This window comes from Pseudomonas sp. HP_08 (assembly GCF_055284095.1).
In genome coordinates this window covers 113,046-169,304 of sequence record NZ_JBTOQC010000045.1, presented here as the reverse complement: position 1 = coordinate 169,304, position 56,259 = coordinate 113,046, and the positions used below count along the sequence as shown (strand labels likewise).

Genomic DNA, 56,259 nt, shown 5'->3' with positions numbered 1-56,259 from the left:
GCCTGGCATTCGCGCAGGTTGCGTGCGGTCCAGACCTGGCAGCCCCAGCGGCTGAGCAGGCTGCGCATGCCGATCAGGATGCTGTCTTCGTTATCCACGCACAGCACTTGCGTGCCATTGAGCGGCGGGCGGTCGGTCTCGACAGGTGCCGGCAACGCGGGTGCAACTGCTTCGGCCAGTGGCACCTGAACGCTGAACACGCTGCCGTGACCTGGCCAGGAGCGCACTTGCAGCGGGTGATCGAGCACCCGGCACAGGCCGTCGGCAATCGCAAGACCCAGGCCCAGGCCTTTGGCGGCGCGGGTCTGATGGCTGTCCAGGCGCTTGAATTCTTCGAATATTTCGCGGCGTTTGTTTTCCGGAATGCCCGGTCCGCGGTCCCAGACTTCCAGGCTCAAGAAGCGCCCGCGACGCCTGACCCCGAGCAATACCGGGCCCTTGGCATAACGAAACGCATTGGTCAGAAAATTTTGCAGTACCCGGCGCAGCAGCTTGCTGTCGCTGTCGATACGCAGCGCGCTGCCACGTACACGAAACTTCAGGCCCTGATCGCGGGCCAGCGCACTGAATTCGGCGCCCAGGGTGTCGAACAGGCTACTGAGCGCGAAGGGCTGGCGGTCCGGGGTGATCTTGCCGTTTTCCAGGCGTGAGATGTCGAGCAAGTCGCTGATCAGGTCCTCGGCTGAGCGTAGCGAGCTGTCCAGGTGCTGGATCAATTGCTGGGCCTCGCTGGAAATACCGTCCTGCTGGTGCGACAAGGCCGCAGAAAACAGCCGGGCGGCGTTCAGCGGTTGCATCAGGTCGTGGCTGACGGCGGTGAGAAAGCGCGTCTTCGATTCGTTGGCCGCTTCGGCATGCGCCTTGGCTTCGCCCAGCGCCTGATTGAGCTGCGACAGCTCAAAGGTGCGTTCGGCGACCCGTTGTTCAAGGCTTTCGTTGACGTCCTTGAGGACTTTTTCAGCTTCGCGAAACGGCGTGATGTCGGTAAAGCTCATGACAAAGCCGCCGCCGGGCATCGGGTTGCCGATCAGTTCGATGACCTGGCCATTGGGAAACAGGCGCTCGGACGTATGCGCCCGGCCTTGGCGCATCCAGTGCAGGCGCCGCGCCACATGCACCTCGGCCTCGCCGGGCCCGCACAGGCCGCGCTCGGCGTTGAAGCGGATGATATCGGCAATCGGCCGGCCGACGCCGATCAGGCCTTCCGGGTAGTCGAACAGCTCCAGATAACGGCGGTTCCAGGCCACCAGCCGCAGCGACTGGTCGACCACGCTGATGCCCTGGGTGATGTTTTCGATAGCGCCCTGCAACAGCGCGCGGTTGAATTCCAGCACCTCGGAGGCTTCGTCGGCGATGCGCACCACATCGTCGAGCTGCATCTCGCGGCCTTCGATGGCGGCCTTCACCACGGCGCGGGCCGAAGAGCTGCCCAGAACACCGGCCAGCAAGCGTTCGGTGTGCGCAATCCACTCGGCATTGGCGTTCTGGTTGGGGTTGAAGTCCTTGCCCTGGCTGTAGGCAAAGCGGATGAAGCTCTTGCTGGCGCGGTCTTCACCGACAAACCGTGCCGCCAGGTGCAGCAAATCATCGACCTGCACCGCCAGCAGCGAGCGGTTGCCAGACAACGCATGGGTCTGCTGGCCGATAAAGCGCCCGGCCTGCCAGTGCTCGGTGACCCGGGTGCGCGACAGAATCGACACCCAGGCAAACAAGGTGCAGTTGCCGGCCATCGACAGCACTACGCCTTGAGTCAGCGGGCTGATCGGCAGGTTGAACGGGTTGCTGTGCAGCCAGGCCAGCAGCGGAAAGCTTTCCAGCGCCCAGCCCATGCCATGGGCGGCGACCGGCAGGACCAGGGTGTAGAACCAGAGGAAAATCCCGGCGGCCAGCCCCGCGAATACGCCACGGCGGTTGGCCTGCTTCCAGTACAGCGCGCCGAACATCGCCGGCGCCAGCTGGGTGATGGCGGCAAAGGCGATCTGGCCGATGGTTGCCAGGCTGGCGGTCGAACCCAGCAGCCGGTAGCTGACATAGGCCAGCAACAGGATGACCACGATGCTGACCCGGCGCACGGTGAGCATCCAGTGGCGAAACGCCTCGAACGGCCGCTCGGTGTTCTTGCGCCGCAGCAGCCAGGGCAACAGCATGTCGTTGGACACCATGGTCGACAGCGCCACGCTGGCCACGATCACCATGCCGGTGGCCGCCGAAGCGCCACCAATGAAGGCCAGCAGTGCCAGCGACGGATGCGCGTGGCCCAGCGGCAGGCTGATGACGAACGAGTCAGGCAGCACGGAGGAGGGCAGCATCATCTGCCCGGCCAGTGCAATCGGAATCACGAACAGGGCCGCCAGCGCCAGATAGATGGGGAACACCCACTTGGCCAGGTTCAGGTCGCGCGGCTCGATATTCTCGACCACCGTGACATGGAACTGCCGCGGCAGGCAGACGATGGCCATCATCGCCACGCTGGTCTGCACGATCATCGACGGCCAGTTGACCGTTTCCTGCCAGTACTGCTCCAGGCGCGGGGCAAGGCGCGCCTGGTTCAGCAGGTCGCCAAAGCCGTCATACATGCCAAAGGTGACGAACACGCCGACCGCCATGAACGCCAGCAGCTTGATCACCGCCTCGAAGGCGATGGCCAGGACCATGCCGCGATGGTGCTCGGTAACGTCCAGGTTGCGCGCACCGAAGACAATGGTGAACAGCGCCAGAATCAGTGACACCACCAGCGCGGTGTCCTGGGCGCGGGTGCCGGTCGAATCGGCCCCCGCACCAATCAGGATATTCACGCCCATGACGATGCCTTTGAGCTGCAAGGCGATGTACGGCAGCATGCCGACCAGGCAGATCACCGCGACCATGACGGCCAGCGACTGCGACTTGCCGTAGCGGGCAGCAATGAAGTCGGCAATCGAGGTGATGTTTTCCTGCTTGCTGATCAGCACCATCTTTTGCAGGACACGGGGCGCCAGCACCATCAGTACGATCGGCCCCAGATAAATGGGCAGGAACGACCACAACTGCTCGGCCGCCTGGCCGACCGCGCCGAAAAACGTCCAGCTGGTGCAATACACCGCCAGCGACAGGCTGTACACCCAGGCTCGTTGCGCCGGGCGCAAGGAACTGCTGTGGCGATCGCCATAAAAGGCAATCGCAAACATGAACGCCATATAACAAAGGGCAACGACGGCGATCAGCCCGCTGGACAACGACATGCTGGAATCCACAACCGGTAGAGAGCGGCAGTCTCGCACGAAGGGCCGGATTCGTCTGTGTCGACCATGGTGGTAGGCCGGTCTTGCGGCAATTGCGGAAATGTCCTATCGACATTCCGGCGCCCAACGTCTTCAATGTGCCTCGGATTGAGCTTCGATCTTCAATCCGTCAATGCCATTCAGGACACGGACGATGAGCCAGCAGTCACAATTCAGCCTTCTTAAAAGCCGGCGCTTCCTGCCGTTTTTTATCACCCAGTCCCTCGGGGCCTTCAACGACAACGTCTTCAAGCAGTCGTTGATCCTCGCCATCCTTTACAAGCTGGGTGTTCAGGGCGATCAGTCGGTGTACGTCAACCTGTGCGCCTTGCTGTTCATTCTGCCGTTCTTTCTGTTCTCGGCACTGGCCGGGCAACTGGGCGAGAAGTACCGCAAGGACTCGCTGATCCGGGTGATCAAGTTTGCCGAGATCGTCATCATGACGGTGGGCGCGGCGGGTTTTCTGTTCAACCATTTATGGATGCTGCTGCTGACCCTGTTTGCCATGGGCACTCATTCGGCGCTGTTCGGGCCGGTGAAGTATTCGATCCTGCCCCAGCACCTGCGTGAAAACGAACTGGTCGGCGGTAACGGCCTGGTCGAGATGGGCACCTTCCTGGCGATTCTGGCCGGGACCATCAGCGCTGGCGTCATGTTGTCGTTTACCCATTACGCCTGGGTCGTCGCTGGCGCCATTGTGCTGATTGCCTGCCTGGGCTTCGCCGCCAGCTGGGGCATTCCCCGCGCCGCCGCTGCGACACCGGGCCTGACCCTGAACTGGAATATTTTCACCCAGTCCTGGGCGACCCTGCGCCTGGGCCTGAATCAAACGCCGGCGGTGTCGCGTTCCATCGTCGGTAACTCGTGGTTCTGGTTCGTCGGCGCGATCTACCTGACGCAGATCCCGACCTACGCCAAGGACCTGATGTTCGGCGACGAGACCGTCGTCACCTTGATTCTCACCGTGTTCTCGATCGGCATCGCGCTGGGCTCGCTGCTTTGCGAGCGCTTGTCCGGGCACAAGGTCGAGATCGGCCTGGTGCCGTTCGGCTCGTTCGGCATGACGGTTTTCGGCCTGTTGCTGTGGTGGCATTCGGGCCATATGGTGCAGCCTGAAACGATCAACGGCTGGCGCGACATCCTCGCGCAGGGGCCGGGCCTTTGGGTGCTGCTGGATATTCTCGGCATCGGCGTGTTCGGCGGCTTCTATATCGTGCCGCTGTATGCGCTGATCCAGTCGCGCACCGCTGAAAAGGAGCGCTCGCGGGTCATCGCCGCCAACAACATTCTCAATGCGTTGTTCATGGTCGTGTCGGCGCTGGTGTCGATCCTGCTGCTCAGCGTGGCAGGGCTGTCGATTCCCGAGCTGTTCCTGGTCGTGTCGCTGATGAACATTGCGGTCAATGCCTACATCTTCAGCATCGTGCCCGAGTTCACCATGCGCTTCATGATCTGGCTGCTCAGCCATTCCATGTACCGCGTCGAGCACCGTGACCTCAAGCAGATCCCCGATGAAGGCGCGGCCCTGCTGGTGTGCAACCATGTGTCGTTCGTCGACGCGCTGTTGATCGCCGGTGCCGTGCGCCGGCCGATCCGCTTTGTCATGTACTACAAGATCTACCGCTTGCCGGTGCTCAACTTTATCTTCCGCACGGCCGGCACCATCCCGATTGCCGGGCGCAACGAAGACCTGGAGATTTACGAGCAGTCCTTCAAGCGCATCGCTCGCTATCTGGCAGATGGCGAACTGGTGTGCATCTTTCCCGAGGGCAAGCTGACCACCGACGGCGAGATCAACGGCTTCAAGGCCGGCATGAGCCGCATCATCGAAGAAACCCCGGTGCCGGTGATTCCGATGGCCTTGCAAGGACTGTGGGGCAGCTTCTTCAGCCGCGACCCGAACAAGGGCGTGTTCCGCCGCTTGTGGTCGCGCGTGGTGCTGGTGGCCGGCGCGCCGATTGCGGCGGACCTGGCCAAACCGGTGGATGTGCGCGAGCAGGTCAAACTATTGCGTGGGGATGCACGCTGAATCCATAGGGCCGGCCAGGTCGAATCGACCCGCGGCCGGCCCATGGCGTTACCGCTTCAGGCTTGCGACTTAGGGCTTGCCGCTTGCGGCTCTTCTTCCGGCATCTTGCGGAAGTACGTCGACAGCAATGCACCGGAGATGTTGTGCCAGACGCTGAACAGCGCGCTGGGCACTGCCGCCAGTGGCGAGAAGTGCGCAGCCGCCAGGGCGGCGCCCAGACCCGAGTTCTGCATGCCGACCTCAAGCGCCAGCGATTTGCGCTGCGGCAGGCGCAGCTTGAACAGCTTGCCGGTGAAGTAGCCGAGCAGGAAGCCGAAGCTGTTGTGCAGGATCACCACGACCATGATCAGCAGGCCGGACTCGGCGATTTTCGCCTGACTGGCGGCGACCACCGCGCAGACGATCATCACGATGCTGACCACCGAGATCAGCGGCAGTACATCCACCGCATACGTCACCCGCGCACCCAGCAGGCGCTGAGCCAGGACGCCCAGCACGATCGGCAGCATCACCAGTTGCAGGATCGAGACGAACATGTCCATGAACGAGACCGGCAGCCAGGCCGAGGCCAGGAACCAGATCAGTGCAGGAGTCAGCAGCGGGGCGAGCAGGGTGGTCACCCCCGCGATGGCCACGGCCAGCGCCAGATCGCCCTTGGCCAGCCAGGCCATGACGTTCGACGACGTACCGCTCGGGCAGCAGCCGACCAGAATCACACCCACGGCGATTTCCGGCGGCAGGTGAAAAATCTGGCACAACACCCAGGCCACGCCGGGCATGATTACAAAGTGCGCGACCACCCCCAGCGCCACACGCCACGGGTTGCGCACCACTTCAGAGAAATCTTCAAGCTTGAGGGTCAGGCCCATGCCGAACATGACCAGGCCCAGCAGCGGCACGATCCAGCCTTTCAGACCAATAAAGGCCTGCGGAAACACAAACGCCAGTACCGCAAACAGCAACACCCAATACGCAAAGGTGTTGCCGACAAAACGACTCAAGGCTGCCAATGCACGCATGGCCTTATCCCTTCTTATGGTTGTTTTTCAATGAAAAGCGCCGCCCTCACAGGCGGCGCCATACAGCGGTGTCGATCAGATCCCTTGCGGAATCTCTTCGCCGCCCAGGGCTTCGAACAGCTCGGGCAGGAACTCGCCGAAGGTCAGCATCATCAAGGTGAAGCTGGCGTCCAGTTGGCCCAGCGCCTCGTCGCCGCCGTCTTGCTCGGCCTGATCCTGCAACAGCTCTTCGAACTTCAGGCGCTTGATCACCAGTTTGTCGTCCAGCACGAACGACAGCTTGTCCTGCCAGGCCAGCGACAGCTGGGTGACGATCTTGCCGGTATTGAGGTGCAGCTGAATCTCGTCGCCGGTCAGGTCCTGGCGCTTGCAGCGCACGATGCCGCCGTCTTCGTGGGTGTCGCGCAGCTCGCACTCGTCGAGCACGAAGAAGTTGTCGGCGGCTTTCTGGGTCTTGACCCAGTCGGTCAGCGTCGCGCTTGGTGCGACTTTCACGGTCAGCGGACGCACTGGCAGCGAGCCTATGACTTCGCGCAGGGTCGACAGCAGGTCTTCGGCGCGTTTCGGGCTCGAGGCGTTGACCAGAATCAGGCCTTGCTTGGGCGCAATGGCGGCGAAGGTGGCCGAGCGACGGATAAAGGCGCGCGGCAGGAAGGCCTGGATGATTTCATCCTTGATCTGATCGCGTTCCTTTTTATAGACCTTGCGCATTTGCTCGGCCTCGATCTCGTCGATCTTCTCTTTGACCGCATCGCGCACCACGCTGCCTGGCAGGATGCGTTCTTCCTTGCGTGCGGCGATCAGCAGAAAGTCCTGGCTGACATGCACCAGAGGCGCGTCTTCACCTTTACCGAACGGCGCCACGAAGCCATAAGTGGTCAACTCCTGGCTGGCACAGGCACGCGCAGGCTTGGTGGCGAGGGCGGTTTCCAGCACCTCGGCATCAAACGGCACGTCCTGGGTAAGGCGATAGACAAGCAGGTTTTTGAACCACATGGGGTGAGTCTCTCTTTCCATTACAAAGGGGGCATTATTCGCTGCCTGGGCCCCTTGGGCCAACCCTGCGCTAAGTCTTTGGAAAATTTATAAATTTTTTTGAATAAGTGCTTGCCAGAGGTGAAGCCGCTCCGTAGAATGCGCGCCACACCGAGAGACAAGGGTGATTAGCTCAGCCGGGAGAGCATCTGCCTTACAAGCAGAGGGTCGGCGGTTCGATCCCGTCATCACCCACCATCTCAGTGTATCGCGCAGCGGTAGTTCAGTCGGTTAGAATACCGGCCTGTCACGCCGGGGGTCGCGGGTTCGAGTCCCGTCCGCTGCGCCATATTCGGTTCAAGTTCACTGAACGACTTGAGCCACACAAGAAAGCGACCTTCGGGTCGCTTTTTTGCTTTTCGTCGATTATTTTTTAGCCGGCAAACCAATGACCCGACCCAGCAGGGCGGGCCTTGGCAGCTCGGCCTGCTCAGCACTGATGGCGGCGAGTCGTTGCAGCGTGGCCTCGGTAAACGGCGCCGAATGCGGGCCGGCGAGGTCGACGTGCAACAGCATCTGCTCATTGCCGGCCAGTTCTTTGACCTCTCCAATCCGATGCAAGCTGTGATACAGGTGCAGGCGCTTGGTATCGTGGGCGATCAGTTGGGTGTGCACTTCGACCTCGGCGTCGACTTTTACCTCGTGCAGATAATTCAGGTGCAACTCCAGGGTGAACAGCGAGTGGCCGCAGGCTTCGCGGTTATCGCTGTCCAGCCCCAGTGTGTCCATCAGCGCGTCGGTGGCGTAGCTGAAGATCAGCAGGTAGAACGCGTCGCGCAGATGGCCGTTGTAGTCGACCCAGTCAGGCTGGATCCGCGTGGTGTAAGTGGTCAGTGCAGGCATGGGGCGGTACTCGCTTTCACATCGGGTTATTCGGCGAGGCTTATGCCGTGCCTGGCTTTGGTGACCTTCACCGCTTCCAGCACGGCGAGCAGGCAATCGTCACGGTAGCGCTCCAGCGCCGGGATGCTGTGCTTGCCCAACTGCTCGCGGGTGCCATCGACCACGTCGTCGATCAGCTTTTCAGTCAGTGGCGGTGCCGGCAAATAGGTCCACGGCAACTGCAACGCCGGGCCGAACTGCGCCATGAAGTGCCGCATCCCGGCATCGCCACCGGCCAGGGTGTAGGTGAGGAAGGTGCCCATGAACGACCAGCGCAAGCCTGCGCCAAAACGAATCGCGTCGTCGATTTCGCCGGTGGTCGCCACGCCGTCATTCACCAGGTGCAGCGCCTCACGCCATAGCGCTTCGAGTAAACGGTCAGCGATAAAACCGGGAACTTCCTTGCGCACATGCAACGGGCGCATGCCGAGGGATTCGTACACCGTGATCGCCGCCTGGATTGCCTCTGGCGCGGTGTGCCGGCCGCCCACCACTTCCACCAGCGGCAGCAGGTAAACCGGGTTGAACGGATGCCCGACCACGCAGCGTTCAGGGTGGATGGCACGCTCGTAGAACTCGCTGGGCAACAGCCCGGAGGTGCTCGAACCGATCAACGCATCGGGCCTGGCCGCTGTGCTGATCTGGCTGTGCAATTGCAGCTTCAGCTCCAGGCGTTCCGGTGCGCTCTCCTGGATGAAGTCGGCGTCTTTCACGCATTCCTCAATGGTGGCGACAAAGCGCAGGCGGTCCTGGGACGCGCCCGCTGCCAGGCCCTGCTTCTCCAGGGCTTCCCAGGCATTGGCCACACGTTCGCGCAATATAGCTTCCGCGCCCGGTGCCGGGTCCCAGGCGATCACATCCAGGCCGTGGGCGAGAGCGCGCGATACCCAGCCGCTGCCGATGACACCGCAGCCCAGGGCCGCGAAGGTTTTGATTTCAGTGATAAAGCGCATGGCAATTTCCTAAAGGGTTCGATCCGCTTTTAGCGGCGTGTCAGGGCGTGTGTCAGCCGCGTTTGCCAAGGCCCATCTTTACCCGGCCCTCAGCCGGGGTCAGGACGCGTGCGCCCAGGCGGCTGAGGATCTCGCTGGCGCGTTCCACCAGTTGGCCATTGGTCGCCAGCACGCCCTTTTCCAGCCACAGGTTATCTTCCAGGCCAACCCGCACGTTGCCGCCCAGCAGCACGGCTTGCGCCGCCATCGGCATTTGCATGCGCCCGATGCCGAAACCGGCCCACACAGCATCGGCGGGCAGGTTGTCGACCATGGCTTTCATGGTGGTGGTGTCGGCCGGTGCGCCCCATGGGATCCCGAGGCAGAGCTGGAACAGCGGGTTGTCGAGCAGACCTTCCTTGATCATCTGTTTGGCGAACCACAGGTGGCCGGTGTCGAAGATTTCCAGCTCGGCCTTTACCCCCAGTTCCTGGATGCGTCTGGCCCCGGCGCGCAGTTGAGCCGGTGTGGACACGTAAATGCTGTCGCCGTCGCCGAAATTCAGGGTGCCGCAGTCCAGGGTGCAGATGTCCGGCAGCAGTTCTTCGACGTGGGCCAGACGGGTCAGCGGGCCGACCAGATCGGTGCACGGACCGAACGCCATCGGGTCTTCGCCGGCGCCGATCTCCAGGTCGCCGCCCATGCCGGCGGTGAGGTTGACGATGATGTCGATGTCGGCCTCGCGGATGCGCTCCATCACTTCGCGGTACAGCGCAACGTCGCGGCTGAATTTGCCGGTCTCGGGGTCTCGCACATGGCAATGCACGACGGTGGCGCCGGCCTTGGCGGCTTCCACGGCGGCGGCGGCGATTTGCTTGGGCGTGACCGGCACGTGCGGGCTTCTGGCGCTCGTGTCGCCGGCCCCGGTCAGTGCGCAGGTGATGATGACGTCGTGGTTCATGAGGCGGTTCCTTACAGGCGTGAGGGTGCCGTTCGCAGCCGGTCCTGGCGGCGAAGCAGTGAGTGATTGAAAACGGACTGTCGGTGGGTCAGTTACGGGTCAATTGCAGGTTGGCCGCCGCCGGTTTGCCGTCGAAGGTGGTGACCCCTTGCAGCCAGCGGGCCTGATCCTGCGGGTGATCCTTGAGCCATTGCCTGGCCGATTCGAGGGCGTCCTTGTGATCGAGCAGCGGCTGCATCATCCGGCTCTCGTCGGCGGCCGAGAACGTCAGGTTGCTCAGCAGCGTGTGCACGTTGGGGCACTGTTGCGCATAGTCCGGCGAGGTCACTGTCCAGACCGTGGCCATGCCTTCGTTGGGGCCCAGAGCATCCTCACTGCCGGTGAGGTAGGTCATGGCGACATTGATGTTCATCGGGTGCGGCGCCCAGCCGAAGAACACCACGGCTTCCTTGCGGCGTACCGCGCGGTCGACGGCGGCGAGCATGCCGGCTTCGCTGGACTCCACCAACTGGAACTTGCCCAGGCCGAACTGGTTCTTGGCGATCATCGCCTTGATCTGGGTGTTGGCGCCCGAGCCGGGCTCGATGCCGTAGAGCTTGCCGCCCAGTTCTTTTTCAAATCTGGCGATGTCGGCAAAGGTTTTCAGGCCCTTGTCCGCCAGGTAGGTCGGCACGGCGAGGGTGGCGCGGGCGTCTTCCAGGCTGGGTTTATCGAGGACGTTGACCTGGCCTGCGTCGAGGAACGGGGTGATGGTCTGGGTCATCAGCGGGTTCCAGTAGCCCAGAAACAGGTCCAGGCGCTGGTCGCGGATACCGGCGAAAATGATTTGCTGCGAAGCGCTGGTCTGTTTGGTCTTGTAGCCGAGGCCATCGAGCAATACCTGGGCCATGGCGCTGGTGGCGATGACATCGGTCCAGTTCACCACGCCCATGCGCACGTTCTGGCAGGAAGCGGCATCTGCTGCCATTACCTGTGTGCTCAAGGTGAGGCTGGCACCGAGTGCGAGCACGCAGCGGCTGATCAGTCGATTCATGGTGGATCCTCGGCAGGTCGTTATTGTGGGGGCCGGTGTCTTTGTGCACCGTGACGCCACGTTACGTCCCTTTATTGCCGCCCAGACGCACAGCGGCGACTAGCTCTTGCACTGTGGCGACCAGCCCCTTGAATACGCCCATGAACGGGAGTATCACAGGGCCACGCTGCCCGTCCTGCAAGAGCGCCACCATGCCCCAGAATTTCTATTTCCTGCTGATGCCGGGGTTCTCGGCCATTGGCTTCATTTCCGCCCTGGAACCGTTGCGGGTGGCCAACCGTTTTCGTGGCGAGCTGTACCGCTGGCATATATTGAGCATCGACGGCGGCGCGGTATTGGCGAGCAATGGCATGTCGGTCAACGCCGACGCCGCGCTGGATTCATTGAAACCGGGGTCTTTGCAACCGGAGCTGTTGAAACCAGAGCTGTTGAAAAAAGGCGCGACCCTGATGGTGGTCGCCGGTTTCGAGCCGTTGCAGTTCGCCACGCCCGCGCTGCAACACGGCTTGCGTCGCCTCGATCGCGATGGCGTGACCCTCGGCGCCATCGACACCGGGGCCTGCATACTGGCCGAAGCGGGCCTGCTCGACGGCTATCGCCTGACCTTGCACTGGGAAGCCATCGACGCCTTCAAGGAGTCCTATCCACAGTTGACGGTGACCCAGGAATTGTTCGAGATCGACCGGCGGCGTATCACCTGCGCCGGCGGCACTGCGTCCATCGACCTGATGCTCGACCTGATTGCCCAGGTGCACGGCCCGGATCTCGCAATCCAGGTATCCGAACAGTTTGTCCTGGGCCGCATCCGCCCGCGCAAAGACCACCAGCGCATGCAGATCGCCACGCGCTACGGCATCAATAACAAGAAGCTGGTACAGGTCATCGGCGAGATGGAGCAACACACCGAGCCGCCCCTGAGCACTCTGGCCCTGGCCGAGGCGATCAAGGTCACCCGGCGCCAGCTGGAGCGGTTGTTCCGCCTGCACTTGAACGACACTCCGAGCAACTTCTACCTGGGCCTGCGTCTGGAAAAGGCCCGGCAACTGCTGCGCCAGAGCGACATGAGTGTGCTGGAAGTCAGTATTGCCTGCGGGTTTGAATCACCCTCGTATTTCACCCGCAGTTACCGGGCACGGTTTGCCAAATGCCCAAGGCAGGACAGGCGAGGGGAGAATGCCGTGGCTGCAAGCGCCGCACGCGGCACTAAATAACCAGCTCAACCTGAGTTTCTCTGAACATGTGCTGCAATGCATCTTTCAGCACGCCGACCTGTTCTGCCGAGTCAGCACTTCCTTGCGATATTTCTGCCAGCACACGGGACCCGCCAAAAAAGCCGGAAAACTCGGGCTTGACCACGACCTCCAGACTCTCTGGGCGCAAGATGACCTTTTCGATTGCAGCAGGCATCTCGTATTCCGATTGATCTGTTTGAAAGCCGACGCCCTCATCCACGGTAGCGTTATCGTCATCATCAAGGCGAGTCATCATCATGAAATTGGCAAGGCCTTGCGGAGTGTCACTCAAGGCAATAACCAAGACACTGTCTTCTTCGTAGCACTTTATAGTCGATGCCAAAAAACGCTTCATGATGGATTGCCACTCCTGCGCGGTGCTCGACATTTAAACGCCACGATTAGAATCTGTTTAAAAACAGTTGCAGTGAGGCACCAGTGTTTAATGCGCTGGCAGAATTGTTCTCTATGGATTGAGCTGCGTCGTCGTCGGTCATCGTCACAAAGACCACGGCCTCACCGATGATGCCGGTTCTTTTAAAAAAGCCCTCGTTAACCAGCAAGCCCAGCGCGTCGGTCATGCAACTGATCAATGACTGCATGAACGTATCAAATTCATCCCGTTCTTCATCGGTTCTCAAGGCACGATTTATTTCAGCGAACGCATCACCTTCAAGCGCCTCATAGGCCCATTCGGAGGAGGTCCATTTAAAGTAAGCGACGGCCTCGTCTGTTTTGTCTTCTTCTTCCTCACCGTCAAGTTTCTCGGTCAGCTTTTCCAGTGAGTTAGCCGCCAGGCACAGTGTCATGGCACTGCTGTCGGTATAGAGCGCAAACGCATAAAAGCTTTCGTCAGGATGATCATCCAGAACGTTTGAAAATGCTTTTTTACTCAAGGCGTAGACTTGAGACGCTGTATCACTCCAGTTCATTGGGCGTGTCCTCTCCGTCGGGCATTGAAGCCACCCATCAGGCATTGGCAATTGAAAACGAATGTTGAGTCTGCCGGGAAACGATTTACAGCGCCATCCATGCGCTGCCTGTCGGTGAGTGGCCCGCACAGCCCTTGGCAGCGCGGCAGCGGCGAGAATAGCCACGGGCTGCATCCTGGAAATCAGGCTTTCGAATCTATTGATACAAAAGCTTGCAATCGAAACACGCACGCCGTAAGATGCGCGCCGCACCGAGATACAAAGGGTGATTAGCTCAGCCGGGAGAGCATCTGCCTTACAAGCAGAGGGTCGGCGGTTCGATCCCGTCATCACCCACCATCTCAGTGCAATGCGCAGCGGTAGTTCAGTCGGTTAGAATACCGGCCTGTCACGCCGGGGGTCGCGGGTTCGAGTCCCGTCCGCTGCGCCATCTTCAGCTCAGGTTCACTGAACGATCTGAGCCAAACAGAAAAGCGACCTCAGGGTCGCTTTTTTGCTTTCTGCAGTGCTGAAAAATTCCACTCCTACCCTCCGCAAACGCCCTGTTCTGGTGCGGTTGCCGGCATTTTCACGACTTTTTATTCCCTTATTGAATTAATCCGGCAGGCTTAGATAAATTCTATTCATATTTGCTTATAGCCAAATAGAATTATATTCGCCTTATGAATTCCGTTATGTTTGGTTTCAACAGCCTACCCCTTACCCAGGATGGTACCCAATATGAAGAAGGTCCTGCGCCGCAGACCCTCGCATATCAGGTCAAACGCCTGAATCTGCGCGGTCTGCCAGGGTGATCAACCAAGATCCCTGAGCAGGAGTGTTGGAAGGGAGTTTCATCCATGCTGCACATTCAATCCCGTAAACCGGGTTCCCCACGCCGTCTGCCTGACCGGCGTTTCCAGAAGTGTCCGCCTGCTCATCATTGCCTCGCGCCACCCGGCCTTGACGGCTGAGGCCTGCCTGCGCGCGTCTTGCCTTTAACGGTAACGGCGGCGCCCGGCACGGCAATCGATCCCCACACCTTTGATGACGCGCTATCACGACGATGGCGTACGTACCCGACTGCGTCATTTGGATGCATGGGCGGCACACGCCGCCCGTTCTGGAGTGAATATGGAGCAAGTGATTCAGGGCAAGGGCAAGCAAGGACGGAACCTGGTGTTCCCGCTCAGCCCCTTGGCGTTGGCTGTCACCGGTTTGTTATGGGCCGGTGCCGTGCAGGCCGATGAGGTCGAGCCTGTGCAGCGCAACAATGCCGATACCCTGTCCACCGTGGTGGTGACCGGTAACCGCGGCGCCGAGCAGCGCACGGTGACCAGCAGCCCGGTGCCGATCGATGTGGTCAGCGCCAGACAATTGCAGCAAACCGGCAAGCCCGGCCTGATGGAAGCCCTGAGCGCGGTGATTCCGTCGCTGACCCTGCCGGAAAAGACCGGCTGGGACTCCAGCGGCATGGCCCGGGCGCCTAACCTGCGTGGCCTGCCGGCATCCGAAGTTCTGGTACTGGTCAACGGCAAACGCCGCCACACCAGCGCGACCCTGAACATCAACGGCATCAACACCGGCGCTGCACCTGCTGATCTGGACCTGATCCCGATCAGCGCCATCGACCATGTCGAGGTACTGCGTGACGGTGCGGCGGCGCAATATGGCTCCGATGCCATTGCCGGCGTGGTCAACGTGATCCTCAAGGCCGACACCAGCGGCGCCTCGGTGACCAACGCCGGTATCGGCTACGACGGCAAGAAGCAAACCGTGCAGCAAAGCCTGAACAAAGGCTTCGAGATCGGCGACGGCGGCATCATTCAGCTGGCGCTCGATGCGCGCAGCCAGAACGACGACAACAAGGCCAGCGCCAACGGCTACACCTATGCGCAGGCCTATGACCTGGCCGGCAAGTCCACCTACGGCGGCTACGGCACGCCGAAGAACAACCTGGCAACGCTGGCCTATAACGCCGAGCTGCCGGTCAGCGACGACCTGACCCTGTACTCGTTCAGCACCTGGTCCAAACGCAAGTACGAACAGGGCCAGAACTTCCGCCTGCCGACCATCACCAACACCATTCGTACCGGCCCCAACGGTTATCCCGGTGGTTACGTGCCGACCTGGTACATCGATGAAGAAGACTTTCAGGCAGCCTTCGGCGGCAAGGGCCAGATCGGCGCGTGGGACTGGGACCTGTCGACCACTTACGGGCGCAACGAGGCCGAGCAGGGCACCTGGAACAACCAGAACCCGTCGCTGGGCGAGGCCACGCCGAACTCGTTCAAGTCCGGCACCTGGATCGCCAATGAGCTGACCACCAACCTCGACTTCAAGCGCGGCTTCGATGTCGGCTTGAGCAAGCCGCTCGACCTGTCGCTGGGTTTCGAGCATCGCCGCGACGGCTATGAAGTCGAAGAGGGCGACTGGGCTTCCTGGGCCAACGGCGGCTATTGCGTGTCGCCGGGCAACTGCGCAGCCTCCGGCGCCCAGGTCACCAACGGCATCGCGCCCGACCAGACCGACAAGGCCACCCGCAACAGTGTGGCCAGCTACATCGATGTGGGTTTCAACCCGTCGCCGCAGTGGTACGTGGGCACCGCCTTGCGCTATGAGCATTACAACCAGGGCGTAGGCGCGACCCGCAGCGGCAAGCTGACCACCCGCTACGAGTTCACCCCGCAATTGGCCGTGCGCGCCACGGTGAGCAACGGCTTCCGTGCACCGTCGCTGGCCAACAGCCTGTTCAGTGCGCGCTCCACTACTTATGGCGTGGTCGATGGCGTCTACCAGTCGATCAACTACGGGGTGCTGCCGGTGGATTCCGGTGCCGCTCAGGCTCTGGGCTCCGAATCGCTCAAGCCGGAACGCTCGACCAACTTCAGCCTGGGGGTTGCGCTGACCCCGACCGACCGGATCAGCCTGACCGCCGACGCCTATGTCATCAACCTGCGTGACCGCATCACCCTGACCAACACCTTGCTGGGCAGCGAAGTCACTCAGGTGCTGCTCAATAACGGCATCGACTCGACCTCCGGCGGCCAGTACTTCATCAACGGCGCCGACACCCGCACCAAGGGTGTGGACCTGGTCGGCAACTTCAGCCAGGACCTGAACGGCTATGGCTCGGTGCGCTGGACGGCGGCGTTCAACTACAACGACACCGAAATCCTCAGCTACAAGAACTCCACCAGCATTCTGGGCACCGACTATTCGCTGATGGACCGCAAGGCCCGCAACGTGATCGACGGCGTGCAGCCCAAGACCAAGTTCATCCTCAGCGGTGACTGGCGCATCGACCGCTTCAACGTCAACGTGGCCCTGACCCGCTACGGCAAATACACCGAGGTCAACGACGCCAATAACCGCGCCCTGGACCGCACCTACGGTGCCAAGTGGATCACCGACCTGGACGTCGGCTACGACATCACCAAAGACCTGAACCTGGCCATCGGCGCCAAGAACCTGTTCGACGTCTATCCCAAGAAACAAGGCGTGCCCAGCAGCACGATGGTCAGCGGCTGGGGCGTGTACTCGCCGTTCGGATTCACCGGTGGCTACTACTACACGCGCCTGAGTTACGCCTTCTGACCACGACCCTTGAAACCAGCAAGCCAGCTCAATAACGACACACGTCTTTGCCTGCGAGGAACATCACATGCCTACCATCGCCAAACCTTTCGACCTGCATGAGGAGGTCAAGGATTACTCCGCCACCGCCTCGCGCAGTCGAGCCCCGGTCCAGGTGCTGCGGGTGGTGCCGACACGCCATCCATGGCGCTGGGTCGGCACCGCGTTCGCCGCGCTGGTGCTGCTGACCATCGGCCATTCGCTGCTGACTAATCCGCGCTGGGAGTGGGGCGTATTCGCCGAATGGTTCCTGGCGCCCTCGGTGTTGCGCGGCCTGGGCCAGACCTTGCTGCTGACCCTGCTGGGCACGGTGTTCAGCATCCTGCTCGGCACTGCGCTGGCGCTGGCGCGGCTGTCGAAGTCGCCGCTGCTGGCGTCGCTGGCCTGGGGCTATATCTGGTTCTTCCGCTCGCTGCCGGCGTTGCTGGTGCTGATCATCCTTTACAACTTCGCCTACCTCTACGACCACATCGTCCTCGGCGTGCCGTTTACCGGTGTGGTGCTGGCCGAATGGTCGACGGTCGATGTGCTCAGCCAGTTCACCGTGGCGGTGCTGGGCCTGTCGCTGATGCAGGCGGCCTACACCGCCGAAATCATTCGCGGCGGCATTCTGGGCGTCGATCAGGGCCAGCATGAAGCGGCGGCGGCACTCGGGCTGCCGGCGCACCGGCGGATTCTGCGGATCATTCTGCCGCAGGCGCTACGTTCGATTCTGCCCTCGGGTTTCAACGAAATCATCGGCCTGGTCAAGGGCACCTCGATCGTCTACGTGCTGGCCCTGCCAGAGCTGTTCTACACCGTGCAGGTTATCTACAACCGTACCCAGGCGGTGATCCCGCTGCTGATCGTGGCCACGGTCTGGTACCTGATCATCACCACGCTGCTGACCATCGTGCAGTACTACATCGAGCGCTATTTCGCCCGCGGCACCAGCCGGGTATTGCCGCCGACACCGTTGCAGCGTGTCCGCCACTGGATCAAGGAGCGTCGTCATGGCTGAAGCCGCCACTGCAGGCCACATTCGTATCCAGGGCGTGAGCAAGCGCTATGGCCTTCACGAGGTGCTCAAGGACATCGACCTGGACATCGAGCCGGGCAAGGTCACGGTGATTCTCGGGCCGTCCGGCTCGGGCAAGTCGACCCTGCTGCGCACCATCAACCACCTGGAAAAGATCGACAACGGGCTGATCACCATCGACGGCGACTACGTCGGTTACCGGCGCAAGGGCGATCTGCTCTACGAGCTCAAGGAGCGCGAGATTCTCAAGCGCCGTGCCGAAGTCGGCTTCGTGTTCCAGAACTTCAACCTGTTCCCGCACCTGACCGCCGGGCAGAACATCGCCGAGGCGCCGCTGGCGCACAAGCGCTGGAGCAAGGCCGAGGCGCCCGGCAAGGCGCTGGAGCTGCTGACCCGCGTGGGGCTGGCCGACAAGGCCGATGCCTACCCGCGCGAATTGTCCGGTGGCCAGCAACAGCGCGTGGCCATTGCCCGGGCCCTGGCGCTGGAGCCCAAGGTGCTGCTGTTCGATGAGCCGACCTCGGCGCTGGACCCTGAACTGGTCGGCGAGGTGCTGGACGTGATCAAGAGCCTGGCCAGCCTGGGCGTGACCCTGGTGGTGGTGACCCACGAAATCGGTTTTGCCCGTGAAGTGGCCGACCACGTGGTGTTCCTCTGCGATGGGCAACTGATCGAACAGGGCCCGCCGCAACAGATCATCAACCACCCGCGCCACCCGCGCACCGCCGCGTTTTTCGGCAAGGTTTTGTGAATCCACAGGAATGAATCAATGACGCTCATCAACACCACCCGCATCGCGCTACTGGCACTGGCCGTCAGCCTTGCCCAGCAGGCGCTGGCCGTCGAAAGCGCGGCCGATGTCAAAGTCGTGAAGTTCGATCTCAGCGCCGACCGCGAACGTGTCCATGCGCCGCGTAACGAAGCGGCCATCGCGCAGATTCCGGCAGGCTTCAAGTTCGCCCAGCCGGGCAAGTTCACCGTGGCGGTGTCCGGCACCGCCAGCCCGCCGCTGGCGCTGCTGGCCGTGGACGACAAGACCACCATCGGCAGCGAGGCCGACACCGCGCAGTTGATCGCCGACAGCCTCGGCCTGCAATTGAACGTGGTGCAAAGCAGCTGGGAAGACTGGCCGCTGGGCGTCAGTTCCGGCAAATACGATGTGGTGATCAGCAACGTGACCGTCACCGAGGCGCGCAAGAAGCGCTTTGATTTCGCCACCTATCGCCAGGACGTGCTGGGCTTCTACGTCAAAAAGACCAGCAAGATTCAGGAGATCAAGGAGGCCAGGGACATTGCCGGGCTGAAGATCATCGTCGGCTCCGGCACCAATCAGGAGAAGGTCTTGCTGGCCTGGAACGAGGCCAATGAAAAGGCCGGCATCAAGCCTGCGCTGTTGCAGTACTACGACGACAACGCCTCGGCGCAACTGGCGGTGCAGTCCGGGCGCGCCGACGCCACCTTCGGCCCCAACGCCACCGCCGCGTACTCGGCCGCACTCACCGGCGGCACCCGTCGAGTCGGTGTGGTCAATGGCGGCTGGCCGTTGCAGGCCGACATTGCCGTGACCACCCGCAAGGACAATGGCCTGATCACGCCGATTCATACCGCCCTGCAAAGCGTGATTGCCGGCGGCCAGTACGCGCAGGTGCTGGAGCGCTGGGGCCTGGACGTCGAGCGCATCAGCGAATCGAAGATCAACCCACCGGGCCTGCCGGACTGATCAAGGAAGAACAACATGACACTGACAAGACGTGAAGCCCTTTCAACCATTGCCGCCGTCGGTGGCGAAAACGCCGTCAAAGAGGCGCTGGCGGTGCTGGGCCTCGGGCCTTCGGCGCACCGTCGCCCGCAACCCTTGAAGCTGGACGCCAATGCCGGGCAGGGCGCCAGCGTGCTGATCCTCGGCGCCGGGATTGCCGGGCTGGTCTCGGCGCTGGAGCTGACCCGTGCAGGTTTTCGCGTGCAGGTGCTGGAGGCCCGGCAGCGGGTCGGCGGGCGCACCTGGACCCTGCGCGATGGCGACAAGGTCGACTACCTGGATGGCCGCAGCCAGACCGTGCGGCTCGATCCGGGCCTGTATTTCAACGCCGGTCCCGCGCGCATTCCCAGCCAGCACCGCACCTTGCTCGACTATTGCAGCGAACTGGGCGTGCCGCTGGAAGTGCTGGTTAACAGCAGCCACGGCGCCCAGGTACGGCCCGATTTGAATCAGCCGGCATTCACCGTCGGCCAGGCGATCAACGATACCCGCGGGCACCTGGCCGGCTTGCTGGCCACAGCGGTCAAGCGCGATGCGCTGGACGATGTTTTGAGCGGTGAGGAGCGCACCCGGCTGCTGGCGTTCCTGCAGGTTTACGGTGATCTGTCTCAGGAGCTGGCCTATGAGGGCAGCATCCGTTCCGGCCATCAGGAGTCCGAACGGCATCCCGGTGCCTTGCCGGGCAGCCTGGCTCCGGTGGGGCTGGACCGGCTGCTGCACCCTGAGCTGTGGGGCGCGTTGCTGCACAGTGAGTTTCCGGAGTTCTCGGCCACCATGTTCCAGCCGGTGGGCGGCATGGACCGCATCACCGATGCGTTCTACCAGCGGGTGAGCGACCACGTGCAGCTTGGCGCCGAAGTGCGCAGCATCCGCCAGCGCGACGACGGCGTGGCCGTGACCTATCACGACCACAGCAGCGGCCTGGAACAAGTGGTGCGCGCCGACTACCTGATTTCCACCGTGCCGCTGCCGTTGCTGGCGCGGCTCGACACCGATTTCAGCGAGCCGGTCAAAGCCGCCTTGCAGCGCGCCCCGAACGGCAAGGCCACCAAGGTTGCCTGGCAGTCGCCGCGCTTCTGGGAAACCGACTACCGCATTTATGGCGGCCTGTCGTGGGTCGAACATCAAGCGCGCCTGCTCTGGTACCCGAGCAACGATTTGAACAGCCGCGATGGCTTGCTGGTGGCCGGCTACATCACCGGCGACGACGCCCGCGAATTTGGCCAGCAGCCGTTCGAGGCGCAATACCAGGCCTCCAGACAAGCTGTCGAGCTGCTGCACCCCGGCTACTCGAAACACCTGCGCCATCCGCTGGCGGTGTCGTGGGAGCAGATTCCCTTCAGCGAAGGCCCGTGGCTGGAGCGCGACAAATTCCCGGCTCAAGACAGTGCCTTGCTCGAAGAAGCGCATGGCCGGGTGTATTTCGCCGGCGACGGGCTGGTGCAGAGCGGCGTCGGTATCTGGCAGGAATCGGCGGCCAACTCGGCGCGCCATGTGGTGAGCGAACTGGCACAGCGGGTCATCGCGCAACGCCAGGCTGCCAACAGCGGCGTACTGGAAACCCAACTCAATCGAGCGCCGTGACGCGCACAACCTTCAAGGAGCATGACCATGAGCGACAGCATTCAACGCACCAGTGCGGGCACTTTTCCAATCTCGCAGACCGTCACCGTGCCGGCCTCGGCCAGCCTGATCTTCATCAGCGGCACCTTGCCGGATGTTGCGGACCCGAGCGCGCCGGCAGGCACGCCAGCGGCCTATGGCAACACCGAAGTGCAGACTGTCTCGGTGTTCAACAAGCTGCGCAACATCCTGCGTCAGCAAGACCTCGACCTGGGCGATATCGTGTCCTTGAAGGTGTTTTTGCTGGGCACCGAAGAAACCGGTGGCCGCCTGGATTTCGCCGGCCTGCAAGCCGGCTACACGCAGTTTTTCGGCACGGAAGAACAGCCCAACAAACCAACGCGCACCGCCCTGCAAGTGGCCGGCCTGCCACTGCCCGGCGCGCTGATCGAAGTCGAAGCCATCGCCGCCAGGACTGCCTGACGCGAGCCTTTTGAACAGGCGGCCGCTGCGCCGCCTGTTTGCTCTCTAACCCACATCAATTCGGACTCCGGGGTAACGGCCAGCATTGGCCGCCGCGCTGGCGCGGGTTCGTGCGCCCGTGAGAAGCCGACAAGGACGAACGATGAACAAAGCAGTACACGGCAGGTTCTGGCTGGGCAATCTGTTATTGCTGGGCATCAGTGGCGAAGCGGCGCTGGCCGCTGACGTGCAAAAGCGCACTGACCCGCAACTGGAGAAGGTTCAGGTGGTGGGCGCGCGGGTGACCGAGGCCGATGAAGCCATTGGCACCGACCGGATCAGCAACACTGTGTCGATCTCGCATCAGGCACTGCTCTCGGCGCCGGCCGGCACCTCGGGGCTGAAAATGCTCGAGTCGCTGCCCGGCTTCAACGTGCAGGTCAACGACGCGCTGGGGCTGTATGAATTCGGTAACTCGGTGTTCGTGCGCGCCTTCAACTTCCAGCAGATCGGCTTCTCTATCGACGGCGTGCCGCTGGGGCGTAGCGACCAGTTCGGCGGCAGCCCGATCTACCGCTATGTCGACAACGAAAACACCGAACGGGTGACCGCCTCGACCGGTGCCGGCGATGTCTCGCAGCCGGGCTATACCTCGCTCGGCCCGTATGTGGACTATGTGTCGGTCAACCCGGCCAGAGACACCGGCATCAGCACCTCCTACACGCTGGGCAGCGACAGCCTGCGGCGCAGTTTCATCAAGATCAATACCGGCGAGTACAACGGTCTGTCGGCCTACCTGAGCCGCTCGAAAATCGACGGTGACCTGTGGCGCGGGCCGGGCACCATCGACCGTGAGCACCTGGAAGGCAAGGTGCGCTACCAGTTTGGCGATGGCAACGACTTGCAGTTTCGCGTGGTCCACAACGACTTCTTCGACTACGACTCGCCGGGCATCACCAAAGCGCAATACCAGGGTACGGCAGGCGATGCCTTCGGCCGCTCCGGGCGTGATTTCGCCTACCTCGGCGAACTGCCGAACCTGGCGCCAACGGTGCCCGGCGTGCAGTACAGCAACAGCGGTTACAACCAGTATTACCAGACCGCGATCAACCAGCGCCGCGACACGCTGTACAGCCTGACCGGCAACTTTGTGCTCAACGACAACCTGGAAAACACCACCAGCGTCTATTACGAAGACAAGAAAGGCTTCGGTGTTTCGCCCGAGGCCTACAGCACTTCGCTGGGCCTGCATAACGCGCAAGTGGCCACGGTGCCGGGCCTGAGCGCACCGCGCGGTATCCAGTACGGATTGTCGGCGCTGAGCGGGCATCGCTATGGCGCCAGCAGCAGGTTCACCTGGCAGGTCGGCCAGCACGCCATCGAGGCCGGGGTGTGGGCCGAGAAAGACGTGTTCAACCGTTTGCAGGCGCGCTACAACCTGACCGATGGCAGCCCCGCCGGTTACCGTTTGCTCAACGAGCCGGTGCATTTGCAGGGCGATTTCAGCTCGACCCGCGACTCGCTGCAACTGCACCTCAAGGACACCTGGACCCTGCTCGACGACCGCCTGCGTCTGCAGTTCGGCTTCAAGCGTCTGGACCTGGACTACGAGGTCGAAGGCTACCGCAACGCTGGCGACTACATCGCCAACCGCCAGCCGAAACTGGGCACCAACTGGCGCGACAATTTCTTGCCGCAAGCGGGCGTGGTCTATGACCTGACGGCCAACTCACAAGTGTTTGCCTCGTATTCGGAAAACCTCGCGTTGCCGCGCGGCGCCGATGATGTGTACCGCGCCGCCAGCCCCAACGTACCGGCGCCGGCCGCCGAGACCTCGAAAAACTACGAGATCGGCTACCGCTTCAATCGTCCGACTTTCAATGCGTCGTGGGCGCTGTACCGCACCGAGTTCGACAACCGCCTGCAAGCCTTCGCCGCCAACGTGCCAGGCAGCACCACCACCGAGACGTTCTACCAGAACGTCGGCAAGGCCGAGGCCTATGGCTCGGAACTGAGCGGGCAGTGGAAACCGCCGGTGCTGGCCGACAAAGTCGTGCTCAACGGCAGCCTCAGCTACAACGTCGCGCACTTCAAGGACAACGCCGCAGGCCTGGCGATCAAGGACAACGAGATCCCTGACAGCCCGCGCTGGCTGGCCCAGGCCGGCGTGACTTACGAGATCCTTCCGTGGGCGGTGCTGAATGTTTCGGCGCGGCACATCGGCTCGCGCTACAGCAACTTCACCAACACCGAATCGGTGGCCGGCTACACCCTTTACAACGCTTACCTCGACCTGGGTGGCGAACAGGTCAATTACGGGCCGCTCAAGAGCGTCAAGCTGCGCTTCAACATCGACAACCTGTTCGACAAGGATTACCTGGGCTACATGCTCAGCACCGCCAGTGGCCCGGCGTCGTATCGACCGGGTTCGCCGCGCACCTACCAGACCACCCTGAGCGCGGAGTTCTGAGCATGAAAAAAACCGAACATTGCATGAGAAATGTGTTGGCTGTTTCGGCCTCTTCGCGAGCTTGCGCTCGCTCCTACGGATCGGTGTCTGGCCTTGAATTCCTCGTAGGAGCGAGCGGTAGCTCGCGAAAGGGCCGGCCGATGCAACGCATTGCTAACCTGTGGGCTGCACTCGCATTGCTGGTCTCATTCAACGCCGTGGCCGACGATCAGGTCAGCCCATCGACGCAGGCCTTGCATCAGCGTCTGCTGGTGCTCGACAGCCACCTCGACACACCGCTGAATTTCCTGCGTCCCGGCTGGGACATTCTGGAGCGGCACAGCTACAAGGACGACGGCAGCCAGGTCGACTTGCCGCGCATGATCGAAGGTGGACTCGATGGCGGCTTCTGGGTGATCTACACGCCGCCGGGGCCGCGCACCGAAGCCGGTCGCGCCTATGCCAGCAACTATGGGTTGTCGGTACTGGCGCGGATCAAGGACCTGATCAGCCGGGCGCCGGATACCTTCGAGCTGGCCCTGACCCCGGCCGATGCCCGGCGCATTGCCGCTGCCGGCAAGCGCGTGGTGTTCATCAGCATGGAAAACGCCGATCCGCTGGGCTCCGACCCTGCGCTGTTGCAGACCTACTACCGCCAGGGTTTGCGCATGCTTGGCCTGGTGCATTTCAGCACCAACGAGATCGCCGACTCGGCCACGGCCTTGCCGGAGTGGAACGGCCTGAGTCCCAAGGGCCGCGATCTGGTGGCGGCGGCCAACCGCCTGGGGATTCTGCTCGATGTGTCGCACGCCTCGGACGCGGTGTTCGATCAGGTGCTGGCGTTGTCCAAGGCACCGATCATTGCCTCGCACAGCAGCGCCAAGGCGGTCAGCCCGCACCCGCGTAACCTCGACGACGAGCGCCTGCGCCAACTGGCGGCCAGGGGCGGGGTGGTGCAGGTCAACAGCTACGGCGATTACCTGATTCCGCTCAAGCCCAACCCTGAACGGGCCAAGGCCCTGGCGCCGCTGTATGCCCGCTACAACAACCTGGCGGCCTTGAACCCTGCCGAGGTCAAGGCCTTGCAGGGCGAGATCGCCGCGGTCAAGCAGCGTTACCCGCAACCCAGACCGGACCTAGATGTGTTCATGAAGCACCTGCTGCACATCCTCAAGGTGGTGGGCCCGGAACACGTCGGCATCGGCGCCGACTGGGATGGCGGTGGCGGGGTAGAAGGGCTGGAAGACGTCAGCCTGCTGCCGCGCATCAGCGAGCGGTTGCTCAAGGCCGGCTACAGCGAAAAGGACCTGGCCAATATCTGGGGCGAAAACCTGCTGCGCGTGCTGCAAGCCGCGCAGGATGCGGCAACGCCACAAAACTGATCACGATCGGTCAAGGGGGAGCGGGCACCGTCCTGCTACCTCAACCCGCCGCAAGTGCAGGTGCAACTGGAAATCAGCGACCATCCGCTGGACCTGACCGCGCATGGCTTCGATCTGGGCATCCGCTTCGGCACTTTGCCCGATGCGGCCTTTCATGCGCGCAAGATCGCCTCCAACCGCCGCCTGTTGTGTGCATCGCCGCTGTACCTGGAAAAGCACGGCACGCCGCAGCGCCTGGCCGATCTGGTGCAGCACAATTGTATCTTCCTGCGTCAGAACGAAACGCCGCATGGCGTATGGAGCTTCACCCACGGCGGGCGCACGCAGAACGTCAAGGTCCAGGGCGCACTGGGCTGCAACGATGGCGAAGTGGCGCTCAACTGGGCGCTGGAGGGCTATGGCATCCTGTTGCGCGCCGAATGGGACATTGCCAAATATGTGCGCAGCGGCAGGCTGCGCCTGGTCCTGGAAGACCAGACGCCGACCCGCGCCGACGTGTATGCGGTCTATCCTCAGCAATTACACCTTTCAGCACGGGTACGCTGCCTGATCGATTTTCTGGTAGCGCGTTTTGCCAAACTGGATCGGGTTGAGGTCAGCGAGCCGCCGGTCGACATCTGAACCAGTCCTGAACGGCGTGCAGCTGATCCGGGAATACCTTTGTTTACCTGAACTTATCGGGGTTTTGCGCCTCTGATCCCGGTAGCCATTGATCGCGGCGGCCTGATAAGCTCGCGGCTTTACTCGTTTGCCCTTTCGGCGCATGAACAAGGAAACAGAATGAAACAGCATCGGTTGGCAGCAGCGATTGCCCTCGTCGGTTTGGTACTCGCAGGCTGTGACAAACAGGCCAGTACTGTCGAGCTGAAATCCCCGGCCCAGAAAGCTTCCTACGGCATCGGCCTGAACATGGGCAAGAGCCTGGCTCAGGAAGGCATGGACGATCTGGACTCCAAGGCTGTGGCCTTGGGTATCGAAGACGCCGTCGGCAAGAAAGAACAGAAACTGAAGGACGAAGAGCTGGTAGAAGCCTTCTCGGCGCTGCAAAAGCGCGCTGAAGAGCGTCTGGCCAAGCAGAGCGAAGAAGCCGCAGCAGCCGGCAAGAAGTTTCTCGCTGAAAACGCCAAGAAGTCTGGCGTGACCACCACCGCTTCCGGTCTGCAATACGAAATCGTCAAGAAAGCCGATGGCCCGCAGCCAAAGCCGTCTGACGTCGTGACCGTTCACTACGAAGGCAAGCTGATCGATGGCAAGGTGTTCGACAGTTCCGTCGAGCGCGGCAGCCCGATCGACCTGCCGGTCGGCGGCGTGATCCCGGGTTGGGTCGAAGGCCTGCAACTGATGCACGTGGGCGAGAAGGTCAAACTCTACATTCCTAGCGAACTGGCCTACGGCGCTCAGAGCCCGAGCCCGCTGATCCCTGCCAACTCGGTTCTGGTGTTTGACCTGGAACTGCTGGGCATCAAGGATCCAGCCGCTGCACCGGCAGGCTTGCCAGGTGCGCTGGATGAGGAAGAAGAGGCAGAACCTGCTCAGGCACCTGCCAAGAAGTAAGAAGCCTGGCCGCAGGTTTCACGCTTGACCAGAACGCCCTGTCCCGACAGGGCGTTTTTGCATCCGGGCGAACGCCTGTGCGTTCAAAGAGTCCCAGTATCATGGGCAGCTGCACCTGAAACGCTCTAAGTCAACGATTTCACAGGATTTTTCAGGTGAGTAAAAAACGCCCGATTTAAGCGCGCGCCCCGTAATACGCGGGGCTCAGGCGTGAAAACAGCGGCTGTTCACAAGGTTATCCACAATTTATGTGGATAACATGACGGCCATCGAACCTTCATAACCAGGCTTTGTGAGCATATGGCACGGCCCGGCTTCACCGTTCTGTACGGAGCAATGATGAAAGCACCCTGGACCTTTCTTCGATTCGTGCCCGGCGCCCGCCGTCTGCTGGCGGCCGGGCGCTTGCCGGCATTACTGTTCGCCGTGGCCCGTAAAGGCTCCAGCGAAGGCAGCCGGCTGGGGCGCATCAAGGATGATCTGCGCCTGTTGCAGTCCTTGTGCCTGGCCTACTGGCGCGGCGACTACCGCAGCATCAGCCCCAAGGCGATTCTGTGCATCGTCGCCGGCCTGATGTATTTTTTAAGCCCGCTGGACGCCATCCCCGACTTTATCCCCGGCCTTGGCATGTTCGATGACATTGCTGTGCTGGCCTGGGTCATGAAGCAGGTGACCGATGAGCTGGACGCTTTCCGCGCCTGGCGCGAACGCCAGACGCCTGAAAAACTGGCGATCGTCGAACGCCTGCCGCCGACCCAGGCGTTGCTGGAACAGGAAAAGGCCAAGAGTTGAGACCTCATTTGTAACGCCGGTGGTGTGCGACGCCCTTGCAAGTGGGCAATGTGTGGCCATCCGCTGTTAAGATGTCCGGGTTTGTTCCTGCTCGAAATGAGCCCACATCCTACAGAGGGGGTCGTATGGATCTTCAGGTCATCTCTCGTGACGGCGAACCCGAGTACGCTGTATTGCCTTGGGCTCAGTATCAGGCGCTATTGAACGCCGCCGGTCTCAAAGAGAAACAACCCGCACCCGCCGCCAAGGCACAGCCTGTTCCTGAAGATTTTCCGGGCTTCGACCAGCTGGGCGCCCTGCGTCAGGCAAAAGGTCTTGAGCTGGCGGTGCTGGCGCGTTCGGTCGGGATCAGCCCGGCCTATCTGGAACTGATCGAAAGCGGCACCCGCGAGCCGGATGCGGCCATCAAACGCAGCCTGGCCTGGAATCTGGGGGTACCAGGCTGGCGGACCGAGTCATGAGTGTGCGCATCAGTCGGCAGCATTGGCAGCACCTGCTGGCTGAACTGGACACCGCCTGTCGCCAACGTCATTTGCTGACCTACCGGGCCTTGCTGGAGCGCTTGCAACTGCCCAGCCCGGCGATGCAGACCCTGACCGCCGCGCTTGAATACCTGGCCGTTCTGGATGCGCGCGCCGAACAACCGCTGCGCAGTTCGCTGGTCATCAGCCAGGGCGCCAGCCGCCTGCCGCGTACCGGTTTTTTCGAGTGTGCTTCACGTCTGGGGCGTTTCAGCGGCCCCTCCGACGGCACTGCCGCCGCCGCGTGGCATGCTTCCGAAGTGGTGCGGGTATTCGAATTCGTTTATCCGGCGCTGGAACAGAAGCAGCAGGTCACCTGATTCATGGCTGGGTATCAATCAGGTGAATGCTGGCACCGCTGATGTCCTTGGCGCAGTGCTTGGCCTGTGAGGCCAGGTCGGCCACCTGGCTGGCGTCCAGGCGCGTACAGGCTTCGTGGCGCAGATGCACCACGCCGATCGACAGCGACAGCAAGGGAAATTCCTGGCGCTGGCCCTGACGGTTCAGGGCGCTGAAACAGCCAGCGTCCAGGTGCTCGGCGCGGTAGAAGCGCCGGCACTGGTTCTGGAAATCGTCGAGCAGCGTCTGCAGGCGTTTTTCCCATTCGTCCGGGCCCAGCACCATCAGAAAATCATCGCCGCCGATATGCCCGACAAAGTCGCGGCTGGCATCAATGCGATCGTTCAGGCATTGCGCCAGGCACAGCAGCACTTCGTCGCCGCGGGCATAGCCATAGATATCGTTGAAAGGCTTGAAGCTGTCGATATCGACGTAACACACCATCGACTCGCGCTGCTGTTGCAACAGGCGGCTCAGGCATTGCTGGATCGGCACGTTGCCCGGTAGCAAGGTCAGCGGGTTGGCATAGCGGGCCTGCTGGATCTTGAGCTCGGTAATCAGTTTGAGCACATCGATCACCCGGCCCAGGCCCACGTAAGCGCCATTGCTGGTGATGATGAAATCCTCTTCGATACGCTGGCGTGCACGGCTGGTCAGCAGCCGGCTGACCTGTTGCAGCGACTGGTTCAGTTCAACGGCAAGAAAGTCTTCACTCATCAGCCGGCTGATCGGCTTGCGCGCAAACAGCTCGGTGCCGAATGGCTTGAGCAGCGCATCCGACAACGAATGCCGGTGCACGATGCCACACGGACGCGACTGGTTATCCAGCACGGCCATCGAATTAAGGTTGGCCTGTGAGCGAAAGGCTTCAAGCACCTGCGCCGTGGGCGTGTCCTGACTGATCGCCGGTTGCGGGTTGAGCAGGGCACCCAGATCGGCGGCTTCCTCGCTCAGCGGCACGCTGGGCAATTCGGACTTGGGCAGCATGATGTGGATGTCGCGTGGCGGGCGCTCTTGCGGGCGAGCCAACAAGTAGCCTTGAACCAGATCGACACCCATCTCGATGAGCACCGCCAGCTCTTCGGCCAGCTCGATGCCTTCGGCGATCACCGTAGCGCGTGAGGCCTTGGCCATTTGCAGCATGGAACCTACGAACTCGCGCTTGACCGCATCCTGATGAATGCCGTCGATGAAGTGCCGGTCGATCTTCACGTAGTCCGGGCGCAACTCCGACCACAAGCGCAGGCTCGAATAGCCGGCGCCCAGATCGTCCAGCGCAATCGAAAAGCCCATGTCGCGGTAATGATGCAGCGCCTTGTAGAGCAGCTCGAAATCGTCGGTCGGCGTTTGTTCGGTCAGCTCGATGACCACGTCCTGAGGCGCGATGCTGTAGCGTTGCAGCATTTCCAGCGTCCGCCCAGGCGGGTGCGAAGCTTCGAGCAGGGATTCGGGGGAGACGTTGAGAAACAGCTTGCCCGGCAGCTTTTGCTGGCTGAAACGTCGGCAGGCGCTTTCGCGACAAGCCAGTTCCAGTTCGCTCAGGCGGCCGCACTGGCGGGCCACGGCAAACAGGCTGATAGGCGAGTGCAAAGGGCTGTTGGACGGACCGCGGGTCAAGGCTTCATAGCCAAGAATTCGTTGTTCGCCGAGCATGACGATTGGCTGGAACAAACTGTGCAAATCACTGCGAGCCAGAATTGAACTCAGTGCGCTCAGTTGTTCGGTCACGGTCATGGCGATCTCTACGGCAAAAATAAGGGCCCGGATGCGGTAGCATCCGGGCCCTTATTTCACGACAGAATCATGACTGTTTGATGACGAAATTGGCAGTTTGCCACTGTCGTCAGACAATCACTTCTTGGCGACCGAAGCACTCAGGCCCAGATAGTCGAGCAGAATGCGCCCGGTCTCGGCCAGGTAGGCGTCGTCCTCGGGTTTGGTCTTCTCGTCTTCAACCGGCAGCGCCTCTTCATCTTCCTTCTTCAATTCCTTGAGCGGCTCTTCGCCCTTGGCCTTGCGTCGGGTGTTTTCCAGCACCAGCTGCTTGTTCTCGATGGCGGCGTGCTCGGCACGACGGTCCACTTCGTTGAGGCTGACGGTTTTCTCGTTCATCAACTGCTTGGCCAGTGCCAGGCGGTCTTCGATGAACACGAACTCGGCGTCCTTGACCTTGCGTTGGTCATGGCGCGCCTGCAGTTGCGCCAGGAACGGCTTGAACGGGTCGGTCGCCGGACGAATCGCCGGGCGAATGCTGTCCCACGGCATGGCTTCAGGCAGCGCGCTTTCGCCGATTTCCTTGGTGTCGATCAGCGACGGGTAAGCGATGTCCGGCACCACGCCCTGATGCTGGGTGCTCTGCCCGGAAACCCGGTAGAACTTGGCCAGCGTCAGCTTCAGTTCGCCATGGTTGAGCGGCTGGATGGTCTGCACCGTGCCTTTACCGAAGGTCTGGCCACCGACGACCAGCGCGCGGTGGTAGTCCTGCATGGCGCCGGCAAAAATTTCCGAAGCCGAGGCCGACAGGCGGTTGACGAGCACCGCCATCGGGCCTTTATAGAACACGCCCTTGGCTTCGTCTTCGAGTACATCGACCTTGCCGTCGGCGTTACGCACCAGCACGGTCGGGCCTTTCTCGATGAACAGGCTGGTCAGCTCGGTAGCTTCCTGCAGCGAGCCACCGCCGTTGTTGCGCAGGTCCAGCACCAGGCCGTCGACTTTCTCGGCCTGCAGCTCGGTGAGCAGTTTCTTCACGTCGCGCGTGGTGCTCTTGTACTCCGGGTCGCCGGCACGGTAGGCCTTGAAGTCCAGATAGAACGCCGGGATTTCGATGACGCCCAGCTTGTAGTCGCGACCGTCCTGGTTCAGGTGCAGGATCGACTTCTTCGCCGCCTGCTCTTCAAGCTTGACCGCTTCGCGGGTGATCGACACCACTTTGCTGGTCTGGTCGTTCGGCGCATTGCTGGCCGGGATGACCTCAAGGCGCACCACCGAACCTTTCGGCCCGCGGATCAGCTTGACCACTTCGTCCAGGCGCCAGCCGATCACGTCGACCATTTCCTTGTCGCCCTGGGCCACGGCGACGATCTTGTCGGCCGGTGCCACCTGTTTGGTCTTGGCCGCAGGGCCTGCCGGCACCAGACGCACGATCTTGACGTTGTCGTTGTCGCTTTGCAGCACCGCGCCAATACCTTCCAGCGACAGGCTCATGTTGATGTCGAAGTTTTCCGCGCTGTCGGGCGACAGGTAGTTGGTGTGCGGGTCGTACGACATCGCGAAGGAGTTCAGGTACGCCTGGAAAATGTCTTCGGCGCGGGTCTGGTTCAGGCGCGCCAGCTGGTTCTTGTAGCGCTTGGTGAGCAGTTCCTGAATCTTGGCGGGCTCTTTGCCGGCGATCTTCAGGCGCAGGACTTCATCCTTGACGCGCTTGCGCCACAGGTCGTCGAGCTCGGACTGGTTCTTGGCCCAAGGGGCTTCCTTGCGGTCGACCAGCAAGGTTTCCTTGTCGGTGAAGTCCAGTTTGTCGACGCCCTTGTTCAGCTCGGCGAGGACAAAGTCCATACGTGCCTTGCTGCGATCCAGGTAGCGCTTGTAGATGGTGAAGCCGGCGTTCAGGTCGCCGCTTTTCAGGAAGTCGTCGAACTGGGTCTGCCACTTGTCGAACTCGGCGATGTCGCTGGCCGTAAAGTAGCTGCGCGCCGGGTCGAGGAGTTTGAGGTAGCTGTTGTAGATGATGACCGAGCGCTTGTCGTCCAGCGGCGGCTTGCTGTAGTGGTGGCGTTTGAGCAGCTCCACGACATTCAGGCTGGCGATGACTTCGTCGCGATCGGGCTGAAGCTTGTCCCAGCTATTGGCGGCGAAGGTGCTGGCCGACATCGGCAGGATGCTGAAGCCGATGAGCAGGGCGAGGGCGGTGCTTGGGAATAAATGCTTCATGCTGATTCGACGAGTAGACAATTGATCACGCATATTAGGCCGTCTTAAAGATCGCCGGTTCCATGGACCCGGTCGCATAATGCAAAAGCCCGTGGCATACGGCCACGGGCTCAGTCCTGACTCACTATGGAGGCACTGTGAAGGCATTGCAAGGCGTTAACGGACATGTGGAATGGGTCCAGGCACCCAGTCTGGCTCTGGATGTCGGGCAGGTTCGTATCAAGGTGGCGGCGGCCGGACTCAACCGCGCCGACCTGTTGCAGCGCTCGGGTTTGTACCCGCCACCGCCTGGAGCCAGTGAATTCATTGGCCTGGAATGCGCAGGCGTGATCAGCGAGGTGGGTTCCGGCAGCAGTTGGCAGGTGGGTGACCGGGTGTGCGCCCTGCTGGCCGGCGGCGGGATGGCCACCGAGGTGGTGGTCGACGGCCGTCATGTGCTGCCGGTCCCGGAAAACCTGACGCTCACCGAAGCGGCCTGCCTGCCGGAGGTGTACGCCACGGCCTGGTTGAACCTGTTTCAGCTGGCTGCGCTCAAGCCCGGCGAGAAAGTCTTGCTGCATGCCGGCGCAAGTGGAGTTGGTTCAGCGGCCATTCAGCTCTGCAAGGCCTTTGGCAACCCGGTATGGGTCAGTGTCGGCTCTGCCGGGCGCCTGGACTATTGCGTGCAACTGGGCGCGCAGGGTGGCGTCATTCGTGGCGAAGGACTGGAAGGTCTCAAGGCCTTTGCGCCATTCAATGTGATTCTCGACCCGGTGGGCGGCAATGACTATGCCGCCCTCAACCTCAAGCTGCTTGGCCAGGACAGCCGCTGGGTGTTGATCGGCCTGATGGGCGGGCGCCAGGCGCAACTGGACATGGCGCAGATACTGGGCAAGCGCATTCACGTGCTGGGCTCGACCCTGCGCAGCCGCGACGACGCCTTCAAGGCCGACCTGATCAGCGACCTGGGCCAGCAGGTCTGGCCGCTGTTCGCTGAAGGCCGCCTGAGCCCGCAACTGGCGCGCACCTTCCCGATCGAAGAAGCCGAAGCGGCGTTTGCCGAGCTGGAAGGCAATCAGGTCAGTGGCAAGGTCGTGCTGGTGATCGACGAAAGCCTGGCCTGAGGCTTTATTTCCACTGATGCACCGGCCAGCCGGCCTGTTGGGCGTGTTCCAGCAGCGCCGGGTCCGGGTTGACCACGTGTGGGTTGTCGACAGTCTGCAGCAGTGGCAGGTCGTTGCGTGAGTCGGAATAGAAGCTGGCGCCCTCAAGGTTTTCACCTTCGGCGTCGAGCCATTCCAGCAGGCGGGTGACCTTGCCTTGCTGATAGGTGAGCACGCCGAGTGTGGCGCCGCTGTAGACGCCGTGCTGCACATCGAGATCGATGGCCAGCACTTCATCGATGCCCAGACGCTCGGCGATCGGTTTGACCAGATGCACACCCGAGGCCGAGATCACCAGAATCCGGTCGCCCCTGGCACGGTGGTCGGCGATGGCCTTGCAGGCATCGCTGAAGATGATCGGCTCGATGAAGTCCTCCACCCAGGGCTCGACAAGGTGCTCGATTTCTTCCGGCGTGCGCCCGGCCATCGGCTCCAGGCTGAAGGCCATGTAGTCTTGCATCGACAGATCGCCTGCCTTGTAGGCCGCCATCAATTCATCGTTGCGTTGCAGGAACCATGCGCTATCGACCCAGCCCAGCCGGCCCATCTGTTCGCACCACAGGGTGGAGCAGTCGCCGGCGATAAGGGTCTCGTCCAGGTCGAAAATTGCTACAGGCATGCGTGCCTCCAATGCTGTTGAGCGGAATGGCAATGGTGAGGGCACGCCGCTACAAGTTTCAAGCGATAAGCTGCAAGTAGAAGCGGCGCGGTCTGCTTCAAGCTTGCGGTTTGCGGCTTGAAACGTGTCGCTGCGCTCAGCTGAGAGCGCATAAGGCCGAGGTGTCAATCTTCAGGCTGACCGCCTGGCCGTCCGCATGCAGATCATCCGCCGATCTGTTCAGCACGTCGACCACCAGCTCGACGCCATTGGCTTCGATGCGGTAGCGAATCACGTTGCCCAGCAGGCTGTGGCTGCGAATCTGGCCGTGCAGCGGGCCATCGGCACGCACTTCGATGGCTTCGGGGCGGATGGCGATGCGGCCGGCGATCGGGCGTTGCAACAGGCGGCTGGCGGCGTCGGCCTCAAGCAGGTTGTAGTTGCCGATAAAACCGGCCGCAAAGGCGTCGACCGGCGCGGTGTAGAGGGTTTCGGCGTCGCCGCTCTGCACGATTCGGCCTTGGTTCATCAGAAAGATGCGGTCCGACATGGTCAGGGCTTCTTCCTGGTCGTGGGTGACGAAGATGGTGGTCAGGCCCAGTTCGCGCTGGATGGCGCGGATCTGCTCGCGCAGGTGCTTGCGAATCCGCGCATCCAGCGCCGACAGCGGCTCATCGAGCAACAGCAGGCGCGGGCGGGTGACCAGCGAGCGGGCCAGGGCCACACGCTGGCATTGGCCGCCAGACAACTGGTGCGGATAACGTCTGGCGAAATCCTGCAGTTCGACCAGCCGCAGAATCTCATCGACCCGCCGCTCGCTGTCAGCCGCGCTGACCTTCTGCATGCGCAGGCCGAAGGCGACGTTCTGCGCCACGCTCATGTTGGGAAACAGCGCGTAGCTCTGGAACACCATGCCGATATTGCGTTTCTGCGGGCTGAGCGGCACCAGGTCCTGGCCGTCGAGCAGAATGCGTCCGTTGTCGACCGGCGTCAGCCCTGCGATACAGCGCAGCAGGGTCGACTTGCCGCAGCCGGACGGGCCGAGCAGGGTGATGAACTCGCCCTTGCCGATCCGGCACTGGATATCACTGAACACCGGTGTGCCGCTGTAACTCTTTTGCAGGTTTTCGATACTGATAAAGCTCATGTCAGTCTTTGTCCTTGTTCAGTCGGTTGGCGACCCAGGTCAGTACCAGTACGAAGAGAAAGTACGAAATCACCAGCGCGCTGTTGAAGTGCCCGCTGCTGTTGCGCATGTTGTTCAGGTACACCTGCAAGGTCTCGTAGCGGGTACCGACCAGCAGGTTGGCGAACACGAACTCACCGAACAGGAACGAAAACGACAGCAACAAGGCGACCATCAGACCTTTGCGCAAGTTGGGCAGCACCACCAGAAACGCCGCTTGCCAAGTGCTGGCGCCAAGCAGACGGGCGGCGTCCATCAGGTCGACCAGGTTGATGGCTTGCAGGTTGTTGGTGATGGCGCGGTACATGAACGGCAGGGCAATGGTGAAGTAGCAGCCGATCAGGATCCACGGCGTGCCGACCATCGCCATCGGGCCTGAACCATAAAGCTGCAACAGGCCCACCGAGGACACCACCGGCGGCACCGCGAACGGCAGCAGGATGAGGATGTTCATCAGCGCGTCCAGGCGCGGAAAGTGGTAATGCACCACAAACAGCAGCGGCAGAATCAGCACCACCGCGAGCAGCAGCGCACCGACGCAGACCAGCAGCGACTGGCCAAAGGCGCTGAGAAAGCGCGCATCGCTCCACAGTGCCAGGTACCACTTGAAGGTCAGCCCGCTGGGCAGCACGGTGGCCGACCAGCTGGTGGAGATCGAATACAGCAGGGTGCCGGCCAGCGGCAGCAGCAGGATCGCAAACAGCACCCAGACCACCAGCCGGTGGTAGAGCGGGGCAGGGCGGCGTTCAGCGCGCGACATGGTAGCTCCTCTTGAGCAGCCACTGATGCACCACGGTCACCAGGGTCATGAGCCCCACCAGAATCATCGCCAGGGCGCTGGCCATGTTCGGGTCGAGGGTGATGTCGCCGGCGACCATGGCCGCAATGCGGATGGGCAAGACATTGAAGTTGCCGGTGGTCAGCGCGTACACCGTGGCGTAGGCGCCCAGTGCGTTGGCCAGCAGAATCACGAAGGTGCCGAGCAGCGCAGGCGTCAGCACCGGCAGGCCGATATGGCGCCAGAACTGCCAGGGGCTGGCGCCCAGCAGCGCGGCCGATTCGGCCCAGTCGTCACGCAGGGCGTCGAAGGCCGGGTACAGCAACAACACGCCGAGCGGAATCTGAAAGTAGGTGTAGACGATGATCAGGCCGGTCTTGGAGTACAGGTTGAAGTCATCGATGATGCCGGCCTGCTTGAGAATCAGGGTCAGCGCGCCGTTGAAGCCGAGCAAAATGATGAAGGCAAACGCCAGCGGTACGCCGGAGAAATTGCTGGTCATGTTGGCGAATGCGCTGACGAAGTCACGCAGCTTCGAGTCCACCTGATGCAGCGACCAGGCGCCGAGGGTGGCGATGACGATGCCGAACAGGCTCGACCAGAAACTGATCTCCAGGCTGAACTGGATCGCCTGGCGATAGAAGCGTGAGCTGAACGCCTTGGCAAAATTATCCAGGCCCCAGCCGCTGTCGGACTGCAGGCTGTGGATCGCGACCCAGGCCAGCGGCGCGATCTGGAATACGATGAAAAACAGTGCGAAGGGCAGCAGGCACAAGAGCGCCAGCCATTGACCGCGGGAAAGGGGCTTCACATGAATGGCTCCCGAACAAGGCTAGAACCCTCACCGGGGACCGACCGGGCGGCCGGTCCCCGGTGAGGGATATCAACGATCAGTTCATCTCGATGATGACTTGCTCGTTCCATTTCTGCGGCAGGGCCTTGGCGGTTTTTTCCCAGGCATCGGGGTTCTTGATCGGGGTGACGTTCTTGTACTGCTCATTGGGCAGCAGCTTGGCTTTCACGTCGTCTGGCAGGGTGACGTGCTCGGCACGGATCGGCCGGGCGTTGCCGCGGGCCAGGTTGATCTGCCCGGCATCGCTGAAGATGTACTCGCGGGTCAGCTTGGCGGCGTTAGGGTGCTTGGCGTATTTGTTGATGATGGTGGTGTAGCCGGAAATCACCGTGCCGTCGGAAGGAATCAGCACCACGAAATCATCGGGCTTGGCCATCTTGGCCTTGTAGCTCAGGCCGTTGAAGTCCCAGACCACGCCGACTTCGACTTCACCTTTTTCGATGGTCTGGATGGTCGGGTTGGCCAGCGACAGGCGCTTTTGTTTAGCGATTTCGGTGAACAGCTGCAGGCCCGGCTCGATGTTGGTTTCGTCGCCCTTGAACGCAATGGCGGCAGCGAGCACGCCGTTGGCAGCCTGCGCTGCGGTGCTCACGTCACCGATGGACACCTTGTACTTGCCGGTTTTCAGGTCAGCCCAGGTTTTCGGGATTTCCGAGCCGTGCAGCAGGTTCTTGTTGACGATGAAGGCGATGGTGCCGGTATACGCCAGCGCCCAGTGGCCGTCCTTGTCCTTGGCCCACTCCGGCACTTGCTCCCAGGTGCTTGGCTTGTACGGCTGGGTCACGCCCTTGGCGGTCGCGATGGGGCCGAAGGCTGCGCCGACGTCACCGATGTCGGCGCTGGCGTTGTCTTTTTCTGCGTCGAACTTGGCCACTTCCTGCGCCGACGACATGTCGGTGTCGAGGTGCTTGAGTCCGTATTTGGCGGTCAGGTCGGCCCAGGTGCCTTTCCAGTTTGCCCAGTCATCCGGCATACCCACACTGTTCACCGCGCCTTCGGCACGGGCGGCGTCTTCCAGGGTCTTGAGGTCCGTTTCAGCCGCGAAGGCCATGTTGCTCATGGCAATGGCCGAACCCAGCAGTGATGCCAACAAAAGGTGTTTCATTCGAAAGCTCCTTATTGCACTTGCGGCAAGAAGTGTTGGTTGCACAGGATGTGGTCTAGATCAGCAATACCTGAGCCAAGTTAGGCGACTTGCGTGACATTTTCGTGTCGATGAGCAATCCGGCGCCGGTTCAGGTTGCGCTGGGATACAAGCGTAGACCACGGCAAAAGGCTTGAAGGACAAGGTGTTGCGTCGCGGTGTGGACTAGTCTTTGCAACGTGCGGCAGACGCCCTGTCACGGCACAGTCATCTCGGCAATCTAGGCTGAAAACCCATGTTCCAGAGGCATGACACGCATCGGTCATGCTCTTTTATGGCGCTGGTCTAGACCAATCAGGTAATGCAATGCGCGACGATGAGCCACGAGCCTTCACCACCATCTGCAACGCCCTGCAAGAGCAGATCGAGCGTGGACTGCTGCTGCCGGGTAGCAAACTGCCGGCCGAACGCCGGCTGAGCGAGGTGTTCGACACCACGCGCATCACCCTGCGTGAGGCGCTGGTACAGCTTGAAGCGCAAGGGCTGATCTACCGTGAAGAGCGCCGGGGCTGGTTCATTTCGCCGCCGCGCCTGGCCTACGACCTTAACAGTCGCAGCCATTTCCATGCGATGGTCGCCGCCCAGGGCCGCGAGGCGCACACGCAGTTGCTGTCCGCACGCTTGCAGCCGGCCTCGGCGGCGATCTGTCAGCGTTTGCAACTGCCGGCGTTGTCCAGCGTGATTCAGATCTGCCGGGCGCGGCGCATCGATCAGCGGCTGGTGCTGTATGTCGAGCATTACCTGAAGCCTGAATATTTTGCCGGGATTCTCGACTGCGACCTGAGTCAGTCGCTGACCGAGCTGTATGACCAGCGTTACGGCCTGCAATACGGGCAGGTCAGTTTCGAGATGCAACCTGCCGCGCTGCACGCCGAGGCGGCGGCAGCGCTGAAGGTTTCACTGGGGACGCCGGGCTTGTGCATCGCCCGGGTCAATCATGACCGGCAAGGCCGGCTGATCGACTGCGATCTGGAATACTGGCGCCACGACGCGATTCGCGTCAGCGCACTGATGTGCAGCCACTGAGCGGCCACAGCTCACTTACTTCAGGCTGTTCGCCACCCGTTCGGCCACCTCGGCAGGCACCCAGGCGCGCCAGACATCCGGCTGTTCACGCAGAAAGCCCAAGGCAGCCTGACGCGGAGCCTGGCGTTGCTCGCTCATGGTTGCCAGGGTGCTGTTGAGTGGGCCGATCGGCAGGTCTACCCGTTCGAAAAAACTCACCAGTTCCGGATACTGCCGGGCGAAAGGCGCGGATACACCGATGCTCAACCGTGCCGGCAGCGAGCGGCTTCCCCGAGGCGCCGTATTATTACCGTCCGACAAGGTCTTCCAGGCCTCGGCGTCGAATGGCGGCTCTTCAAGCTTGATGAATTTGTGGCGGCCCAGCAGCGGTGTCGGCGCCCAATAGTAGAACAGCACCGGCTGGCCACGGCGCACCGCCGAGTTGACCTCGGCGTCCAGCGCTGCGCCCGAACCGCTGCGAAAGTTCACGAAACTGTCCTGCAGGCCGTAAGCCTTGAGTTTCTGGCTGTTGACGACCTCGGAGGTCCAGCCACTGGGGCTGTTGAGAAAACGCCCTTTGGACGGCTCTTCGGCATCGCGGAACACTGTCCGGTAGCGTTCCAGGTCCTGCACCGAACGCAGGTCCGGGGCCAGCGGCGCGATGCCGCGCTTGGCGTCGCCCTCAATCACATACGCCGGTACCCACCAGCCTTCGTCGGCGCCTTTGACGATATCGCCCAGGCCCTGGACCTGGCCGGCCTGTTCGGCCTTGAGCCAGACCGGGCTGCGACCTGTCCACTCCTCGCCGATCACCTGGATATCGTTGCGAGCCAGGGCGGTTTCCAGGCTCACGGTGCTGCCGGGCAAGGTGTCGGTGGGGTAACCGTAGCCTTTCTCGACGATTTCGCGCAGCACTTCGGTAATGAAGTTGCCACTCTCCCAGGTGAGATCACCGAACAGGATCGGCTTGCCCTGCGGCGCGGCCAGCGCCGGCTGGGCGAGGACGCACAGGGCAATCGAAAGCACACCGAACATTTTTCTGATTGAAATCATCCAGAGCCTCACTTGATCGTCATAGGTCAGACGGGGGAGTAAAAGGCACCTTCCGGCGCCACCGACGACAGATAACTGTAGCCCTGTCCTGAGGTCTGACTCGCTTGGCGATTGAAAGTGTCCGGATGATTATTCGGCAGGCTGCGGCCGGGTATGAAGCCCGGCCGCAGGGTCGATCAAGGCAACTCGACGCTGGCGTAGAACGCGCCCAGCACTTTGACCAGATGCCCCAGGTCGTGGCTGCCGGCCAGTTCGCGGATCGAGTGCATGGCGAAGGTCGGCAGGCCGATGTCCACGGTACGAATACCCAGGTGACTGGCGGTGATCGGGCCGATGGTCGAGCCGCAACCCATGTCGCTGCGCACCACGAAGCTTTGCACCGGCACTTCTTCGGCCATGCACAGGTGGCGGAAGAAGCCTGCGGTTTCGCTGTTGGTGGCGTAGCGCTGGTTGCTGTTGACCTTGATCACCGGGCCCGCATTGAGCTTGGGACCGTGATTGCTGTCGTGCTTGTCGGCGTAGTTGGGGTGGACGCCGTGGGCGTTGTCGGCCGAGATCAACAGCGAACGCTGGATGCTGCGCACATAGGTTTCATGATCGGGCAGCAGGCGTTGCAGGGTTTGCTCCAGCATCGGGCCATCGGCGCCGCAGGCTGAAGACGAACCGATCTCTTCATGGTCGGTACAGACCAGCAGGCAGGTTTCTTCGCTGGTGCTGGTGAGCAGCGCTTGCAGGCCGGCATAGCACGACAACAGGTTGTCGAGACGCGCACCGGCGATGAAGTCGCCATTCAGGCCCACGACCGCTGCGCTCTGGGTATCGTAAAAGCTCAGCTCGTAATCGAGCACCACATCGGCGATCAGGTCGTGCTCACGGGCCAGTTGCTCGGTGAGCAAGGCGCGGAAGTCCGGGCGCTCGTCACCGGCCACTTGCGCAACGATCGGCGGCAATTCGAGCTGGGCATTGATCGGCCAGCCTTCGTTGGCGGTGCGATTGAGGTGGATCGCCAGGTTGGGAATGACGGCGATGGGCAGCTTGAAGTCGATCAGCTGGCTTTCGACCCGGCCATCGCGGCGAAAGGTCACGCGTCCGGCCAGCGACAGGTCGCGGTCGAACCACGGTGCCAGCAGGGCACCGCCATAGACTTCCACGCCCAGTTGCCAGAAGCCCTGGCGTTGCAGCTCCGGCTGCGGCTTGACCCGCAGGCACGGGCTGTCGGTATGGGCGCCGACCATGCGAATGCCGCCGATCAGGGGCGAATGACGGCCCATGCGAAAGGCGATGATGGAAGAGTCGTTGCGGGTAACGTAATAACGGCCTCCCGATTCGACAGCCCAGGTATCACGTTCATCCAGACGCTGGAAGCCACCGGCTTCCAGATGTTGCACCAGGGTTGCAGTGGCATGGAACGGGGTAGGCGAGGCCTTGAGGAAGTCGATCAGGCCTTTGTTCAACTCTTCACGCATAAATCACTCCAGACAGCAATGGCGCGAGTTTAACGCATTGGCTGGCAACATGTGGTCACGCATTGCTCGCATCGATTCAGAACGGCGCCGGGCACTCGAAGCGCAAACGTTCGCCGCTGAGCGGATGGGTAAAGCTCAGCATGCTGGCGTGCAGGCACAAGCGCTCGGAGGCGGCGAGCGCTTCGGCGTGGGCGTACAGGCCATCGCCGAGCAACGGGTGGCCAATCGACAACATGTGCACGCGCAACTGGTGCGAACGACCGGTGATGGGGGTCAGTTCCACACGGCAATAGTCGCTATGGCGCTCGACGATTTTCCAGAAGGTCAGGGCATGCTTGCCCGCTTCATGGTCGACCACATGGCGCGGCTTGGTCGGCGGGTCATAGCGCAACGGCAGGTCGATGCTGCCGCTGTCCAGCGCCGGCTGGCCCCAGCACAGTGCGGTGTAGGCCTTTTCTGTTTCGCGGTCATGGAATTGACGCGACAGCTCGCGGTGGCTGTCCGGGTCACGGGCCAGCAGGATGATCCCGGAGGTTTCCCAGTCCAGGCGATGGACAATCCGCGCCTCGGGGTAACCGTTTTCCTGCAGACGGGTGATCAGGCAGTCCTTGTTGTCGTCGGCGCGGCCGGGAACAGACAGCAGGAAGGTAGGTTTATCGATCACCAGGACGGCGGCGTCCTGATGAAGAATGCGGATGTTCGACAACGGCATGCTGGGAAAAGGCCTCATGAAAAACGCCAGCGGCGCAACACACCACTCTCAATCCCGAGAGTGGTGTGTTGCGCCGCTGGCGACTGCGGGATCAGCGATCGGGCAGGGTGACGTTGAGTTCCAGAATCGAAAAGCTGCCCTGGTTTTCCAGAGCTACCTGCACTTGATCGGACTCGATATTGACGTATTTACGGATCACTTCCACCAGCTCCTTCTGCAATGCAGGCAGGTAGTCGGGGGTCTGCAAACCGCGTTGGCCGCGCTCGTGCGCCACAATAATCTGTAGACGCTCTTTCGCAACCGAAGCGCTGTTGGCTTTCTTGCGGTCACGAAAGAAGTCAAAAATATTCATGCGTCAACCCCCGAAGAGCCGTTCAAAGAATCCTTTCTTGTGCACATCCAGGAACCGGTGATCCACGGTTTTGCCCAGCAGACGATCGACGGCATCGCTGTACGCCTGACCGGCGTCGCTCTGTTCGTCGAGAATGACCGGGATGCCCTGGTTGGACGCCTTGAGCACGGCCTGGGATTCAGGGATCACGCCCAGCAGGGTCACTGCCAGAATGTCCTTGACGTCATCCACGCCGAGCATTTCGCCTTTGCTGACGCGCTCCGGATTGTAGCGGGTCAGCAGCAGGTGTTCCTTGATCGGGTCTTCGCCGTTTTCGGCACGACGCGACTTGCTGGCCAGCAGGCCCAGCATACGGTCGGAGTCGCGAACCGAAGACACTTCCGGGTTGGTGACCACGATGGCTTCGTCGGCGAAATACATGGCCAGGTGAGCACCGGTCTCGATGCCCGCCGGCGAATCGCAGACGATGTATTCGAATGTTTCGCGAAGTTCGTTGAGGACCCGCTCTACGCCTTCTTTGGTCAGCGCTTCCTTGTCACGGGTCTGGCTGGCGGCCAGTACGAACAGGTGCTCGATCTTCTTGTCCTTGATCAGCGCCTGTTGCAGGTTGGCTTCGTTGTTGACGACGTTGACGAAGTCGTACACCACGCGGCGTTCGCAGCCCATGATCAGGTCGAGGTTACGCAAGCCGACGTCGAAGTCGACGATGACCGTCTTGTGGCCACGCAGGGCGAGGCCGGTACCGATGGCGGCGCTGGTGGTGGTCTTGCCCACACCACCCTTGCCGGATGTAACTACGAGAATCTTGGCCAAGGTGTTTCACCCCTAGAGCAAACGGACTTGTTCAGTCCTGAAGAGCGTCCCTTGAAGCGGCGTCAGTAGGGCAATGATGGAAATCACGGAAGTTATCGGCTTTTAAGCGGCCCATTAAGGCGGCCATATAAAACACAAAGTTCTCTGGATTTCCTAAAGTCTTTGCTACGTCTTCGCAACCAGTCAGAGATGCTTTGATAAATAGCGGCAGTATCCGTTAAAGCCTAATGATGTTCAACACATCGCCAGACAGGCTGATCTGTACCCCGGTGCCCCACAGCGGATCGCGGCGCAGGTCTTCGGACACCTTGTACTGACCTGCAATCGAAATCAGCTCGGCACCCATCTGCTGGCAAAAAATCCGTGCCCTGGTATCGCCTTTGATACCGGCCAGTGCCCTGCCGCGCAATGGACCATAGACATGGATGTTGCCATCGGCCAGAAGTTCCGCACCGGGGCTGACAGGTGCAACGATGACCAGATCGCCACCCTGGGCATAAATCTGCTGGCCACCGCGCACCGGCGAGGTCACCACACGGGTCGGCCTGATCAGCGGTTCGGGTGGTTTTTCCGGAATCTTTTTCACCGGCTCCGCATCGACCGGGTCAAGCGCCCGCTCGCGTGCGCCCGAAGGCGGCAGCACCGGCAGGTCGATGGCGATGGCGGCGGCGATGTCCTCGATACGGCTGGCACGGATCGCCAGGGTCCGCAGCCCGTGCTGGCGGCACAGGCGCACCAGGGCCTGAAGGTCGACGGACCCTTCATGCGGCGCGAGTTTGTCCAAAGCCAGAATCAGCGGTGTATTGCTGAAAAAATTCGGCGCCTGGGCAACCTTGGCTGCCAATTGACGATCAAGTGCTTCAAGGTCGGCGCGCGCCAGTTCCATCACAGTGATGGCAAGCATGCTGCCCTTGAGCTGAAACACGGGGTCGGAGTGTTGCGATTCGATCTGGCTCATGGTCGGCATAGACAACGGCTTGTCGCTAAAAGTGCCGTGACTTATAACGAGAACCTCCGCTAGCCGCAAGCGATGGCGAACCGATGTAGAATGCGCAGCCATTGTTCTGACGGAAGCTTAAATGGATCGCCCGCGTTTTCGACCGTATTTCCTGCATCCGCGTTTCTGGGCGCTCTGGCTGGGGCTGGCGCTGTTATGGCTGATTGTGCAACTGCCATTTCGCGTGCTGCTGTTCATCGGGCGCCTGTTGGGCGCGGTGATGTACGGCTTTGCAACTGATCGAAAGTCCATCGCCGCACGCAATCTTGAACTGTGTTTCCCGCAACTTTCCGACGACCAGCGCAAGAAACTGCTCAAGGAAAACTTTGCGTCCACCGGAATCGCTTTTTTCGAAATGGCCATGAGCTGGTGGTGGTCGCCGCAGCGTCTGGCGAAACTGGCACACATCCAGGGGCTTGAGCATCTGCGTGAAGCGCATGAGAAGGGCGAAGGTGTAATTCTCATGGCCCTGCATTTCACCACGCTGGAAATCGGCGCTGCATTGCTCGGCCAACAGCACACCATCGACGGCATGTACCGCGAGCACAAGAACCCGTTGTTCGACTTCGTCCAGCGCCGTGGTCGCGAGCGGCATAACCTCGACTCGCTGGCGGTGGAGCGCGAAGACGTGCGTGGCATGCTCAAGCTGCTGCGCAACGGCCGCGCGATCTGGTATGCGCCGGACCAGGACTACGGCGCCAAACAAAGCGTTTTTGTGCCGCTGTTCGGTATTCAGGCCGCAACCGTCACCGCAACCAGCAAATTTGCCAGGCTGGGCCGCGCCCGCGTCGTGCCATTCACCCAGCAGCGCCTGGCCGATGGCAGCGGTTACCGGCTGGTGATTCATCCGGCGCTGGATCATTTTCCGGGGCAAAGCGATGAAGAAGATTGCCTGCGCATCAATCAATGGGTAGAAAAAGCCATTACCGAATGCCCCGAGCAATACCTGTGGGCGCACAGGCGCTTCAAGAGCCGGCCACCCGGTGAGCCCAAGTTGTACGCAAAAAAATAAAAACAGCGATCGCTGAGGTTCTTTTTTGATGTCTGAACCCGTCGTAGTGACAAACCCTTGCGGCGATATCGAGCCGGTCACCGGTCTGATCCTGTCCGGTGGCGGTGCCCGCGCGGCCTATCAGGTCGGCGTGCTGGCCGGCATCGCCGAGTTGCTGCCCTATGGGGCCGCCAATCCATTCCCGGTGATCGTCGGCACCTCGGCCGGTGCGATCAATGCGGTGAAGCTGGCCAGCGATGCCTTGCACTTTCGCGCCGCCATTCACCACTTGACCCTGTTCTGGCAGAACTTTCGCAGCCATCAGGTGCTGCGCAGCGACTGGCCGGGCGTCATTCGCCAGGCCGGGCGCTTCATGGGCAAGAGCCTGCTGGGCCTGGGTTCGCAAGTGCCGGTGGCCTTGCTCAACAGCTCGCCCTTGCGCGACCTGCTGACCGAGCGCCTGGACCTTTCCGGCATCGACCAGGCCATTGAAGCCCAGCACTTGCGCGCCGTGGCAGTCACCGCCTTTGGCTACGAATCCGGGCAGGCCGTCACGTTCTATCAGGGCAAGGGCACTATCGACCCGTGGTTGCGCCATCGCCGTGTGGGCCTGCCGACGCGATTGACGGTGGATCATCTGCTCGCCAGCTCGGCGATCCCGCTGTTGTTCGCGCCGGTCAAGGTCGAGCAGGAGTATTTCGGCGATGGCGCAGTGCGGCAGTCGGCGCCGATCAGCCCGGCGCTGCACCTGGGCGCCAACCGGGTGCTGGTGATCGGCGTCAGCGGCAACCCGCGCGGCGTGCAGGCCCAGGCGCCAGTGCACCGCGTGACCAGCGGCCAGCAACCGAGCCTGGCGCAGATCAGCGGCCATTTGCTCAACAGCACGTTCATTGACAGCCTGGAAAGCGATATCGAGTTGCTCGAACGCCTGAACACGCTCAGTGCACTGCTGCCCGACCCGCAAGCGCGTTGCCAGCCGGGCATGGCGCCGGTTGAGGTGCTGGTCATTTCGCCCAGCCGTCCGCTGGACGAAATCGCGGCGCGTCACCGCCACGAACTGCCACCCGCATTGCGCACCTTTCTGCGCGGCCCCGGCGCGACCAGGACCAGCGGCGCCAGCGTACTGAGCTATCTGTTGTTCGAGGCCGGCTATTGCAGCGAATTGATCGAACTGGGCCGGCATGACGCCATGGCCCAGAGCGAGGATCTCAAGCGTTTTCTGCGCATTGCCTAGTGCCTATACGGTCAGCCGGTCGTCCCTGAAATCGCGAAACGCTTGCTCGATTTCCTCGCGGCTGTTCATCACGAATGGCCCGTATTGCACGATCGGCTCGCCCAGCGGCTTGCCGGCAATCAGCAATACCCGCGCACCGGCGGCACTGTCGATGCGCAGCTCGCCGGCTTCGCCCAGCCGTACCAGGCGACTGGCCGCCACCGGTTGCGGGCAGCCGGCAACCTCGATCTGACCTTCGTATACGTACAGCAAGACTCGATGGCCTTGCGCGATCTGCGGGCTGATGTGGCTGCCTGCCGGCAAGTGCAGGTCGAAATACTGCGGCTCGGTATCCGGCCGTTGCACCGCACCGTCCTGCTGCACCTGGCCGTCGTCGAAGCGGCCGGCAATCACCACCACGTCGATACCGGCGGCGGTGGTCAGGCGCGGAATATCCTGCGGCTGAATATCCCGGTAGCTGGCGTCCATCAGCTTGTTCTTGCCCGGCAGGTTCAGCCACAACTGAAAACCGCGCATCACGCCTTCTTCCTGCTCCGGCATCTCGCTATGGATAACGCCGCGCGCAGCCGTCATCCACTGCACACCGCCGCCCTGGAGCAAGCCGACATTGCCCATATGGTCTTCATGGCGCATGCGGCCTTCAAGCATGTACGTCACCGTCTCGAAGCCTCGGTGCGGGTGCGGCGGGAAGCCTGCGATGTACTCATCCGGATTGTCCGAGCCGAACTCGTCAAGCATCAGGAAGGGATCGAACTGCTCGACACCCGCACCGCCGAACACCCGGGTCAGGCGCACGCCTGCACCATCGGAGGTGGGCTTGCCGGTGTGGATCGATAGCACCTTGCGAAATTGAGTCATGAGAGCGGCGCTCCTTATCAAGTGGCGATGGAGGGCATGGTAAGCGGGTTGGGTTGATGAATGGGTTTGAAATTCCTGATGGATCAATCGAATAATTTGATGTTTTTGAGAGGGCAATAAACATCAGTTTTGCTGACTCACATCTTTTGCTGAGTTTTCCTACATTGCTGGGTGACTTATCCCGCTTCTCGTTGCTATCGCTGACTATATATTGCCCTCCCTGCGCTGGATCGCTCCGGTTAATTGCACATGTGGTGCGCAAGGGAAGTAAGTCGATGAATAGTCTTTTAAGTGTTTACACCCGGATGTTTGAGTTTCATGGGCGTTCAAGCGTTCGTGAATATGCGGTGTATTTTTTCGCCATGATTGCTGCTTCTATGGCTCTTTTTTATCTCGATGTTAGTAATGACTGGATTGATCCCGAGTGGGGGATAGGGCCTTGTCTGGGCGTGTTCTCGCTCCTCAATTTTCTGCCTAACCTGGCGTTGAGCGTGCGCCGCCTCCATGACTCGGATCGCAGTGGCGCCTGGTGCCTGGTCAACTTCGTTCCGTTGGTAGGGCCGTTCATTCTACTGTTTCTGCTGTTTCAGCCTGCTACAGAAAAGGAAAATCGTTTTGGGCCAGTACTGCCGCGGGCCTGATGGCAGGCTGTCAACGTTGAAGGTTAAGAGTCCATGTTAAAAACAATAGGTCGTGTTTTCCTTAAAAGTCTTGATTTTGAAGGACGCTCGAGCAGAAAAGAATTCGTGGTGTTTCTTGTATTTACTACCGTTATGTCGGGGCTGATGATTGGGTGGGATGTACGCACAGTAACGTTTTATCACGGCGACTTTATAGGGCCGCACATGGCGCTATTCTGCGCCGTGGTCTGGCTTCCATCACTGGCGCTGACGGTGCGACGCTTTCATGATGGCAACAGCAGCGGCTGGTTATGCCTGCTGGCATTGATACCGATAATCGGCATGCTGCTCCAGCTTTTGTTGCTTCTTGAGGCCGGTGATGCAGAGACCAATGAGTATGGACCTGTACCGGCGCATTAATACGCCAACATGAAAAAGGCCAGTCCGGTTTCCCGGACTGGCCTTTTTCATTGCCTGGGTAACTTACTCGGCAATCTGCAACTTGCGCGACTCGGTGTACACATACCGAACTTTCTCATACTCGAACGGCGAGTTCATCTGGCCGTAGCGGAAGCTGGTCATATAGCGGCGGTCGATGGCGCGCAACAGGAGAATCTCCGGGTGGTCGCTGCTGACCTGGGCCACATTGAGGAAGTTGATCTGTGCTTCGGCGGCGACATCGAATATCAGCCCGCCGGTGTCGCGCAGGTTGGAAGGGCCGAACAGTGGCAGCACGATGTAGGGACCTGCCGGTACGCCATAGAAGCCCAGGGTCTGACCGAAGTCTTCACTCTGTCTGGGCAGGCCCATCAGGGTTGCCGGGTCCCAGAGGCCGGCCACGCCGATGGTGGTGTTAAGCAGCAGGCGTCCGGTGGTTTGCAGCGAGCGCTGGCCCTTGAACTGCAGCAGGCTGTTGACCAGGTTCGGTACATCGCCCAGGTTGCCGAAGAAGTTGCTGACGCCACTGCGCACGAAGCCCGGAGTGATGTAGCGGTAGCCATCGACCACCGGCAGGAACACCCACTCGTCGAAGCGGTAGTTGAAGTGGTAAACGCGGCGGTTCCACGACTCCAGCGGGTCGAAAACTTCCAGGGCGTTGATCGAGGCACGCTCGAATTCGCGCTGATCCAGGCCCGGGTTGAACTTCAGCGATTTCAGCGGCTGGGTAAAACCGTCGGCCTCGTACTGGCGCACCACGGTGGCCTCGTCCTTGGTGGCGTGGGAAATGTCGGTTTTTTCGGCCTGAGCCGTACCGGCAACCAGCAGGGCGGCAAGAAGCAAGAGACGTTTAGCCACGGAAGAACTCCAGCATGGCGTCGCTGTTGACGCGGTAGTTAATGTTGCCGCAATGCCCGCCATGGGGGTAGACGGTCAGGCGATCACCGAAGGTCTGGCGCAGGAAACCCAGGTCACCGGAGCCCAGAATCACATCGTCGGCGTTGTGCATGACGGCGATCTTGCTGCTGGTGTGCAGGTAGTCCTTGAGTGCGTACAGGCTGACCTGATCGACCAGTTGCAGCATGCTGCCACCGTCGGTACGCGCGCGCCACATGGGGATCAGTTGCTCGGTCATGTAGCAATCGAAGTCGCACTGCATGGCGCGCTTGAGAAACGGCGTCAGGCTGGTGCCTTCGGTAATCGGGAATTTCGGCGGGATGATCAGGCCGCGGCGGTTGATCAGGTCCGAGGTAAAGGCGATGTCGGCCGACGAGAAGCGGAACGAAGTGCCGATCAGCATGGCCATCTGTTCGTTGCTCAAGTGTTCCTTGGACAACTGGAAGTCATAGAGCAGCGCGTCGTTGAGGTCGATGTAGCCTTTTTGCTGAAAGTAACGGGTCAGCTTGGCCAGCACCAGTTCATAGAACGTGGTGGTGTTATTGATGCCCTTGACCTGGGTCTGTACCAGCTTGTCCAGGTTGGACACCGAGGTGTACAGGTTGACCGGCGGGTTGAGCAGCAGCACTTTCTTGAAGTTGAAACTGCGCCGGGTTTCATCCAGCTTGCTGACAAACGCGGCATTCAATGCGCCGAGGCTGTAACCGGTCAGGTAAAAGTCGGTAATCGGCAATTGTGCATTCTGGGCACGAATGGCCTGCATGACCCGGTAGATGTCTTCGGCATCTTCCTTGGACAGGCCTGGCGTGGCATAGCGCGACGCCGAACTCATGAAGTCATAGCTGGTGGGTGACGACAGTTGCACGACATGGTAGCCGGCACCGTAGTACAACTTCTTGAGGAACTCGTTGATGGTGCTGTTATACGGCGCACCGGTGCCGGCAATCAGGAAAATCAGCGGGGCGGCATGATCCTGTTTGGCCAGGCGGTAACGCAGTTTCTTCACCGCCCAGAAGTTGTCGGGCAGGGTGAACTCGCGTTCCGGGTGCAGGTTGAGGGTGTAATCGTCCTGGTCGATGTCTTCATCGGCAGGCAGGTCTGGCCGCAAGTCGGGTGGCGTTGTGGCGATAGTCGCTTCGAACGGATTAGTCAGCGGGTAGCCATAAGTGGCTGGATCGACGTTTTTCGCCAGGGCGGCTGCACTTAAACAGAGGCCACCCAGGACTGCAGCGAAGCGCAGGAGACGGAGCATGACTGAATCCCATGGAAAGAAGAGCAGGGTAAGGTACGCAGCCTATGACCATTGGCATACTGCCAAAGTGCCGTATCGGCGAGCGATCTTTATGAAGTGGGTGAAACGATACACTCTCCCGGGTTTGGGGAATGTAGAGATGTGCGTTTTTTTGCAGGCGCGCACAGAACGCCATAAAGCACAAAGGGAGCCATAGGCTCCCTTTTCAGTGGTTTTTCGCGTGCTCTTTTTATTTTTATAGGGCGGTCTGTTGTTGTTTTTGTCGATCCGCCCTTCACTGCATTCTTGCGACCCCCATGCGGGGCCAAGAGCAAACGTATTTTTTTGAGCGCTGACTTGCTTCAATCGACTGCCTGCACAACAGCGCGATCCAACCAGTGCGGGGCTACCTGAAGGTAGTTTTATTGTTCTGTGCCTGGCTGCGTGGTCTTCCGCAAAAGACCCGGTGAAGCGTGTCTACTCCAAAAAAATCAGTTGGCTTCGTCTCTGTCCGTGTTGTTCTTGTTATGTCAGAGCCGTACGTCTTGTTTTTATTGGGTTGCTGCTTGTTTTTGTTCTTGTTGTGCCAGAGATATAGCAGGTGCTGTGCCAACTTTTTAAAAGCCTTTAAAATCAATAACTTAAAAAAATCACCCGAACACCTGAAACGGTTTCTGGCCCTGATGTGTTTCCGTGTTACCCGTTCGCTGGACCGGGCCGGAATAGGCGGTAACACATTGTGTTTCTTCTCATGACCGGGACGCTTTTGTACGGGTTTGTCGTTGATGGCTCTGTGATGTCGTTTACCGCTGCCTGGGAGTCGCTGACAGAGCATGACCGTTCAGCAACCGGGCAGATGATCAACGGGTCGATGCAGTGGGTGTCACTGCGCGCAAGAGTGCTTGAAACGTGAAGGGCCCCGCATTGCCCCTCTTCGGGCGTGGTGCGTGGCCCAGAAAACAACGTCAACGATGCCCGACCCTTGTCGGTGCAGAACTCTACCGGGGAAGTAATGATGAATATGCGCAAACTCCTGGGGGCGGGTGCCGCTCTGGCACTCGCCGCCAGTTCCACGCTGGCCATTGCTGAAACCAAGACCGTGAGCATCGGCTATGTCGAAGGCTGGTCCGACAGTGTCGCCACGACTTTTGTCGCCGCTGAAGTGCTCAAGCAAAAGCTGGGCTATGACGTCAAGTTGCAGTCCGTCGCTGCCGGGATCATGTGGCAAGCGGTGGCTACCGACAAACTGGACCTGATTCTGTCGGCCTGGTTGCCGGGCACGCATGGTGAATACATCGCCAAGTACAAGGACCAGGTGGTCGACTACGGTCCCAACTTCAAGGACGCCAAGATCGGCCTGATCGTGCCGGAGTACGTCAAGGCCATCAGCATTGCCGACCTCAAGACCGATGAGTCTTTCAAGAACAAGATCACCGGTATCGATGCCGGTGCAGGCGTCATGCTCAAGACCGATCAGGCAATCAAGGACTATGGTCTGGACAGCTACAAACTGCAGGCCAGCTCCGGGGCCGGCATGATTGCCGAACTGACCCGCGCAGAAAAACGCAACGAATCCATCGCCGTCACCGGCTGGGTGCCGCACTGGATGTTCGCCAAGTGGAAACTGCGTTTCCTGGAAGACCCTAAAGGTGTCTATGGCGCCGCTGAGACCGTTAACAGCGTCGGCAGCCTGAGCCTTGAAAAGAAAGCCCCGGATGTGGTCGCGTTCCTGAAGAAGTTCCAGTGGGAATCCAAGGACGAGATCGGCACCGTGATGCTGGCTATTCAGGACGGCGCCAAGCCTGAAGCGGCGGCGAAGGACTGGGTTGCCAAAAACCCTGAGCGTGTGGCTGCCTGGACGGCCAAGTAAGACACTCCCCCGTTTATCTGGCGGCCTGCGGGCCGCCTGTCGAAAACCACCCGGCGCTAGCGTCGGGTGGTTTTTTTTCAGGTCATTTCAGCCAGGTGCACAGAATTAATGTCGTTCTAATACTAAGGTCGTCTGGAGTCGGCCCCGCAGCGGACTAAAGTAAAGTTGTGTCATCTCTTCCGTGCTGCGAGGACAAAAACAATGAACGACAGCATCTATCAAACGATACAGAACAACCCGCGCTTCAAAGAGCTGGTTGCCAAGCGAGAACGTTTCGCCTGGATTCTCTCGGCGATCATGCTTGGGCTTTACGCTTGCTTCATTCTTCTGATTGCTTATGGGCCGCATATTCTGGGTGCCAGACTCAGCGCTACATCGACTATTACCTGGGGCATGCCGATCGGCGTTGGCCTGATCCTGACAGCATTCATCCTGACCGGCATTTATGTACGCCGCGCCAACGGTGAATTCGACGATCTGAACAACGCCGTGCTCAAGGAGATTCAGCAATGATCCGTCGTCTCTTTGCAGGCATTGGTCTCGCAGCGTTTGCGCCGGCTCTGCTGGCCGCCGATGCCCTCACGGGCGCTGTGCAGAAGCAACCGCTGAACGTTCCGGCGATCGTCATGTTCGTGGCGTTCGTCCTGTTCACCCTCTACATCACCTACTGGGCGTCGAAGAAAAACAAATCGGCTTCCGACTACTATGCCGCCGGCGGCAAGATCACCGGTTTTCAGAACGGCCTGGCCATTGCGGGCGACTACATGTCGGCTGCTTCCTTCCTGGGTATTTCCGCGCTGGTGTACACCTCCGGCTACGACGGCCTGATCTACTCGATCGGCTTCCTGGTGGGCTGGCCGATCATTCTGTTCCTGATCGCCGAACGCCTGCGTAACCTGGGTAAATACACCTTTGCCGACGTGGCGTCGTATCGCCTCAAGCAAATGGAAATCCGCACCTTGTCTGCCTGTGGCTCACTGGTGGTGGTGGCGTTCTACCTGATCGCGCAAATGGTCGGTGCCGGCAAGCTGATCCAGCTGCTGTTCGGCCTGGACTACACCGTTGCGGTGATTCTGGTCGGTATCCTGATGTGCCTGTACGTCCTGTTCGGCGGCATGCTGGCGACCACCTGGGTACAGATCATCAAGGCGGTGATGCTGCTCTCCGGTGCCTCGTTCATGGCCTTGATGGTCATGAAGCACGTCAACTTCGACTTCAACCAGCTGTTCGCCCAGGCGGTTGCCGTTCACCCTAAAGGTGAGGCGATCATGAGCCCTGGCGGTCTGGTCAAGGATCCGGTCTCGGCGTTCTCGCTGGGCCTGGCCCTGATGTTCGGTACCGCTGGCCTGCCACACATCCTGATGCGCTTCTTCACTGTCAGCGACGCCAAGGAAGCCCGCAAGTCGGTGTTCTACGCCACCGGTTTCATCGGTTACTTCTACATCCTGACCTTCATTATCGGCTTCGGCGCGATCCTGCTGGTCAGCACCAACCCGATGTTCAAGGATGCAGCCGGTGCGTTGATCGGTGGTAACAACATGGCGGCGGTGCACCTGGCGAATGCCGTGGGCGGCAGCCTGTTCCTGGGCTTCATCTCGGCGGTGGCTTTCGCAACGATCCTGGCAGTGGTTGCGGGCCTGACCCTGGCCGGTGCTTCGGCGGTGTCGCACGACCTGTACGCCAGCGTGGTGAAGAAGGGCAAGGCCAACGAAAAAGACGAGATCCGCGTATCGAAGATGACCACCATTGCTCTGGCTGTGGTTGCCATCGTCCTGGGTATCGCCTTCGAGAGCCAGAACATCGCGTTCATGGTCGGCCTGGCATTCTCCATCGCAGCGAGCTGCAACTTCCCGGTGCTGTTGCTCTCGATGTACTGGAAAAACCTGACCACCCGTGGCGCCATGATCGGCGGCTGGATGGGCCTGATCAGCGCTGTCGTGCTGATGGTGCTCGGTCCGACCATCTGGGTGCAGATCCTGCACAACCCGAAAGCGATTTTCCCGTACGAGTACCCGGCGCTGTTCTCGATCATCATCGCCTTTGTCGGCATCTGGTTCTTCTCGATCACCGACAAGTCCAAGGCAGCAGCTGATGAGCGTGCGCTGTTCATTCCACAGTTCGTCCGTTCGCAAACCGGCCTGGGCGCCAGCGGTGCGGTTTCGCACTGACGGTTAAACCCGGCACAACAAAAAAGCAGCCCTCGGGCTGCTTTTTTTGTTCAGGTCCGCTTTGCAGGCGAACCTTGATTCATATTCTGCCCAGTAATACCAACACCAGCAGAATGATCAGAATCGTACCGATCACGCCGGACGGGCCGTAACCCCAGCTGCGCGAGTGAGGGAAGACTGGCAGGCCGCCGACCAGCAGCAGGATCAAGACGATGATAAGAATGGTACTGATGCCCATGACGAGTTCCTTCTTTCGATTATGGTAACGAAGATTGCCGTTAATTCCTGACCCTGTAGGCATCAAGTTTGCAGGCCTCTTGAATACTCCGACTCTGGGTATTCGAGAAAGGTTCTGATGGCCATGAATATTTTTTTACAAATTAGTAATTATTTGTTTTTAAAGGGTTTTTTGAATATGTAAGGTTTTTGAAACTTTTGTTATCAGGGATAATCGCTTTTTTATTAGTTGTAGAAAGATTGAACTTGTCAGGCGCTGCAGTATCGCCGTTGACTTGAATATGGCCCCGATAAAAGGTACTCGTGCATGCTGATTCGTCTGGCCGCCGATCTGGTGGTGGTCGTGCATTTGCTGTTTATAGTTTTCGTCTTGTGCGGGGCTTTGCTGGTGGCTTACCGGCCCTGGCTTGCACTGTTGCACCTGCCCGCTGTGCTCTGGGGCATGGCAGTGGAATTCCTGCACCTGTACTGCCCGCTCACGCCGCTGGAAAACAGCCTGCGCCTGCAGGCCGGCGATCAGGGTTATAGCGGCGGGTTCGTCGAGCACTATCTGATTCCGCTGATCTATCCGGCCGGGCTGACGATGTCGATCCAGCTATGGCTGGGCTCGATTGTGCTGCTGGTCAATATTCTGGGTTATGGCTGGGTGCTCAGACGCTGGCTGGGTACACGGCGTTCGAGGTCTTGATAGGTGGATTTCTGCTAGGGTAGCCACCTTTTTCTGTATCGCTGACGAGGCCGTACTGTGCTCAATTACCTGTGGTTCTTCATTGCGGCGCTGTTCGAGATTTTTGGCTGCTACGCCTTCTGGCTGTGGCTGCGCCAGGGCAAGAGTGCCTTGTGGGTGATCCCGGCGCTGATCAGCCTCACGGTTTTTGCCCTGCTATTGACGCGCGTCGAAGCCGCCTACGCCG

Annotated in this window: 51 protein-coding genes, 4 tRNA genes and 1 pseudogene (2 of these 56 running past the window's edge); 30 read left to right on the top strand and 26 right to left on the bottom strand. The window is 60.9% G+C overall.

The features are described 5' to 3' along the window. Positions 1–3,221, bottom strand: partial view of a hybrid sensor histidine kinase/response regulator gene (locus ACYAS9_RS25075; RefSeq protein WP_463571133.1) — the 5' portion only. It extends 253 nt beyond the left edge of the window; only the first 3,221 of its 3,474 coding nucleotides appear in the window; it begins with the start codon at positions 3,219–3,221; the stop codon falls past the left edge of the window. A gap of 193 nt (positions 3,222–3,414) precedes the next feature. Between ACYAS9_RS25075 and ACYAS9_RS25070 the strand changes: the two genes are divergently transcribed. After that, positions 3,415–5,289: an MFS transporter gene (locus ACYAS9_RS25070; protein WP_463571132.1), complete on the top strand. Its 1,875-nt coding sequence runs from the start codon at positions 3,415–3,417 to the stop codon at positions 5,287–5,289. A gap of 56 nt (positions 5,290–5,345) precedes the next feature. Here ACYAS9_RS25070 and ACYAS9_RS25065 read toward each other — a convergent pair whose 3' ends face one another. Beyond that, positions 5,346–6,308 carry a bile acid:sodium symporter family protein gene (locus ACYAS9_RS25065; RefSeq protein ID WP_463571131.1) on the bottom strand — a complete coding sequence of 321 codons (963 nt, stop codon included), beginning with the start codon at positions 6,306–6,308 and terminating at the stop codon, positions 5,346–5,348. A gap of 75 nt (positions 6,309–6,383) precedes the next feature. Then, positions 6,384–7,304, bottom strand: a complete 921-nt coding sequence (gene rdgC / locus ACYAS9_RS25060) for a recombination-associated protein RdgC (RefSeq protein WP_463571130.1) — start codon at positions 7,302–7,304, stop codon at positions 6,384–6,386. 161 nt (positions 7,305–7,465) lie between these two features. Between rdgC and ACYAS9_RS25055 the strand changes: the two genes are divergently transcribed. Next, positions 7,466–7,541, top strand: a tRNA-Val gene (locus ACYAS9_RS25055). A gap of 14 nt (positions 7,542–7,555) precedes the next feature. Next, a tRNA-Asp gene (locus ACYAS9_RS25050) sits at positions 7,556–7,632 on the top strand. 77 nt (positions 7,633–7,709) lie between these two features. Here the strand turns inward: ACYAS9_RS25050 and ACYAS9_RS25045 are convergent. The 4 genes from ACYAS9_RS25045 to ACYAS9_RS25030 all read right to left on the bottom strand — a co-directional run bounded on the left by ACYAS9_RS25045 (position 7,710) and on the right by ACYAS9_RS25030 (position 11,151). Then, the gene (locus ACYAS9_RS25045; RefSeq protein WP_463571129.1) at positions 7,710–8,186 is read right to left on the bottom strand and encodes a thioesterase family protein; all 477 of its coding nucleotides are present in this window, start codon (positions 8,184–8,186) and stop codon (positions 7,710–7,712) included. A 26-nt stretch (positions 8,187–8,212) separates the two neighbouring features. Continuing rightward, positions 8,213–9,178, bottom strand: coding sequence for an L-carnitine dehydrogenase (locus ACYAS9_RS25040; RefSeq protein ID WP_463571128.1), 966 nt, complete (start codon positions 9,176–9,178; stop codon positions 8,213–8,215). A 52-nt stretch (positions 9,179–9,230) separates the two neighbouring features. Next, positions 9,231–10,118 carry a 3-dehydrocarnitine:acetyl-CoA trimethylamine transferase CdhC gene (cdhC, locus tag ACYAS9_RS25035; RefSeq protein ID WP_463571127.1) on the bottom strand — a complete coding sequence of 296 codons (888 nt, stop codon included), beginning with the start codon at positions 10,116–10,118 and terminating at the stop codon, positions 9,231–9,233. Positions 10,119–10,206: 88 nt separating this feature from the next. Next, positions 10,207–11,151: a choline ABC transporter substrate-binding protein gene (locus ACYAS9_RS25030; RefSeq protein WP_463571126.1), complete on the bottom strand. Its 945-nt coding sequence runs from the start codon at positions 11,149–11,151 to the stop codon at positions 10,207–10,209. A gap of 191 nt (positions 11,152–11,342) precedes the next feature. Between ACYAS9_RS25030 and ACYAS9_RS25025 the strand changes: the two genes are divergently transcribed. Next, entirely contained in the window at positions 11,343–12,362 is a 1,020-nt protein-coding gene (locus ACYAS9_RS25025; protein ID WP_463571125.1) for a GlxA family transcriptional regulator, read from the top strand. Here the strand turns inward: ACYAS9_RS25025 and ACYAS9_RS25020 are convergent. Together ACYAS9_RS25020 and ACYAS9_RS25015 are read right to left on the bottom strand one after the other, a co-directional pair. Beyond that, complete coding sequence (locus ACYAS9_RS25020) at positions 12,355–12,738, bottom strand: hypothetical protein (protein ID WP_463571124.1); 384 nt, start codon at positions 12,736–12,738, stop codon at positions 12,355–12,357. The genes ACYAS9_RS25025 and ACYAS9_RS25020 overlap by 8 nt on opposite strands. 46 nt (positions 12,739–12,784) lie before the next feature. Further along, positions 12,785–13,480, bottom strand: a complete 696-nt coding sequence (locus ACYAS9_RS25015) for a DUF4303 domain-containing protein (RefSeq protein ID WP_463571123.1) — start codon at positions 13,478–13,480, stop codon at positions 12,785–12,787. Between the two features lie 98 nt (positions 13,481–13,578). Between ACYAS9_RS25015 and ACYAS9_RS25010 the strand changes: the two genes are divergently transcribed. From ACYAS9_RS25010 to ACYAS9_RS24940, 15 genes and pseudogenes are all read left to right on the top strand, one after another. After that, a tRNA-Val gene (locus tag ACYAS9_RS25010) sits at positions 13,579–13,654 on the top strand. 14 nt (positions 13,655–13,668) lie between these two features. Next, positions 13,669–13,745 (top strand) — tRNA-Asp (locus ACYAS9_RS25005). A 683-nt stretch (positions 13,746–14,428) separates the two neighbouring features. Next, positions 14,429–16,891: a TonB-dependent receptor plug domain-containing protein gene (locus ACYAS9_RS25000; protein ID WP_463571122.1), complete on the top strand. Its 2,463-nt coding sequence runs from the start codon at positions 14,429–14,431 to the stop codon at positions 16,889–16,891. A 67-nt stretch (positions 16,892–16,958) separates the two neighbouring features. Continuing rightward, the gene (locus tag ACYAS9_RS24995) at positions 16,959–17,930 is read left to right on the top strand and encodes an amino acid ABC transporter permease (RefSeq protein ID WP_463571121.1); all 972 of its coding nucleotides are present in this window, start codon (positions 16,959–16,961) and stop codon (positions 17,928–17,930) included. Beyond that, complete coding sequence (locus ACYAS9_RS24990; protein WP_463571120.1) at positions 17,923–18,699, top strand: amino acid ABC transporter ATP-binding protein; 777 nt, start codon at positions 17,923–17,925, stop codon at positions 18,697–18,699. The genes ACYAS9_RS24995 and ACYAS9_RS24990 overlap by 8 nt, the downstream gene beginning before the upstream one ends. Before the next feature lie 18 nt (positions 18,700–18,717). Then, positions 18,718–19,668 (top strand): ABC transporter substrate-binding protein, encoded by a 951-nt coding sequence (locus tag ACYAS9_RS24985; protein WP_463571119.1) that lies wholly within the window; start codon positions 18,718–18,720, stop codon positions 19,666–19,668. A gap of 15 nt (positions 19,669–19,683) precedes the next feature. After that, positions 19,684–21,291, top strand: coding sequence for a flavin monoamine oxidase family protein (locus tag ACYAS9_RS24980; RefSeq protein ID WP_463571118.1), 1,608 nt, complete (start codon positions 19,684–19,686; stop codon positions 21,289–21,291). A gap of 27 nt (positions 21,292–21,318) precedes the next feature. After that, positions 21,319–21,753, top strand: coding sequence for a RidA family protein (locus ACYAS9_RS24975; protein WP_463571117.1), 435 nt, complete (start codon positions 21,319–21,321; stop codon positions 21,751–21,753). A 142-nt stretch (positions 21,754–21,895) separates the two neighbouring features. Next, positions 21,896–24,202, top strand: a complete 2,307-nt coding sequence (locus tag ACYAS9_RS24970; protein ID WP_463571116.1) for a TonB-dependent receptor domain-containing protein — start codon at positions 21,896–21,898, stop codon at positions 24,200–24,202. A gap of 140 nt (positions 24,203–24,342) precedes the next feature. Further along, positions 24,343–25,563 (top strand): dipeptidase, encoded by a 1,221-nt coding sequence (locus ACYAS9_RS24965; RefSeq protein ID WP_463571115.1) that lies wholly within the window; start codon positions 24,343–24,345, stop codon positions 25,561–25,563. Between the two features lie 48 nt (positions 25,564–25,611). Continuing rightward, positions 25,612–26,184: pseudogene (locus tag ACYAS9_RS24960) on the top strand (LysR substrate-binding domain-containing protein); the annotation flags it as partial. 159 nt (positions 26,185–26,343) lie between these two features. Continuing rightward, the gene (locus tag ACYAS9_RS24955) at positions 26,344–27,117 is read left to right on the top strand and encodes an FKBP-type peptidyl-prolyl cis-trans isomerase (protein WP_463571114.1); all 774 of its coding nucleotides are present in this window, start codon (positions 26,344–26,346) and stop codon (positions 27,115–27,117) included. Positions 27,118–27,456: 339 nt separating this feature from the next. Further along, complete coding sequence (locus ACYAS9_RS24950) at positions 27,457–27,909, top strand: YkvA family protein (RefSeq protein ID WP_463571113.1); 453 nt, start codon at positions 27,457–27,459, stop codon at positions 27,907–27,909. Between the two features lie 125 nt (positions 27,910–28,034). Continuing rightward, complete coding sequence (locus tag ACYAS9_RS24945) at positions 28,035–28,370, top strand: helix-turn-helix domain-containing protein (protein ID WP_463571112.1); 336 nt, start codon at positions 28,035–28,037, stop codon at positions 28,368–28,370. Continuing rightward, the gene (locus tag ACYAS9_RS24940; protein WP_463571111.1) at positions 28,367–28,750 is read left to right on the top strand and encodes a hypothetical protein; all 384 of its coding nucleotides are present in this window, start codon (positions 28,367–28,369) and stop codon (positions 28,748–28,750) included. Before ACYAS9_RS24945 ends, ACYAS9_RS24940 begins: the two co-directional genes overlap by 4 nt. Position 28,751: 1 nt before the next feature. Here ACYAS9_RS24940 and ACYAS9_RS24935 read toward each other — a convergent pair whose 3' ends face one another. Together ACYAS9_RS24935 and ACYAS9_RS24930 are read right to left on the bottom strand one after the other, a co-directional pair. Beyond that, positions 28,752–30,503 (bottom strand): bifunctional diguanylate cyclase/phosphodiesterase, encoded by a 1,752-nt coding sequence (locus ACYAS9_RS24935; RefSeq protein WP_463571110.1) that lies wholly within the window; start codon positions 30,501–30,503, stop codon positions 28,752–28,754. A gap of 117 nt (positions 30,504–30,620) precedes the next feature. Beyond that, on the bottom strand, positions 30,621–32,702 hold the full coding sequence (locus ACYAS9_RS24930; protein ID WP_463571109.1) for a carboxy terminal-processing peptidase: 2,082 nt from the start codon (positions 32,700–32,702) through the stop codon (positions 30,621–30,623). A gap of 137 nt (positions 32,703–32,839) precedes the next feature. Here ACYAS9_RS24930 and ACYAS9_RS24925 point away from each other — a divergent pair, with 137 nt between their 5' ends. Continuing rightward, entirely contained in the window at positions 32,840–33,805 is a 966-nt protein-coding gene (locus ACYAS9_RS24925; protein WP_463571108.1) for a zinc-binding dehydrogenase, read from the top strand. A 4-nt stretch (positions 33,806–33,809) separates the two neighbouring features. On the opposite strand, the gene ACYAS9_RS24920 is transcribed toward ACYAS9_RS24925, so the two are convergent. The 5 genes from ACYAS9_RS24920 to ACYAS9_RS24900 all read right to left on the bottom strand — a co-directional run bounded on the left by ACYAS9_RS24920 (position 33,810) and on the right by ACYAS9_RS24900 (position 38,364). Further along, positions 33,810–34,463: an HAD family hydrolase gene (locus tag ACYAS9_RS24920; RefSeq protein WP_463571107.1), complete on the bottom strand. Its 654-nt coding sequence runs from the start codon at positions 34,461–34,463 to the stop codon at positions 33,810–33,812. 136 nt (positions 34,464–34,599) lie between these two features. Beyond that, a complete protein-coding gene (locus ACYAS9_RS24915; RefSeq protein WP_463571106.1) occupies positions 34,600–35,589 on the bottom strand; it encodes an ABC transporter ATP-binding protein in 990 nt (329 codons plus the stop codon). 1 nt (position 35,590) lies between these two features. Next, on the bottom strand, positions 35,591–36,388 hold the full coding sequence (locus ACYAS9_RS24910) for an ABC transporter permease (protein ID WP_463571105.1): 798 nt from the start codon (positions 36,386–36,388) through the stop codon (positions 35,591–35,593). Next, positions 36,375–37,217: an ABC transporter permease gene (locus tag ACYAS9_RS24905; RefSeq protein WP_463571104.1), complete on the bottom strand. Its 843-nt coding sequence runs from the start codon at positions 37,215–37,217 to the stop codon at positions 36,375–36,377. Before ACYAS9_RS24905 ends, ACYAS9_RS24910 begins: the two co-directional genes overlap by 14 nt. Positions 37,218–37,296: 79 nt before the next feature. Continuing rightward, positions 37,297–38,364, bottom strand: a complete 1,068-nt coding sequence (locus ACYAS9_RS24900) for an ABC transporter substrate-binding protein (protein ID WP_463571103.1) — start codon at positions 38,362–38,364, stop codon at positions 37,297–37,299. A gap of 345 nt (positions 38,365–38,709) precedes the next feature. On the opposite strand from ACYAS9_RS24900, the gene ACYAS9_RS24895 reads away from it, so the two are divergent. Further along, the gene (locus ACYAS9_RS24895) at positions 38,710–39,429 is read left to right on the top strand and encodes a UTRA domain-containing protein (protein ID WP_463571102.1); all 720 of its coding nucleotides are present in this window, start codon (positions 38,710–38,712) and stop codon (positions 39,427–39,429) included. 15 nt (positions 39,430–39,444) lie between these two features. On the opposite strand, the gene ACYAS9_RS24890 is transcribed toward ACYAS9_RS24895, so the two are convergent. The 6 genes from ACYAS9_RS24890 to minC form a co-directional block, all read right to left on the bottom strand. Beyond that, positions 39,445–40,461: an ABC transporter substrate-binding protein gene (locus tag ACYAS9_RS24890; protein WP_463571101.1), complete on the bottom strand. Its 1,017-nt coding sequence runs from the start codon at positions 40,459–40,461 to the stop codon at positions 39,445–39,447. A gap of 176 nt (positions 40,462–40,637) precedes the next feature. After that, a complete protein-coding gene (locus ACYAS9_RS24885) occupies positions 40,638–41,927 on the bottom strand; it encodes a M18 family aminopeptidase (protein ID WP_463571100.1) in 1,290 nt (429 codons plus the stop codon). A gap of 76 nt (positions 41,928–42,003) precedes the next feature. Next, a complete protein-coding gene (locus ACYAS9_RS24880; protein WP_463571371.1) occupies positions 42,004–42,639 on the bottom strand; it encodes an RluA family pseudouridine synthase in 636 nt (211 codons plus the stop codon). A gap of 91 nt (positions 42,640–42,730) precedes the next feature. Further along, on the bottom strand, positions 42,731–42,991 hold the full coding sequence (gene minE, locus ACYAS9_RS24875; RefSeq protein ID WP_463571099.1) for a cell division topological specificity factor MinE: 261 nt from the start codon (positions 42,989–42,991) through the stop codon (positions 42,731–42,733). Positions 42,992–42,994: 3 nt separating this feature from the next. Continuing rightward, on the bottom strand, positions 42,995–43,804 hold the full coding sequence (minD, locus tag ACYAS9_RS24870) for a septum site-determining protein MinD (protein WP_463571098.1): 810 nt from the start codon (positions 43,802–43,804) through the stop codon (positions 42,995–42,997). Between the two features lie 217 nt (positions 43,805–44,021). Further along, entirely contained in the window at positions 44,022–44,762 is a 741-nt protein-coding gene (minC, locus tag ACYAS9_RS24865) for a septum site-determining protein MinC (protein ID WP_463571097.1), read from the bottom strand. A 121-nt stretch (positions 44,763–44,883) separates the two neighbouring features. Here minC and ACYAS9_RS24860 point away from each other — a divergent pair, with 121 nt between their 5' ends. Together ACYAS9_RS24860 and ACYAS9_RS24855 are read left to right on the top strand one after the other, a co-directional pair. After that, positions 44,884–45,813: a lipid A biosynthesis lauroyl acyltransferase gene (locus ACYAS9_RS24860; RefSeq protein WP_463571096.1), complete on the top strand. Its 930-nt coding sequence runs from the start codon at positions 44,884–44,886 to the stop codon at positions 45,811–45,813. 28 nt (positions 45,814–45,841) lie between these two features. Further along, positions 45,842–47,026, top strand: a complete 1,185-nt coding sequence (locus ACYAS9_RS24855) for a patatin-like phospholipase family protein (RefSeq protein WP_463571095.1) — start codon at positions 45,842–45,844, stop codon at positions 47,024–47,026. A 3-nt stretch (positions 47,027–47,029) separates the two neighbouring features. Here the strand turns inward: ACYAS9_RS24855 and ACYAS9_RS24850 are convergent, their stop codons facing one another. Further along, on the bottom strand, positions 47,030–47,884 hold the full coding sequence (locus tag ACYAS9_RS24850; protein ID WP_463571094.1) for a pirin family protein: 855 nt from the start codon (positions 47,882–47,884) through the stop codon (positions 47,030–47,032). 275 nt (positions 47,885–48,159) lie between these two features. Between ACYAS9_RS24850 and ACYAS9_RS24845 the strand changes: the two genes are divergently transcribed. Beyond that, on the top strand, positions 48,160–48,525 hold the full coding sequence (locus ACYAS9_RS24845) for a DUF805 domain-containing protein (protein ID WP_463571093.1): 366 nt from the start codon (positions 48,160–48,162) through the stop codon (positions 48,523–48,525). Positions 48,526–48,558: 33 nt separating this feature from the next. Next, entirely contained in the window at positions 48,559–48,924 is a 366-nt protein-coding gene (locus ACYAS9_RS24840; RefSeq protein ID WP_463571092.1) for a DUF805 domain-containing protein, read from the top strand. A gap of 63 nt (positions 48,925–48,987) precedes the next feature. Here ACYAS9_RS24840 and ACYAS9_RS24835 read toward each other — a convergent pair whose 3' ends face one another. After that, positions 48,988–49,800 (bottom strand): MlaA family lipoprotein, encoded by an 813-nt coding sequence (locus ACYAS9_RS24835; RefSeq protein WP_463571091.1) that lies wholly within the window; start codon positions 49,798–49,800, stop codon positions 48,988–48,990. After that, complete coding sequence (locus tag ACYAS9_RS24830) at positions 49,793–51,091, bottom strand: alpha/beta fold hydrolase family protein (protein ID WP_463571090.1); 1,299 nt, start codon at positions 51,089–51,091, stop codon at positions 49,793–49,795. The genes ACYAS9_RS24835 and ACYAS9_RS24830 overlap by 8 nt, the downstream gene beginning before the upstream one ends. 994 nt (positions 51,092–52,085) lie before the next feature. On the opposite strand from ACYAS9_RS24830, the gene ACYAS9_RS24825 reads away from it, so the two are divergent. The 3 genes from ACYAS9_RS24825 to ACYAS9_RS24815 all read left to right on the top strand — a co-directional run bounded on the left by ACYAS9_RS24825 (position 52,086) and on the right by ACYAS9_RS24815 (position 55,108). After that, positions 52,086–52,940 carry a glycine betaine ABC transporter substrate-binding protein gene (locus ACYAS9_RS24825; protein ID WP_463571089.1) on the top strand — a complete coding sequence of 285 codons (855 nt, stop codon included), beginning with the start codon at positions 52,086–52,088 and terminating at the stop codon, positions 52,938–52,940. Between the two features lie 201 nt (positions 52,941–53,141). Further along, the gene (locus ACYAS9_RS24820) at positions 53,142–53,453 is read left to right on the top strand and encodes a DUF485 domain-containing protein (protein WP_463571088.1); all 312 of its coding nucleotides are present in this window, start codon (positions 53,142–53,144) and stop codon (positions 53,451–53,453) included. Next, positions 53,450–55,108, top strand: coding sequence for a cation acetate symporter (locus ACYAS9_RS24815; protein WP_463571087.1), 1,659 nt, complete (start codon positions 53,450–53,452; stop codon positions 55,106–55,108). The genes ACYAS9_RS24820 and ACYAS9_RS24815 overlap by 4 nt, the downstream gene beginning before the upstream one ends. 79 nt (positions 55,109–55,187) lie before the next feature. Here ACYAS9_RS24815 and ACYAS9_RS24810 read toward each other — a convergent pair whose 3' ends face one another. Then, entirely contained in the window at positions 55,188–55,346 is a 159-nt protein-coding gene (locus ACYAS9_RS24810; RefSeq protein WP_459748643.1) for a DUF3309 family protein, read from the bottom strand. A 306-nt stretch (positions 55,347–55,652) separates the two neighbouring features. Here ACYAS9_RS24810 and ACYAS9_RS24805 point away from each other — a divergent pair, with 306 nt between their 5' ends. Then, positions 55,653–56,033, top strand: a complete 381-nt coding sequence (locus ACYAS9_RS24805; protein ID WP_463571086.1) for a DUF2784 domain-containing protein — start codon at positions 55,653–55,655, stop codon at positions 56,031–56,033. 57 nt (positions 56,034–56,090) lie between these two features. Then, positions 56,091–56,259: the 5' portion of a YnfA family protein gene (locus ACYAS9_RS24800; protein WP_463571085.1), read on the top strand. 164 nt of this gene lie beyond the right edge of the window; only the first 169 of its 333 coding nucleotides appear in the window; it begins with the start codon at positions 56,091–56,093; its stop codon lies off the right edge, out of view.

Bases quoted from the DNA above. Each gene is read 5' to 3' on its own strand.
- ACYAS9_RS25070 (WP_463571132.1), top strand. From the start codon at position 3,415: ATGAGCCAGCAGTCACAATTCAGCCTTCTTAAAAGCCGGCGCTTCCTG.
- ACYAS9_RS25065 (WP_463571131.1), bottom strand. From the start codon at position 6,308: ATGCGTGCATTGGCAGCCTTGAGTCGTTTTGTCGGCAACACCTTTGCG.
- rdgC (WP_463571130.1), bottom strand. From the start codon at position 7,304: ATGTGGTTCAAAAACCTGCTTGTCTATCGCCTTACCCAGGACGTGCCG.
- ACYAS9_RS25045 (WP_463571129.1), bottom strand. From the start codon at position 8,186: ATGCCTGCACTGACCACTTACACCACGCGGATCCAGCCTGACTGGGTC.
- ACYAS9_RS25040 (WP_463571128.1), bottom strand. From the start codon at position 9,178: ATGCGCTTTATCACTGAAATCAAAACCTTCGCGGCCCTGGGCTGCGGT.
- cdhC (WP_463571127.1), bottom strand. From the start codon at position 10,118: ATGAACCACGACGTCATCATCACCTGCGCACTGACCGGGGCCGGCGAC.
- ACYAS9_RS25030 (WP_463571126.1), bottom strand. From the start codon at position 11,151: ATGAATCGACTGATCAGCCGCTGCGTGCTCGCACTCGGTGCCAGCCTC.
- ACYAS9_RS25025 (WP_463571125.1), top strand. From the start codon at position 11,343: ATGCCCCAGAATTTCTATTTCCTGCTGATGCCGGGGTTCTCGGCCATT.
- ACYAS9_RS25020 (WP_463571124.1), bottom strand. From the start codon at position 12,738: ATGAAGCGTTTTTTGGCATCGACTATAAAGTGCTACGAAGAAGACAGT.
- ACYAS9_RS25000 (WP_463571122.1), top strand. From the start codon at position 14,429: ATGGAGCAAGTGATTCAGGGCAAGGGCAAGCAAGGACGGAACCTGGTG.
- ACYAS9_RS24995 (WP_463571121.1), top strand. From the start codon at position 16,959: ATGCCTACCATCGCCAAACCTTTCGACCTGCATGAGGAGGTCAAGGAT.
- ACYAS9_RS24990 (WP_463571120.1), top strand. From the start codon at position 17,923: ATGGCTGAAGCCGCCACTGCAGGCCACATTCGTATCCAGGGCGTGAGC.
- ACYAS9_RS24985 (WP_463571119.1), top strand. From the start codon at position 18,718: ATGACGCTCATCAACACCACCCGCATCGCGCTACTGGCACTGGCCGTC.
- ACYAS9_RS24980 (WP_463571118.1), top strand. From the start codon at position 19,684: ATGACACTGACAAGACGTGAAGCCCTTTCAACCATTGCCGCCGTCGGT.
- ACYAS9_RS24975 (WP_463571117.1), top strand. From the start codon at position 21,319: ATGAGCGACAGCATTCAACGCACCAGTGCGGGCACTTTTCCAATCTCG.
- ACYAS9_RS24970 (WP_463571116.1), top strand. From the start codon at position 21,896: ATGAACAAAGCAGTACACGGCAGGTTCTGGCTGGGCAATCTGTTATTG.
- ACYAS9_RS24965 (WP_463571115.1), top strand. From the start codon at position 24,343: ATGCAACGCATTGCTAACCTGTGGGCTGCACTCGCATTGCTGGTCTCA.
- ACYAS9_RS24955 (WP_463571114.1), top strand. From the start codon at position 26,344: ATGAAACAGCATCGGTTGGCAGCAGCGATTGCCCTCGTCGGTTTGGTA.
- ACYAS9_RS24950 (WP_463571113.1), top strand. From the start codon at position 27,457: ATGAAAGCACCCTGGACCTTTCTTCGATTCGTGCCCGGCGCCCGCCGT.
- ACYAS9_RS24945 (WP_463571112.1), top strand. From the start codon at position 28,035: ATGGATCTTCAGGTCATCTCTCGTGACGGCGAACCCGAGTACGCTGTA.
- ACYAS9_RS24940 (WP_463571111.1), top strand. From the start codon at position 28,367: ATGAGTGTGCGCATCAGTCGGCAGCATTGGCAGCACCTGCTGGCTGAA.
- ACYAS9_RS24935 (WP_463571110.1), bottom strand. From the start codon at position 30,503: ATGACCGTGACCGAACAACTGAGCGCACTGAGTTCAATTCTGGCTCGC.
- ACYAS9_RS24930 (WP_463571109.1), bottom strand. From the start codon at position 32,702: ATGAAGCATTTATTCCCAAGCACCGCCCTCGCCCTGCTCATCGGCTTC.
- ACYAS9_RS24920 (WP_463571107.1), bottom strand. From the start codon at position 34,463: ATGCCTGTAGCAATTTTCGACCTGGACGAGACCCTTATCGCCGGCGAC.
- ACYAS9_RS24915 (WP_463571106.1), bottom strand. From the start codon at position 35,589: ATGAGCTTTATCAGTATCGAAAACCTGCAAAAGAGTTACAGCGGCACA.
- ACYAS9_RS24910 (WP_463571105.1), bottom strand. From the start codon at position 36,388: ATGTCGCGCGCTGAACGCCGCCCTGCCCCGCTCTACCACCGGCTGGTG.
- ACYAS9_RS24900 (WP_463571103.1), bottom strand. From the start codon at position 38,364: ATGAAACACCTTTTGTTGGCATCACTGCTGGGTTCGGCCATTGCCATG.
- ACYAS9_RS24895 (WP_463571102.1), top strand. From the start codon at position 38,710: ATGCGCGACGATGAGCCACGAGCCTTCACCACCATCTGCAACGCCCTG.
- ACYAS9_RS24890 (WP_463571101.1), bottom strand. From the start codon at position 40,461: ATGATTTCAATCAGAAAAATGTTCGGTGTGCTTTCGATTGCCCTGTGC.
- ACYAS9_RS24885 (WP_463571100.1), bottom strand. From the start codon at position 41,927: ATGCGTGAAGAGTTGAACAAAGGCCTGATCGACTTCCTCAAGGCCTCG.
- ACYAS9_RS24880 (WP_463571371.1), bottom strand. From the start codon at position 42,639: ATGCCGTTGTCGAACATCCGCATTCTTCATCAGGACGCCGCCGTCCTG.
- minE (WP_463571099.1), bottom strand. From the start codon at position 42,991: ATGAATATTTTTGACTTCTTTCGTGACCGCAAGAAAGCCAACAGCGCT.
- minC (WP_463571097.1), bottom strand. From the start codon at position 44,762: ATGAGCCAGATCGAATCGCAACACTCCGACCCCGTGTTTCAGCTCAAG.
- ACYAS9_RS24860 (WP_463571096.1), top strand. From the start codon at position 44,884: ATGGATCGCCCGCGTTTTCGACCGTATTTCCTGCATCCGCGTTTCTGG.
- ACYAS9_RS24855 (WP_463571095.1), top strand. From the start codon at position 45,842: ATGTCTGAACCCGTCGTAGTGACAAACCCTTGCGGCGATATCGAGCCG.
- ACYAS9_RS24850 (WP_463571094.1), bottom strand. From the start codon at position 47,884: ATGACTCAATTTCGCAAGGTGCTATCGATCCACACCGGCAAGCCCACC.
- ACYAS9_RS24845 (WP_463571093.1), top strand. From the start codon at position 48,160: ATGAATAGTCTTTTAAGTGTTTACACCCGGATGTTTGAGTTTCATGGG.
- ACYAS9_RS24840 (WP_463571092.1), top strand. From the start codon at position 48,559: ATGTTAAAAACAATAGGTCGTGTTTTCCTTAAAAGTCTTGATTTTGAA.
- ACYAS9_RS24830 (WP_463571090.1), bottom strand. From the start codon at position 51,091: ATGCTCCGTCTCCTGCGCTTCGCTGCAGTCCTGGGTGGCCTCTGTTTA.
- ACYAS9_RS24825 (WP_463571089.1), top strand. From the start codon at position 52,086: ATGAATATGCGCAAACTCCTGGGGGCGGGTGCCGCTCTGGCACTCGCC.
- ACYAS9_RS24820 (WP_463571088.1), top strand. From the start codon at position 53,142: ATGAACGACAGCATCTATCAAACGATACAGAACAACCCGCGCTTCAAA.
- ACYAS9_RS24815 (WP_463571087.1), top strand. From the start codon at position 53,450: ATGATCCGTCGTCTCTTTGCAGGCATTGGTCTCGCAGCGTTTGCGCCG.
- ACYAS9_RS24810 (WP_459748643.1), bottom strand. From the start codon at position 55,346: ATGGGCATCAGTACCATTCTTATCATCGTCTTGATCCTGCTGCTGGTC.
- ACYAS9_RS24805 (WP_463571086.1), top strand. From the start codon at position 55,653: ATGCTGATTCGTCTGGCCGCCGATCTGGTGGTGGTCGTGCATTTGCTG.